Origin of the sequence: Paenibacillus sp. USHLN196, from assembly GCF_037144955.1 — a bacterium.
Lineage (GTDB): Bacteria > Bacillota > Bacilli > Paenibacillales > Paenibacillaceae > Paenibacillus > Paenibacillus xylanexedens_C.
The window spans coordinates 633300-690970 of sequence record NZ_JBBCYH010000002.1 but is presented as its reverse complement, the minus strand read 5'-3'; the positions used below and the strand labels follow the sequence as shown (position 1 = coordinate 690970).

The 57671-nt window shown below is 47.2% G+C and carries 60 protein-coding genes, 6 tRNA genes and 1 riboswitch (2 of these 67 cut by a window edge); of the genes, 20 read left to right on the top strand and 46 right to left on the bottom strand.

The genetic code is table 11. From position 1 onward, the window contains the following. Positions 1-572 carry the 5' portion of a sulfate ABC transporter permease subunit CysT gene (gene cysT / locus WFI24_RS06455; protein ID WP_145320373.1) on the bottom strand. Its footprint begins 244 nt before the window's first position, so 572 of the gene's 816 nt are visible here — the first part of the coding sequence; its start codon is at positions 570-572; its stop codon lies beyond the left edge, outside the window. 493 nt (positions 573-1065) lie between these two features. Here cysT and WFI24_RS06450 point away from each other — a divergent pair, with 493 nt between their 5' ends. Next, positions 1066-1467 (top strand): secondary thiamine-phosphate synthase enzyme YjbQ, encoded by a 402-nt coding sequence (locus tag WFI24_RS06450; RefSeq protein ID WP_336759562.1) that lies wholly within the window; start codon positions 1066-1068, stop codon positions 1465-1467. A 189-nt stretch (positions 1468-1656) separates the two neighbouring features. On the opposite strand, the gene WFI24_RS06445 is transcribed toward WFI24_RS06450, so the two are convergent. From WFI24_RS06445 to tkt, 5 genes are all read right to left on the bottom strand, one after another. Beyond that, positions 1657-2259, bottom strand: coding sequence for a TetR/AcrR family transcriptional regulator (locus tag WFI24_RS06445; protein ID WP_017689980.1), 603 nt, complete (start codon positions 2257-2259; stop codon positions 1657-1659). A 5-nt stretch (positions 2260-2264) separates the two neighbouring features. Then, complete coding sequence (locus tag WFI24_RS06440) at positions 2265-2897, bottom strand: YigZ family protein (protein ID WP_221819201.1); 633 nt, start codon at positions 2895-2897, stop codon at positions 2265-2267. 176 nt (positions 2898-3073) lie between these two features. Next, the gene (locus tag WFI24_RS06435; RefSeq protein WP_221819199.1) at positions 3074-4429 is read right to left on the bottom strand and encodes a glucose-6-phosphate isomerase; all 1356 of its coding nucleotides are present in this window, start codon (positions 4427-4429) and stop codon (positions 3074-3076) included. A 189-nt stretch (positions 4430-4618) separates the two neighbouring features. Beyond that, a complete protein-coding gene (gene ppnP / locus WFI24_RS06430; protein ID WP_110898659.1) occupies positions 4619-4936 on the bottom strand; it encodes a pyrimidine/purine nucleoside phosphorylase in 318 nt (105 codons plus the stop codon). Between the two features lie 338 nt (positions 4937-5274). Continuing rightward, on the bottom strand, positions 5275-7317 hold the full coding sequence (gene tkt / locus WFI24_RS06425; RefSeq protein WP_036610788.1) for a transketolase: 2043 nt from the start codon (positions 7315-7317) through the stop codon (positions 5275-5277). A 434-nt stretch (positions 7318-7751) separates the two neighbouring features. Here tkt and WFI24_RS06420 point away from each other — a divergent pair, with 434 nt between their 5' ends. Further along, complete coding sequence (locus WFI24_RS06420; protein ID WP_221819198.1) at positions 7752-8231, top strand: hypothetical protein; 480 nt, start codon at positions 7752-7754, stop codon at positions 8229-8231. 74 nt (positions 8232-8305) lie between these two features. Here WFI24_RS06420 and purU read toward each other — a convergent pair whose 3' ends face one another. Then, entirely contained in the window at positions 8306-9199 is an 894-nt protein-coding gene (gene purU / locus WFI24_RS06415) for a formyltetrahydrofolate deformylase (RefSeq protein WP_221819195.1), read from the bottom strand. 42 nt (positions 9200-9241) lie between these two features. After that, positions 9242-10348, bottom strand: coding sequence for a deoxyribonuclease IV (locus WFI24_RS06410; RefSeq protein WP_221819193.1), 1107 nt, complete (start codon positions 10346-10348; stop codon positions 9242-9244). Positions 10349-10518: 170 nt separating this feature from the next. Here WFI24_RS06410 and WFI24_RS06405 point away from each other — a divergent pair, with 170 nt between their 5' ends. Both WFI24_RS06405 and WFI24_RS06400 read left to right on the top strand, forming a co-directional pair. Next, entirely contained in the window at positions 10519-10986 is a 468-nt protein-coding gene (locus WFI24_RS06405; RefSeq protein ID WP_221819344.1) for a DUF2621 domain-containing protein, read from the top strand. A gap of 256 nt (positions 10987-11242) precedes the next feature. Continuing rightward, positions 11243-12154, top strand: a complete 912-nt coding sequence (locus WFI24_RS06400; RefSeq protein ID WP_336759561.1) for a TIGR01777 family oxidoreductase — start codon at positions 11243-11245, stop codon at positions 12152-12154. Positions 12155-12166: 12 nt separating this feature from the next. On the opposite strand, the gene WFI24_RS06395 is transcribed toward WFI24_RS06400, so the two are convergent. The 16 genes from WFI24_RS06395 to WFI24_RS06320 all read right to left on the bottom strand — a co-directional run bounded on the left by WFI24_RS06395 (position 12167) and on the right by WFI24_RS06320 (position 26407). Continuing rightward, positions 12167-13948 carry a DUF6382 domain-containing protein gene (locus tag WFI24_RS06395; RefSeq protein WP_336759560.1) on the bottom strand — a complete coding sequence of 594 codons (1782 nt, stop codon included), beginning with the start codon at positions 13946-13948 and terminating at the stop codon, positions 12167-12169. 116 nt (positions 13949-14064) lie between these two features. Next, on the bottom strand, positions 14065-14580 hold the full coding sequence (locus WFI24_RS06390) for an A24 family peptidase (protein WP_336759559.1): 516 nt from the start codon (positions 14578-14580) through the stop codon (positions 14065-14067). Positions 14581-14591: 11 nt separating this feature from the next. Beyond that, positions 14592-15623 (bottom strand): pilus assembly protein, encoded by a 1032-nt coding sequence (locus tag WFI24_RS06385; protein ID WP_442956199.1) that lies wholly within the window; start codon positions 15621-15623, stop codon positions 14592-14594. 29 nt (positions 15624-15652) lie between these two features. Beyond that, positions 15653-17878, bottom strand: coding sequence for a hypothetical protein (locus tag WFI24_RS06380; RefSeq protein ID WP_336759557.1), 2226 nt, complete (start codon positions 17876-17878; stop codon positions 15653-15655). Next, positions 17859-18536 (bottom strand): TadE/TadG family type IV pilus assembly protein, encoded by a 678-nt coding sequence (locus tag WFI24_RS06375; RefSeq protein ID WP_336759556.1) that lies wholly within the window; start codon positions 18534-18536, stop codon positions 17859-17861. Before WFI24_RS06375 ends, WFI24_RS06380 begins: the two co-directional genes overlap by 20 nt. After that, a complete protein-coding gene (locus WFI24_RS06370; RefSeq protein ID WP_336759555.1) occupies positions 18517-18708 on the bottom strand; it encodes a Flp1 family type IVb pilin in 192 nt (63 codons plus the stop codon). The genes WFI24_RS06375 and WFI24_RS06370 overlap by 20 nt, the downstream gene beginning before the upstream one ends. Before the next feature lie 11 nt (positions 18709-18719). Further along, the gene (locus tag WFI24_RS06365; RefSeq protein ID WP_440131250.1) at positions 18720-19589 is read right to left on the bottom strand and encodes a type II secretion system F family protein; all 870 of its coding nucleotides are present in this window, start codon (positions 19587-19589) and stop codon (positions 18720-18722) included. Between the two features lie 12 nt (positions 19590-19601). Then, positions 19602-20366 carry a type II secretion system F family protein gene (locus WFI24_RS06360; protein ID WP_336759554.1) on the bottom strand — a complete coding sequence of 255 codons (765 nt, stop codon included), beginning with the start codon at positions 20364-20366 and terminating at the stop codon, positions 19602-19604. 19 nt (positions 20367-20385) lie between these two features. Further along, positions 20386-21690 carry a CpaF family protein gene (locus tag WFI24_RS06355; RefSeq protein ID WP_336759642.1) on the bottom strand — a complete coding sequence of 435 codons (1305 nt, stop codon included), beginning with the start codon at positions 21688-21690 and terminating at the stop codon, positions 20386-20388. Then, a complete protein-coding gene (locus WFI24_RS06350) occupies positions 21687-22907 on the bottom strand; it encodes a nucleotide-binding protein (RefSeq protein ID WP_336759553.1) in 1221 nt (406 codons plus the stop codon). Before WFI24_RS06350 ends, WFI24_RS06355 begins: the two co-directional genes overlap by 4 nt. Before the next feature lie 162 nt (positions 22908-23069). Beyond that, positions 23070-23453, bottom strand: coding sequence for a VOC family protein (locus WFI24_RS06345; protein ID WP_145320399.1), 384 nt, complete (start codon positions 23451-23453; stop codon positions 23070-23072). Positions 23454-23665: 212 nt separating this feature from the next. Next, positions 23666-24529: a DUF6612 family protein gene (locus tag WFI24_RS06340; RefSeq protein WP_336759552.1), complete on the bottom strand. Its 864-nt coding sequence runs from the start codon at positions 24527-24529 to the stop codon at positions 23666-23668. 61 nt (positions 24530-24590) lie between these two features. Then, a complete protein-coding gene (locus WFI24_RS06335) occupies positions 24591-25013 on the bottom strand; it encodes a thiol-disulfide oxidoreductase DCC family protein (RefSeq protein WP_336759551.1) in 423 nt (140 codons plus the stop codon). Positions 25014-25153: 140 nt separating this feature from the next. Continuing rightward, on the bottom strand, positions 25154-25432 hold the full coding sequence (locus WFI24_RS06330; protein ID WP_336759550.1) for a hypothetical protein: 279 nt from the start codon (positions 25430-25432) through the stop codon (positions 25154-25156). 99 nt (positions 25433-25531) lie between these two features. After that, positions 25532-25777 (bottom strand): zinc ribbon domain-containing protein, encoded by a 246-nt coding sequence (locus tag WFI24_RS06325; RefSeq protein ID WP_145320406.1) that lies wholly within the window; start codon positions 25775-25777, stop codon positions 25532-25534. A gap of 210 nt (positions 25778-25987) precedes the next feature. Then, on the bottom strand, positions 25988-26407 hold the full coding sequence (locus tag WFI24_RS06320; RefSeq protein WP_145320408.1) for an organic hydroperoxide resistance protein: 420 nt from the start codon (positions 26405-26407) through the stop codon (positions 25988-25990). Between the two features lie 398 nt (positions 26408-26805). On the opposite strand from WFI24_RS06320, the gene WFI24_RS06315 reads away from it, so the two are divergent. Continuing rightward, positions 26806-28101 carry an Nramp family divalent metal transporter gene (locus tag WFI24_RS06315; RefSeq protein ID WP_336759641.1) on the top strand — a complete coding sequence of 432 codons (1296 nt, stop codon included), beginning with the start codon at positions 26806-26808 and terminating at the stop codon, positions 28099-28101. A 131-nt stretch (positions 28102-28232) separates the two neighbouring features. Here WFI24_RS06315 and WFI24_RS06310 read toward each other — a convergent pair whose 3' ends face one another. Both WFI24_RS06310 and WFI24_RS06305 read right to left on the bottom strand, forming a co-directional pair. Further along, positions 28233-28916: an HAD family hydrolase gene (locus WFI24_RS06310; protein WP_336759549.1), complete on the bottom strand. Its 684-nt coding sequence runs from the start codon at positions 28914-28916 to the stop codon at positions 28233-28235. A gap of 350 nt (positions 28917-29266) precedes the next feature. Continuing rightward, a complete protein-coding gene (locus tag WFI24_RS06305; protein WP_235193755.1) occupies positions 29267-29665 on the bottom strand; it encodes a hypothetical protein in 399 nt (132 codons plus the stop codon). 115 nt (positions 29666-29780) lie between these two features. Continuing rightward, positions 29781-29955: riboswitch (cyclic di-AMP (ydaO/yuaA leader) on the bottom strand. Between the two features lie 370 nt (positions 29956-30325). Between WFI24_RS06305 and WFI24_RS06300 the strand changes: the two genes are divergently transcribed. After that, a complete protein-coding gene (locus WFI24_RS06300) occupies positions 30326-30805 on the top strand; it encodes a glutathione peroxidase (RefSeq protein WP_145320411.1) in 480 nt (159 codons plus the stop codon). A 136-nt stretch (positions 30806-30941) separates the two neighbouring features. Here WFI24_RS06300 and WFI24_RS06295 read toward each other — a convergent pair. Next, positions 30942-31024 (bottom strand) — tRNA-Leu (locus tag WFI24_RS06295). A gap of 436 nt (positions 31025-31460) precedes the next feature. Here WFI24_RS06295 and WFI24_RS06290 point away from each other — a divergent pair. The 3 genes from WFI24_RS06290 (at position 31461) to WFI24_RS06280 (ending at position 33295) form a co-directional block, all read left to right on the top strand. Next, positions 31461-32162: an urease accessory protein UreF gene (locus WFI24_RS06290; protein WP_186327732.1), complete on the top strand. Its 702-nt coding sequence runs from the start codon at positions 31461-31463 to the stop codon at positions 32160-32162. A 266-nt stretch (positions 32163-32428) separates the two neighbouring features. Then, positions 32429-32632, top strand: coding sequence for an XRE family transcriptional regulator (locus WFI24_RS06285; RefSeq protein WP_145320414.1), 204 nt, complete (start codon positions 32429-32431; stop codon positions 32630-32632). Positions 32633-32659: 27 nt separating this feature from the next. Next, entirely contained in the window at positions 32660-33295 is a 636-nt protein-coding gene (locus tag WFI24_RS06280; RefSeq protein ID WP_336759548.1) for a hypothetical protein, read from the top strand. Positions 33296-33326: 31 nt separating this feature from the next. Here WFI24_RS06280 and urtE read toward each other — a convergent pair whose 3' ends face one another. The 5 genes from urtE to urtA form a co-directional block, all read right to left on the bottom strand. Continuing rightward, positions 33327-34022 (bottom strand): urea ABC transporter ATP-binding subunit UrtE, encoded by a 696-nt coding sequence (gene urtE, locus WFI24_RS06275; RefSeq protein WP_336759547.1) that lies wholly within the window; start codon positions 34020-34022, stop codon positions 33327-33329. Further along, positions 34000-34809, bottom strand: coding sequence for an urea ABC transporter ATP-binding protein UrtD (urtD, locus tag WFI24_RS06270; protein ID WP_336759546.1), 810 nt, complete (start codon positions 34807-34809; stop codon positions 34000-34002). The genes urtE and urtD overlap by 23 nt, the downstream gene beginning before the upstream one ends. Then, positions 34772-35863 (bottom strand): urea ABC transporter permease subunit UrtC, encoded by a 1092-nt coding sequence (gene urtC, locus WFI24_RS06265; RefSeq protein ID WP_076209468.1) that lies wholly within the window; start codon positions 35861-35863, stop codon positions 34772-34774. Before urtC ends, urtD begins: the two co-directional genes overlap by 38 nt. A 21-nt stretch (positions 35864-35884) precedes the next feature. Continuing rightward, positions 35885-36790, bottom strand: coding sequence for an urea ABC transporter permease subunit UrtB (gene urtB, locus WFI24_RS06260; protein ID WP_036610830.1), 906 nt, complete (start codon positions 36788-36790; stop codon positions 35885-35887). 184 nt (positions 36791-36974) lie between these two features. After that, positions 36975-38225, bottom strand: coding sequence for an urea ABC transporter substrate-binding protein (urtA, locus tag WFI24_RS06255; protein WP_336759545.1), 1251 nt, complete (start codon positions 38223-38225; stop codon positions 36975-36977). 261 nt (positions 38226-38486) lie between these two features. Here urtA and WFI24_RS06250 point away from each other — a divergent pair, with 261 nt between their 5' ends. The 6 genes from WFI24_RS06250 to WFI24_RS06225 are packed head-to-tail and all read left to right on the top strand — an operon-like array spanning position 38487 to position 43271. Further along, a complete protein-coding gene (locus WFI24_RS06250; protein WP_062833121.1) occupies positions 38487-38789 on the top strand; it encodes an urease subunit gamma in 303 nt (100 codons plus the stop codon). A gap of 17 nt (positions 38790-38806) precedes the next feature. Beyond that, positions 38807-39196: an urease subunit beta gene (locus WFI24_RS06245; RefSeq protein WP_145320426.1), complete on the top strand. Its 390-nt coding sequence runs from the start codon at positions 38807-38809 to the stop codon at positions 39194-39196. Next, positions 39193-40911, top strand: coding sequence for an urease subunit alpha (ureC, locus tag WFI24_RS06240; RefSeq protein ID WP_336759544.1), 1719 nt, complete (start codon positions 39193-39195; stop codon positions 40909-40911). The genes WFI24_RS06245 and ureC overlap by 4 nt, the downstream gene beginning before the upstream one ends. A 34-nt stretch (positions 40912-40945) precedes the next feature. Then, complete coding sequence (locus WFI24_RS06235; protein WP_145320429.1) at positions 40946-41641, top strand: urease accessory UreF family protein; 696 nt, start codon at positions 40946-40948, stop codon at positions 41639-41641. Positions 41642-41674: 33 nt separating this feature from the next. Continuing rightward, the gene (gene ureG, locus WFI24_RS06230; protein ID WP_017690021.1) at positions 41675-42394 is read left to right on the top strand and encodes an urease accessory protein UreG; all 720 of its coding nucleotides are present in this window, start codon (positions 41675-41677) and stop codon (positions 42392-42394) included. Further along, positions 42300-43271, top strand: a complete 972-nt coding sequence (locus WFI24_RS06225; protein ID WP_336759543.1) for an urease accessory protein UreD — start codon at positions 42300-42302, stop codon at positions 43269-43271. Before ureG ends, WFI24_RS06225 begins: the two co-directional genes overlap by 95 nt. A 112-nt stretch (positions 43272-43383) precedes the next feature. Here WFI24_RS06225 and WFI24_RS06220 read toward each other — a convergent pair whose 3' ends face one another. From WFI24_RS06220 to WFI24_RS06205, 4 genes are all read right to left on the bottom strand, one after another. Continuing rightward, complete coding sequence (locus WFI24_RS06220) at positions 43384-43809, bottom strand: helix-turn-helix domain-containing protein (RefSeq protein ID WP_336759542.1); 426 nt, start codon at positions 43807-43809, stop codon at positions 43384-43386. Positions 43810-43979: 170 nt separating this feature from the next. After that, positions 43980-44062 (bottom strand) — tRNA-Leu (locus tag WFI24_RS06215). A gap of 17 nt (positions 44063-44079) precedes the next feature. Beyond that, positions 44080-44155: transfer RNA gene (locus WFI24_RS06210), tRNA-Lys, on the bottom strand. 106 nt (positions 44156-44261) lie between these two features. Next, positions 44262-44333: transfer RNA gene (locus tag WFI24_RS06205), tRNA-Glu, on the bottom strand. A 309-nt stretch (positions 44334-44642) separates the two neighbouring features. Between WFI24_RS06205 and WFI24_RS06200 the strand changes: the two genes are divergently transcribed. Both WFI24_RS06200 and WFI24_RS06195 read left to right on the top strand, forming a co-directional pair. Beyond that, positions 44643-45419 carry a DeoR/GlpR family DNA-binding transcription regulator gene (locus WFI24_RS06200; protein WP_336759541.1) on the top strand — a complete coding sequence of 259 codons (777 nt, stop codon included), beginning with the start codon at positions 44643-44645 and terminating at the stop codon, positions 45417-45419. A 4-nt stretch (positions 45420-45423) separates the two neighbouring features. After that, the gene (locus WFI24_RS06195) at positions 45424-46320 is read left to right on the top strand and encodes a Cof-type HAD-IIB family hydrolase (protein ID WP_336759540.1); all 897 of its coding nucleotides are present in this window, start codon (positions 45424-45426) and stop codon (positions 46318-46320) included. 64 nt (positions 46321-46384) lie between these two features. Here WFI24_RS06195 and WFI24_RS06190 read toward each other — a convergent pair whose 3' ends face one another. Then, positions 46385-47056 carry an MgtC/SapB family protein gene (locus WFI24_RS06190; protein WP_145320437.1) on the bottom strand — a complete coding sequence of 224 codons (672 nt, stop codon included), beginning with the start codon at positions 47054-47056 and terminating at the stop codon, positions 46385-46387. 283 nt (positions 47057-47339) lie between these two features. Next, complete coding sequence (locus tag WFI24_RS06185; protein WP_336759539.1) at positions 47340-47999, bottom strand: flavin reductase family protein; 660 nt, start codon at positions 47997-47999, stop codon at positions 47340-47342. Between the two features lie 104 nt (positions 48000-48103). Between WFI24_RS06185 and WFI24_RS06180 the strand changes: the two genes are divergently transcribed. Next, complete coding sequence (locus WFI24_RS06180) at positions 48104-48802, top strand: ArsR/SmtB family transcription factor (protein ID WP_336759538.1); 699 nt, start codon at positions 48104-48106, stop codon at positions 48800-48802. Between the two features lie 106 nt (positions 48803-48908). On the opposite strand, the gene WFI24_RS06175 is transcribed toward WFI24_RS06180, so the two are convergent. From WFI24_RS06175 to WFI24_RS06150, 6 genes are all read right to left on the bottom strand, one after another. Beyond that, positions 48909-48997 (bottom strand) — tRNA-Ser (locus WFI24_RS06175). Between the two features lie 6 nt (positions 48998-49003). Continuing rightward, positions 49004-49079, bottom strand: a tRNA-Asn gene (locus WFI24_RS06170). 90 nt (positions 49080-49169) lie between these two features. Beyond that, positions 49170-49886, bottom strand: a complete 717-nt coding sequence (locus WFI24_RS06165; RefSeq protein ID WP_336759537.1) for a sensor histidine kinase — start codon at positions 49884-49886, stop codon at positions 49170-49172. Then, positions 49883-50785: a hypothetical protein gene (locus WFI24_RS06160; RefSeq protein WP_336759536.1), complete on the bottom strand. Its 903-nt coding sequence runs from the start codon at positions 50783-50785 to the stop codon at positions 49883-49885. The genes WFI24_RS06165 and WFI24_RS06160 overlap by 4 nt, the downstream gene beginning before the upstream one ends. Then, positions 50763-51470: a response regulator transcription factor gene (locus WFI24_RS06155; RefSeq protein WP_336759535.1), complete on the bottom strand. Its 708-nt coding sequence runs from the start codon at positions 51468-51470 to the stop codon at positions 50763-50765. Before WFI24_RS06155 ends, WFI24_RS06160 begins: the two co-directional genes overlap by 23 nt. Before the next feature lie 137 nt (positions 51471-51607). Then, the gene (locus tag WFI24_RS06150; RefSeq protein WP_336759534.1) at positions 51608-52069 is read right to left on the bottom strand and encodes a SprT family protein; all 462 of its coding nucleotides are present in this window, start codon (positions 52067-52069) and stop codon (positions 51608-51610) included. A 118-nt stretch (positions 52070-52187) separates the two neighbouring features. Here WFI24_RS06150 and WFI24_RS06145 point away from each other — a divergent pair, with 118 nt between their 5' ends. Together WFI24_RS06145 and cmpA are read left to right on the top strand one after the other, a co-directional pair. Then, positions 52188-52544 carry a hydrolase/acyltransferase gene (locus WFI24_RS06145; protein WP_336759533.1) on the top strand — a complete coding sequence of 119 codons (357 nt, stop codon included), beginning with the start codon at positions 52188-52190 and terminating at the stop codon, positions 52542-52544. A 181-nt stretch (positions 52545-52725) separates the two neighbouring features. After that, complete coding sequence (cmpA, locus tag WFI24_RS06140; protein WP_336759532.1) at positions 52726-52869, top strand: cortex morphogenetic protein CmpA; 144 nt, start codon at positions 52726-52728, stop codon at positions 52867-52869. A gap of 161 nt (positions 52870-53030) precedes the next feature. Here cmpA and WFI24_RS06135 read toward each other — a convergent pair whose 3' ends face one another. Both WFI24_RS06135 and WFI24_RS06130 read right to left on the bottom strand, forming a co-directional pair. Next, positions 53031-55253: a Tex family protein gene (locus WFI24_RS06135; RefSeq protein ID WP_336759531.1), complete on the bottom strand. Its 2223-nt coding sequence runs from the start codon at positions 55251-55253 to the stop codon at positions 53031-53033. A 460-nt stretch (positions 55254-55713) separates the two neighbouring features. After that, on the bottom strand, positions 55714-57671 hold the 3' portion of the coding sequence (locus tag WFI24_RS06130) for an alpha-galactosidase (protein WP_336759530.1). 232 nt of this gene lie beyond the right edge of the window; only the last 1958 of its 2190 coding nucleotides appear in the window; its start codon lies beyond the right edge, outside the window; the stop codon is at positions 55714-55716.

Below are 57671 nucleotides of genomic sequence, written 5' to 3'. Positions count from 1 at the left end.
ATGGACGGCAGAATCACCTGCATGAACGTGCGAGCCTTGGATGCCCCCATCGTGTACGAGGCCTCTTCCTCGGAAGGATCAATTTCTTCAAGCAATGGTTGCACCGCACGAATCACAAACGGAAACGTGACAAAGGTCATCGCGATCACGATTGCAGGCTGGTGAAACACAATCTCGAATCCCATTGATTCTGCCAACTTACCGATGGCACTGACCGGACCCAAAAGCAGCATAATCATTAAGCCGCCCACCGCTGTTGGCAGTGCAAACGGAAGGTCGACCAGACTGTTGAGAAACGATCTGCCGACAAAACGATACCGCGTCAGCACCCAGGCGATCATCGTGCCCAGCACCACATTAATCAACGTGGCTATCACGGCCAGCCGAATGGTCAGCAGGACGGCTTTCCACGCGATCGGGTCCATAATGCTCTGAACAAAGTTGCTCCATCCTTCGGAGAAGGAATTGACGTACACACCGATGATTGGAAGTACAATAAGTACGATAAAATATAACAATACGGTACTGCGAAATCCCCAAGTCCATCCCTTATGACGAAGAACGGTATTCATTGCTGCGTTCCCTCCCAGCCTCCGGCTATAATTCCGGTCGGCAGTCTCCCTGCTTCAATACGACATTTTTCCTAAGTTGGATTATATTACTTTAATATTATTCCCATTAGTCTACTTGGTTTTGCTTTTCTGATACTTTACCAGTTTGCAGTGCTAATCGTCAATGCTTTTATTGAATATAATTGGGACACATATGAGATCGATTAATAAAAATCGCACCTGCACACTGCGAGGCCAGAACAACCTTCCGATCACTGTTATCCCCAGATTTCTTTGATCCCCTTTTTTAAGGGGAAATCCGGTGATAAAGGCGAAGCTTATGCTTCCGAAGCAGCTTTCTTACAGAAAGCTTTTAGCTTCCGCTTCTTCAGGTTATTTCTGTCCTCTCCGTTATTGTGTAGTTCCCATAATCAGCATCATTGTGATTTGTTTGGTTTGTAGTGGTTAAGGTACAATCGAGGGTAAGAAATGAGATGATAAGGAGTGATCTAACATGTTATATACGAAGAATATATCCACTTCCACACGAGATGAAATGAAAGATATCACACGGGACGTGAAGCAGGTTGTCCAGAGTAGCGGGGTGCAGAATGGGACGGTGCTCATCTATTGTCCTCATACGACAGCAGGTATTGCCATCAACGAAAATGCAGACCCGGATGTAAAACACGATGTATTGTTGCGTTTGGACGAAGTGTACCCTTGGGAGCACCCAGAGTATCGACACGCCGAAGGCAATACAGCCTCTCACCTCAAATCGATCACAACGGGGCCATCCCAGACGGTGATTATTCATGAAGGCAGGCTGCTGCTTGGCCGATGGCAAGGCATTTACTTTTGCGAATTCGATGGACCACGTCAGCGGGAGTACTTCCTCAAAATCATGGAAGGCTAGAGTCAGCCCAACTGGCCTAACTGCTGCTCATATATTTTGCAAACACAAAAAGGCGGTCCACCCTCATATCGGGTCGGAGCCGCCTGACTTGGTCTTTGGCATATAATGACTTTCGCGAGACAACGTTATAAAGAATTAAAGTTATGACAAATCACCGCCCTGAAGTGTAGGGGTGCAACAATAGCGCCATTATTGGACGCCAGGCTGCTGACCCAGATTGCGGCACAGCACTTTGACATGAGATAGCGCAGACGATTCAATCTCCACAAACGTTAAACGGTCCTGAATGTAATAAGAAATGAATCCGTGCATAGCCAAAAATAGCGTACGCGGTACCCTTTGAATATCCTCTTCCGTACAGTTCTCTTCATTCATGTACTGCCTTATAATCGATGCAAACAATTCGAAACAACGTCCCTGTTCGGTACGACAATAAGACAACAGTTCTTCGTCCCTGATCATAAACATAATTTCGTATTGATATGGATTCTCCAGACCAAAGCGAATGAATTCCATCATAATGTGCTCTACCTTGCTCACATCATCACGAACTGGCCTGACCATGGCTTGCAGCAGTAAATGCCCCAGATGATTGAAATCTTCAACCACGATGGCATAGAACAACTCTGCCTTTTCCTTAAAGTGATAATACAGCGACCCATGACTATAGCCCAGATGCTGGCCGATGCTTCGCATCGAAATGGCGCGGTATCCTTTGGTAATAAAAAGGTGCCTCGCCGCCTCCAGTATCCGCTCCCTCGACAACTCCTGTTCGACTGCTCTTCTAGCCATATATTTTATTCCCCTTCAATAAAATAAAGCCGCTGTCCCTCCGTGATCCGGGATTGCCCTTGCGTCAAATCCGTGATCCAGGCTACAAAAGCCTCGGTTTCACTATCCGGCGGAAGACAAGTCAACGTAACCTTATCGGTGAATCCAGTTTCACCTGTACGGACTTCCCGGCTTCTTAACTCATTTTCCACTTTACCCAGCCACGTATAATCCAGTTCAACAAACACTTCACGATGCAGCACGTTGGTAATGGCTTCTCCGGCTTCAATGGCTGCTACAGCTCCATCCGTATAAGCACGAATTAACCCGCCAGCTCCAAGCATAATTCCCCCGAAGTATCGCGTAACCACAATTGCCACATTTTTTAATTTCTGATTTTTGATCACTTCAAGAATGGGTTTCCCTGCTGTTCCGCTGGGTTCCCCGTCATCGGATTGCTTCTGGACTTCGTCCCGCTCCCCAATCATGTATGCAGAGCAGTTATGAGTTGCATTCCAATGTTTTTTCTTGATCTCATCGATGAAAGCAACAGCTTCTGCCTCTGTCGTGACCGGCATAATATGACCGATAAATCGCGACTTCTTGATTACAATTTCCAGATTGCCCGGTCCTCGAACCGTGCGATAACGTTCAATCATCCCAAATCCAACTTTCTGATCTTTTCCTGAGTCTATTTTACAAGAAAGCAGTTCACCGCGCGAACGCGGACGAACTGCCCTGGTTATCTACATCCGGGAACCCTGCATCTTACACAAACAGTGATTCCCAGTTAGATTTACATTACCTTATTCAACTATATGAGCAGACCGATGAATTATTCGGAAAGTCTCGCTTCGAGCGCTGCTTTCTCTTCTTCAAAGCCTGGTTTGCCCAGCAATGCGAACATATTCTTCTTGTACGCTTCCACGCCTGGTTGGTCAAATGGATTGACGCCCAGCAGGTAGCCACTGATACCGCATGCTTTTTCAAAGAAGTATACCAGATATCCGAAAGAATATGGAGTCATATCTGGAATGTTCACAATCAGGTTTGGCACTTGACCATCTGTATGTGCAAGCAGTGTTCCCTGGAATGCTTTTTTGTTAACAAAGTCCATAGTTTTACCTTCAAGGAAGTTCAAACCATCCAGATCGTCCGGATCGGATTTGATTGAGATATGCTCTGCAACTTCAGTAACCTGGATAACAGTTTCGAAAATATTCCGGCTACCTTCCTGAATGAATTGACCCATAGAGTGCAAGTCTGTAGAGAAATCAACGGATGCAGGATAGATCCCTTTGTAGTCTTTACCTTCACTCTCTCCAAACAGTTGTTTCCACCACTCGGATACGAAGTGCAGGGAAGGCTCATAGTTTACAAGAATCTCAGTTCCTTTGCCTTTGCGATACAATGCGTTACGAACTGCAGCATATTGATATGCTTCATTCTCAGCTACGTTCGGGTTGCTGTATTCCTTGGATGCGTCAGCCGCACCTTGCATCATTTCCTCGATGCTGATACCAGCTGCTGCGATTGGCAGCAAACCTACAGCTGTCAGAACGGAGTAACGTCCGCCTACATCATCCGGGATAATGAAAGATTCGTATCCTTCTGCATTTGCCAGTTCTTTCAATGCACCGCGTGCTTTGTCTGTTGTAGCATAGATGCGTTTGCGAGCTTCTTCTTTACCGTATTTCTCTTCCAGTGCTGCACGGAAGATACGGAATGCAATTGCTGGCTCTGTTGTTGTACCGGATTTGGAGATGACGTTAACGGAGAAATCTTTGCCTTCAACCAGATCCAGCAAATGAGTTACATATGTGGAACTGATATTGTTTCCTGCAAAATAGATTTCAGGTGTTTTGCGTTTTTCTTTTGGCAGATTGTTATAGAAAGAGTGAGTCAGCATTTCAATCGCTGCACGTGCACCCAGGTATGATCCACCGATACCGATAACGATCAGTACTTCGGAGTCGCTTTGGATTTTGGCAGCCGCTTTTTGAATACGGGCGAACTCTTCTTTGTCATAAGCCGTCGGCAGGTCAATCCAGCCCAGATAATCGGAGCCTGTTCCTGTTCCGTTGTGAAGCTGCTCGTGAGCCAGACGAATCGGTTCTGCAAAATAATCCACTTCATGCTGATTTACAAATTGCAATGCCGTGCTATAGTCAAATGTCACTTTTTTTGCCATGATCTCAAAAACCTCCTGATTTCGGTTATATTTTTTCCGTATCCGTATTCCATTCTAAACAACTTGCCTTAAGGATACTTCAAATCCACGGGGCTGACAAGCTTGCAGCTCGAACTTTGTCGTTAGAATTCAAGAAGCAAAAAGGGTAAACCGAATCCGCGGGTTGCGGTTCTGCTTACCCTTCTTATGTTATTCCGCCGGGTACGAGCAGACGTAGTCAGTAACGCTGCGTATCTCCAGTTTAAATTTGGACTCGGCAGGCACGTGGAACGTAGCTTGGCCTTGAATCTCTTGCCACTCTTCTTCTCCGGGAAGCAATACTTTCAGATCTCCGGACAGAATCTCCATAATTTCACGGGAATCCGTACCGAACTCATAACTGCCTGGAAGCATGATGCCTAGAGTCACTTTGCTGCCATCCCCCAAAATAACCGTTCTGCTGGTTACCTGACCATCATAATAAATGTTGGCCTTTTTCACTACACTGACTTGATCGAATTGTGACATGCGTACCCGCTCCCCTGAAGTTAATGAAAACAAAAGGCAAAACAGATCAGGGCGATAACGAGTTACCGCCCATGCTCTGCGGAAATAACTTACTGCCATGAATCAGGACAGCATGAAGCTCTCCCGACGACCATAGCAGCGCTTATGAAGCTATAAGTGTGTGTTCAAAAAGTCAGGTTTTCAGTACCGCGAAGATGGGATGAAGCTAGAAATGGAGTAGCGGAGCGTAGGAGAAAACTACGTGAGCAACGGACATTTCGGCTGAATCCCATCTTCGACGCTGATGATGCCGTGAGGCATCCTTCGTAATCAAAAGCAGACTTTTTGAACAATCTCTATTACAGCAATGCTTTTACGCGGCTAACCACGTTGTCCACTGTAAAGCCATATTCTTGGATAACACGGTCGCCAGGCGCGGATGCACCAAATGTGCTGATTCCGAGAATGTCACCTTGATCTCCAACATATTTTTCCCAGCCCATTGGATAAGCCATTTCAATCGCAAGACGAGCTTTAACATCCGGAAGAAGAACGGACTCTTTGTAAGCTTTGTCTTGTTTCTCGAACAGATCCCAGCTTGGCATGCTGATTACGCGAACTTGGATACCTTGTTCAGCAAGTGCTGCTTGAGCTTTAACAGCCAATTGCACTTCAGAACCTGTAGCGATGATTTGTGCTACCGCTTTGCCATCTTTTGCATCAGAGACAACATAAGCACCACGTTTCACGTTCTCACGTGAACCTTCAACCGTACCTTCCAGGATCGGCAGGTTTTGACGAGTGAGTACGAGTGCAACCGGGTTGCTCTTGTTCTCAAGCGCGTAAGCCCAAGCAGCCGAAGTTTCATTACCATCAGCCGGACGAATAACCGTCAGGTTAGGAATGATACGCAGGGATGCCAGTTGCTCGATTGGTTCGTGCGTAGGACCATCTTCACCAACAGCGATACTGTCGTGAGTCAGAACATACGTTACAGGCAATCCCATCAGGGCAGCCAGACGAACAGCCGGACGCAGGTAATCGGTAAATACGAAGAACGTACCTCCGAATACTTTCACACCGCTGTGCAGTGCCATACCGTTCATTGCTCCAGCCATACCGAATTCACGGATACCGAAGTAGATGTTACGGCCGGAGTAATCTTCAGGTGTGAAGTTCTCCAGGTTGTTCAAGTGAGTCATTGTGGAGCTTTCCAAGTCAGCAGATCCACCTGTCAGTTGTGGCACGTTGTGCGCCAGACCGTTCAGAGCGTTACCGGATGCTACACGAGTGGAAAGAGCTTTGTCTGTTGCTGCATATTTAGGAAGATCACGGTCCCAACCTTCTGGAAGGTCGCCGTTAATCGCTGTTTCAAATTGAGCTGCCAGCTCAGGGAAAGCTTTTTTGTACTCGGCAAATTTCTCGTCCCAAGCTTTGTTAGCAGAGATACCACGATCTTTCACTTGTGCAAAGTGATCGCGAACTTCAGCTGGTACGTGGAAGTTTTCTTCGTAAACCCATTTGTAATACTCTTTCGTCAATTTGGCTTCGTCTGCACCCAGTGGAGATCCGTGAGTACCGCCGTGGCCGCCTTTACCTTGTTTGTTCGGGCTACCATAACCGATAACTGTTTTAACTTCGATCAGTGTAGGACGCAGTGTATCTGCTTGACCTTCCTGAATTGCTTTTTCGATTGCAGGCAGATCGTTACCATCTTCAACGCGCAGCACTTGCCAGCCATAAGCTTCAAAACGCTTCGCGATGCTTTCGGAAGAAGACAGATCCAATTTACCATCCAACGTGATGTCATTGGAGTCGAACAACATGATCAGTTTGCCCAGGTGCAAACGTCCAGCCAGGGAAGCTGATTCATGAGATACGCCTTCCATCAAGTCACCATCACCACAGATTGCGTAAGTGTAGTGGTCAACTACGTTGAATTTGTCTTTATTGTATGTTGCGCCCAGTTGAGCTTCAGCCATCGCCATACCTACAGCCATTGCAATACCTTGACCCAGTGGGCCGGTTGTTGCATCAACACCTGCAGTATGTCCAAATTCCGGGTGACCCGGAGTTTTGCTTCCCCATTGACGGAACTGTTTCAGTTCTTCCATTGGAAGATCATATCCGCTCAGGTGCAGCAAGCTGTACAGCAACATGGAGCCATGTCCTGCAGACAGGACAAAACGGTCCCGGTTAACCCAAGTTGGGTGGTCCGGGTTATGAGTCATCGTTTTTGCAAAAAGTTGGTACCCCATTGGAGCGGAGCCCATAGGCATACCCGGATGTCCGGAATTTGCCTTCTCAATTGCATCAATCGCCAAAGTACGTACGGTAGTAATCGACAGGTTGTCGATTGTAGTGTTCTCGTCCTTTTGAATCGCTTCGTTCTTGTCAGTCATGGTTTGTCCTCCTCATGTCTTTAGATAAGTCGGGTGCGCAAGCGAATCCCTCTCATCATACAAGCAAACCGAATTTCACAATAAGTGAATCCGCTTGAGTGTTTCATTTTGACTTATTCACTTTTGTATTGTATCACTTGGCGTGAAGCTTTTCCATAACCTTCTTTTAGAAGTTCGTGAAAATCGGTTGTTTGTGATGAATAATCCTTAGCTTATCAAGCAAAAATCGTACTTTACAAGGTACTAAATCCCAAAAGCAGACCTAAGGAGCCTCACAAATCCATCGCATGAAGTATAACCTTTAACCTGAAAACCATGCATTTTTTAGATATTCATCCTCAATTCACATATAATGTTTCTTAATTATGGATTCGAGATTCGGGCATTGGTTTACTTTTCAGATGTACACGCGTCAATCATAGGAGGTCTCGATCATGCCAGATCCTGCTGCTCACCCATCAACATCGGTAAAAAACTCATTACCCTGGTTATCCGGTATTTTAACGGGAATCCTCACGGGAGTTGTACTGGGATTTTTCCTCAAAATGATTCAGGCCAGCACAGGCGAACAAGTATATACCCTGCTGCTGAATATTGATTTTGTGCCTGGTCTTCCGCCAACTTTACCCGAATTCATTGAATTTGCTTTGCATCTCATCGTGTCCGTTGTCATCGGCATCTTCTATCTGTGGTGGGTAAGGCATTCAGGCCGCCCTATGATCAAAGGAATTTTACTTGGTGCAGTCTCGTCCTTGCTCTATATCCCACTCTCTCAATTGTCATCACGTGTTCCAGAGCTGTACGATCTGTCCGCCATCCTCTACTGGATTGTAGGACATCTGCTGTTTGGTATTATGCTTGGTTTGTGCGGAAAGTATATCAACACAACAAAAAAAGCGACTCCCGTTTCGTAAACGAATTGGGGTCGCTTTGTTGTTAATCTATTACGTGGTTCCGAATCAACCTTGCACAGTATTAAAGCATGAGCTTAAAATACAACGGTTTTATTTTCGTGAACGAGAACGCGGTCTTCAACATGCCATTTCACGGCACGTGCGAGCACAACACGCTCAATGGTACGTCCGATACGTTTCAGCTCGGTTACATCGTCCCCGTGGCTTACACGCTGCACGTCCTGTTCAATAATCGGGCCGCCATCCAGTTCTTCCGTAACATAGTGGGCTGTCGCACCGATAATTTTGACACCACGGTTGTACGCCTGCGCATACGGTTTACCACCCACAAAGGCTGGCAGGAACGAATGGTGGATATTAATGATTCGATTACGGTAGTGCTCAATAAACATGGGAGAGATGATCTGCATGTAACGAGCCAAAATGATCACATCCACATCGTTGCCGATGACGTCCAGTTGGCGCTGTTCCGCGTCTTTCTTCGTATCTGCTGTAACCGGAATATGATGATATGGAATGCCAAATGATTCTACATAGTCCTTCATGTCCAGATGGTTGCTGACCACAAGCGCAATATCGGCATCCAGGTCGCCTGCCTGCCATTGCCACAACAATTCAACCAGACAATGATCTTCTTTGGATACAAAGATAGCCAGTTTTTTCTTGCGGCTGACCGCAGATAACGTCCACTCCATTTGGAAACGGCTTGCCACTTCTGCAAAATCAGCTTCCAGTTTCGGCAAATTGACCAACAATTGCGGAAGATCAAACTCAATTCGCATAAAGAACATGCCGCCAGCAGGGTCCATGGTGTACTGGTCCGACTGAACAATGTTTGCACCATGCTGGTGCAGGAAATGAGAGACTGCAGCTACAATTCCTGGACCATCTGGACAAGAAATAAGCATGCGCGCACGATCGGCGCGGTTTTTAGAATCAGGGCGTACTTGTTTAGCGTGGATCTCCATCGGGTTATTCTTCCTCCTTCATTTAAGCCATGACCTGCGGGATTAACCCGCAAGCCATGCAATCAAGCGATGATTCAGTTGTTCTTCATTCAAATGCGGGAATAGTGCAGCTTCAGCCACCATGTCATAGAGGCGTTCCAGCGGTTCGCGCGGATCTGCCTTTTTGGCTTTGGCATCATTTTTGAGCAGCGTCCACACATCCAGAATATACGAACGAGACTCAATCTCTTTACCTTTGAAAAAGTGTTGCAACTGCTCTACTTCTGTCAGGAATTCCTGGCCGAATCGACCGGCAACATCCCCGCGCAGCAGCGCAATCTCCACTTCATACATTGGACGCTGTGTCTTGGCCTCTTTGCCAATCCAAGGTGTCTCCAGAATAAATGGACGTCCTTGAAGCTTCTCATGGTTGACGATGCGGTTAATCGCTTCAAACCCGATCCAGCCAGAACCAATTGGTGTATGACGGTCCTTGTGCGCACCCACAGCATTCTTACTATCATTAATATGCATTACGGCAATGCGGTCAAGTCCTACAGTACGATCGAATTGTTCCAGTACACCGTCAAAATCGTTAACGATATCGTATCCGGCATCATGAATGTGGCATGTATCCATACACACAGTCAGACGTTCGTTATACGTTACTTTCTCAATAATCTGAGCGATTTCTTCAAAACTGCGACCCATTTCTGTACCTTTGCCAGCCATGGTTTCCAGAGCGATGTTCACATCTGTCTCTTTCACGCCTTCCAACACTTCATTCAATCCTTCTGCGATCCGTCCGATCCCATAGTGGGCATCTTTATCTGTAAATGCGCCGGGATGTAATACGATGTTCTTCACACCAATAGCATGTGTCCGACGAATCTCTTCCTGAAGGAAATCTACAGCGAGTCTATACGTGTTGTCTTTGTATGAGCCAAGATTAATAATGTACGGTGCATGGACAACGATATCTTCCATTCCACCCTCTTGCATGGCAAGTTTGCCTTCTTCAATATACATGGATTCGATTGGCTTGCGACGTGTATTCTGTGGTGCACCCGTATATATCATAAACGAACTGGAACCGTACGAGGACGCTTCCTTCGTTGCACTCAATAATCCCTTGTCCGAAAAGGACACGTGGGAGCCGATTTTCAGCATTATTGATCCCCCTTAATCTGAATTATCCCTTATTCTAACGCGATTATCGAAATAAATCTAGAAATGCGCTATAATTCGGGATAGAGGCTATTTTTGACAGCTAATATGTGGAACATGGGTAGGCGGAATCCGTCTTTCCGTGAAAATCAATGAACCGAGGTGACTCCGCAATGATTTTCGACTCCTACGCGATGATACTGACCAGCAGTTCCCCCAGCAATTGGTTTATGAATACGATCGCATTCTGGACTTTTTTATTGCTTGGCAGCATGTGTATCGGTGGATTTTTTATGATGCGCAAGTTTTTGAAAGTGCTACCAAAAGCGGACGGAAAGTCCAAACTGGATTGGCAGAATTATTGGGTTGAAGCCAGCCGTCACTTATGGACAGATGAAGCCAAAGCTTTTTTGGATCAACTTGTGGAGCCTGTGCCAGGGCCATTTCGTGACATTGCCAAACATTCCATTGCTGCAGAGATCGGTAAAATTGCAGTTGAAGACGACGCCACGGAAGTATCGAGAGATCACTGCATCAAAGGTTACATTATAGCCACACCGAAAAGGGATAATAAGTTTTTGGTCAAATTTTTGGAGAAAAACAAAATCGATTATTCCCCTTATCAACATTTGATTAAATAAAATAAAAGATGAGTTAAGCCCTATATCGAATTGGTTAATTAAGATACATCAGCACCAGCACCCTGTATCAATTTGTTACAGGATCGCTTGGTCTATGAGATCTTCATTGAAACGCACTTGGGATTTAGGCGAAAGGCTCATATTACAAGCTCCGTCAGGTAAGTCGTTCCCAACAGGCATTGCTTACCGTCCGGGGCTGTTTGTCGATTCACGGATACATGTCAGCGCAGTGAAAATTACAGGGAGGATGTTCATTATGAAAATTGCCATTTGTGGAGGTACTGGATTTGTGGGAGGAGCGCTTGTGGATTATTGGCTGCAAGCCGGACACCACGTGAAAATCATCACACGCAAACTGCCTGACTTGCATAATCCAAGCAAGAATCTTACATATATATCATGGGAACAAGTTGAAGAGCACCCTCAACTACTTGAAGGCATGGATGCTCTCGTCAATCTTGCCGGAGAAACGTTGAACCAACGATGGACAACCAAGGCAAAGCTGGAGATTGTACAATCCAGAGTAACAACTGTTGCCCGGGTAGCCCGTTTGGTGGATTCACTGCAACAAAAGCCCGAAGTGGTCGTTCAGGCTTCTGCCATGGCCATCTATGGAACCTCCCCTACCGAAACCTTTGATGAGAGTAGTCCGCAAAAATCAATGAATTTCCCATCCCGGGTCTCAGAACAATGGGAAATAGCTGCAGATGCCATCAAACATGTCAGACTCGTCAAAATCAGGGTTAGCCTGGTTCTTGGCCATAAAAAAGGAGCCTTTCCATTGATGAAACTCCCTTATATGCTCGGTGTTGGCGGCAAGATCGGCAGTGGCAAGCAATGGACCAGCTGGATTCACATTATGGATATCGTAAGGCTGATTGACTTTAGCATTCAAAATAAACAAGTGTCAGGTCCGGTCAATGCTTCCTCACCGAATCCGGTTACCAATGATGAATTCGGTCGTACGGTCGGCAAGGTCTATCATCGCCCTCACTGGTTCCCTGTACCCGGATTTTTAATCAAAACCGTAGTTGGAGAGTTATCCGTTGTTCTGCTTCAGGGACAGAGAGTTATTCCACAAAAGGCGCTTGATCACGGATTCCAGTTCACCTTCCCTACCTTAACCCAGGCATTGGAAGATCTGAAGCACCGTGGCTTATCCGACTAATTGAACCACAGCTTATCCAACAGCCCGATAGGTGTAAACAGATTCGGCAAGTGTAAATGTATCCCCATCCTCCAATGGATACTCTTTGTAGGGAGCAAGAATATTGCCCTGAAGAACGGTTCCATTTACCGAACCCAAGTCCTTAATCACATAGCCCGATTTGTTCCGGCTCAATTCCACATGAGCACGGGACACGCCGGTCGCTGTGTCTACCCACTGAACCATGTCTGCTGATCTTCCGATTACAAAAGATGCGCCTTGAACATCCATTCGTTCATGTCGTTCATGTTGATCGCTGCTTCCCGATCTTCGCTCAAGATAAAATGACGGCACTGTAGGGCCTGCCCCTTTAACTTTGCTTCCAGTCAGATTTTGCAAGTTCACAGTTGCTTCCGCAACTGTATCATGTCGGTTTAACTCCGAAGTTAAAGCTGCAACTTGCGCCTGATCTTGTACAAACGGTGGTTCGGAAGGTTCAGCTGCCATGTGCAGATTTTGAAAACGGGGACGCTCCATTGCTTCTGAAGTTGATTCAGCAGCTTGGTTTATACGTTCCTCCGGCTTATCAGCTGCATTCCAGCGCCAACTTTCCTGAAATAGTTCCTCTTCATCTTCAGTCTTCTTCCCTTTGTTCTTACCCAGGTTGAATGAAAAAAAATGTTTATTCTCTGAGCCATTCTGAGGGTTCCCCTTGCGCTTCCACGTCCATCCTGCCACGCCAAGCAAGCCTAAACTTAGTACCGCGGATAGGATCATCTGAGTCTGTCCAGGCTGCTCCATGTATATGAATCTCCATACCAATGCCATGGCAACCATGCACCCCAGTATGATATAGGTTACTTTGGACGATCCGGACTTCTCCTCCACTTGCATATCAGCATGCTCTGGCGAATGATATGGGTTACCCAATACTTGATCCACGCTCCTTGAATCCTCCAATGAAGAGTGTCCAGATGAGTGACTGCCTGAAGAGGTTCGAGATCTCAGCGGAATGTCTTCAACCCCCGAAGCACTCATTTTCTGCTGCTGACGAAAATTTAGTGGGGACTCCACAGAAGCATTTCGAGTGGGACCACTGTACTGATATGGCCCGGAATTACCAGCAAATAGACTATCTCGCTCGGAAATCGACGCATGTGAGGCACCTCTTACTCTTGGAGCATCGCCCGTTTCCGACTTTCTGGACGAGAGAAATGCTGCGCTTCCTCCACTCTCTTGCTCGTCAGCGTATAACTCCAGCAGTAGCTCTCGTAATTGTCTAACATCCCAGCGTTCATTGTCGCATAACTGCAGAACACGCTGAATGCCTACTCCCTGCAGTTCCTGAACATGGGCCATCAGCCTGATCACCAGCTCACGGAATTGCTGAGGCGTCGAATCATCCTCATCCTTATCCATGATCGGTACATATACCATCCCAAGTTCACCCTGTTCGAATGAACCATTGATGAACAAGTACTCCTCCTGAATCAATAATTTACGAGGTTCCAACATATATTGTCGGCATTCCGTGAAGGCATCTGCCAGTTGGAACAACAGACCATACAGAACACGCAATTGGATTTTGCTTGACTTTAACATTTGGGATAACATCTTGTAGCCCGATATATCGTATTGCAAAGTTACATTTCGATCCACTTCCCGAATATGTACAGGCAGAAGTCGCGGGATCTGATTGGAGGACAACATACCCATTTGCACCCGACTCAATTCCTCCATTCGTAACCCTTCTGCTTTTTCCAAAACCATGAACGCTCCGCCATTACGAATAAAATCTCTCGTTAATCCATACATGCCAATCCTCTCTTTCCATTGCTATTTAGGTCAACTAAAGAATGTTTACACTGAAACTTCAATGACGGGACAACCTTTCGATCACTGTTATCCTAACGTTTTCCAGACTCGTGATATCAAGGGAAAAGTGCGGGGATAAGGACCGTGATATACGCAGGTAACACCGCCAGCATAAACGGAAACTTCAATGTCTTCTCCTTGTTCACCAGCTTGAGCGAACCAAGCATGAAGAACCCTGCAAGATTGCCTGCCATGCCTCGAATTCGTTTCGCTGAGTTCTTACGGAACAGAAGAATCACTAAACCAACGGCTCCCGCATACAAAACCGAATAAATAATCACATGAATGCCAAAAGCGAGTCCCGTCCATACACCAATACTACCAAACAATTTCACATCTCCTGCTCCTACCGCTCCAATCGCATACATAAGGAACAAGATACCAAAACCAGCGGCAAATCCGGCGGCTGAGAACAAGAAGCCATTCCATCCTCCCCATATGATATGGGCTAGTACGCCAGCTACAGTCACAGGTAAAGTCAATCGATTGGGAATTTTCATGAAACGAATATCTGTAATAAAAGCGGCAATAACGTATATGCCACAGGCAATGAAAAACCACTTCACCTCCATCCTCTCCTTTCTTATTTTCTGGAGGCCACGTTGAACGAAGTCTCCGTTTTGGCACCATCCGCAGTCTCAACCACAAAACTCCATGAACCTTCTGTTGTCCGAGTACCAACAAACCAATGCCATTCAATGATTCCATTCTCATCTGCGGTGGCCCAGCCGATGTGCTTTGCAGAGCTTTCACCTGACTTATAAAATATCGTTAAGTTGGCTGTCGCTCCTGGTTCTACCTTCACCTTGATCGTTGCATTGTTGCCTATGTAAGCCGGGTCAGGCTTCGACAGTACCGTTGCAGAGCCCGCAGTATGCCCGTCTCCTCCGCTACCATCAGCTCCTTCTCCTGTATCTCCAATCCATACCCGTTCTGCCGCAGCAGCCTGAATCCGTAGCGGTTTGCTAAGGAAGGGTACCTTTATAGGTAATTCATAACTCAGTTCAAGCCGAAAATATGGATTCGTTTTGTTCTTGAGATCAGGTATGGAAACGCCATTCACATGAACACGTTCCATATCTAGCAGAGTTGGCTCGATAAATGGTTTAAGCAGCGGTTTTACTGTGGGATCAAGCACCGTTTCCAGTACGGATGTCTTGATTTCCTGTAAGGGCTGTTCACCACTGGCCGCTGCTGATCGTACCCAATCACTTAATGGCTCAGGCAGTGAAGAAGCATATCCTTCTGCCCATTCTGTCAGAGACAACTCTGGTATCTTCCAGCCCCCTGCCGAGCCCTCACCGCCTGCAGAATCAGAAGGTGTGAACACGAGGGATACCGGATATATTTTCGTTGATAACTGCTTTACCGCTTCCCCCGCCGTACTCTGTAGCGCTGTGGAGATTAGAGTCATCTGCACAATGAAAATGAGAAACATGATAAAGAACAGAAAGACAGGCAAAACCAGTGAGGCTTCCAGAACCATGCTGCCCTGTTCCTTTTTCGGAAAACACATCTGCTTTTTCAAAGACTTCAAACGTGCCATTCTGCATATTCGTGTTAAAAGAATCTGTAATTGTGTGTTTTCTTTTTCATATCGTTGCTGCTTATCCATAATCCCTCCACCGAAACGATCCCGATCATTCAATAGGAATAATCCGCCTTCCGCTCAATGAAAAATCTGCCATCTTCAACCTGATCCGCACTCCCCATAACTGCACCTATACTTCTAACCACCCCTGGCAAAAACCACAGTTTAACGCTACTTCGCATGTTACCTGAAGCATATGTCTGTTTCTCATCTGGATTTACGCCGGTATTCAATCGGATCAGAGCCAGCATTCTCGACATTTTGCGTTCATTGTTGCTATGCATTAAAAGGAACAATCGCAGATGATCCCTGTACGTCAGTTTAACTTTGATATACTTGGACAATTCCACACTGCCTTCTTTCGCCAGTTTCACCATATCGGCAATGGCGTTTGTAATTCCGTGCAAGATGGCCGCCGATAACACCAGAAGTGGATTTCCCAGTTTACTGTGCTCAATTAACCCTTCTGCCGTCCGAATAGCCAGCCGCATCCCAAAGATCTCCGCATATGCCGCAGCAATGTTACCCGAAGGATTGTGAAACCCGTATACGATATACTCCAATTCCTGATTCTCCAATTTGAAAACATCACCGGCATCTCCACCTTCAGTCCAGGTAAATAACTGACCAAAATCCATTGAGTTAAAATAAGCAAGGGCATACTCATTCTGAAATAATTCATCGCCAAGGCTATCCAGCAAACCGGACATCCCGCCGAACAAACTGTCCATTCCCTTCATGGCATCCCCACCAGAGTCATAGGGATCAGCAGCAATTTCTGCCTTTTTGGCTTCCTCACGACTAGCCTCGTTAAAAGCAATATTAGCGTTGTAATACTCCTCCAGCTGTTTGAAAGCGTCCATGGAACCAGAACTTCCTTTTTCAATCTGCGACAAGATCCGTTTAACTTCCTTCAACTTCCCTTTGGATTCTTTGTCATTTGCATTGCGCTGGGCATCCGAACCTCGACCACTCTCCAGCTGTTGCTTACTCTGGAGGATGAGGTTGGCAGGACCATTACGCACATAGGTATCCATATAACGTTCGGTAATCTGACTTGCCTGTCTGACCGCGGGTTTAATCGGAACCCCACTCATGCCCGTAACGCTGCGAAGCTGAGTATTCAACTCCATGTTGTCTCTTCTGACGTTAGAGAAGTCCGAATTTTGTGATTCCACACGTGCCTTCAACTGATCAAACAAACTATCCGTCCTCACAAGCTCAGAAGCGAGGGAACGTGTGTTTTTGGCTTCACTCCCTGATCCTGTAGATGCAGGACTCGTTCCAGGCAGATTCGAGTTTCCCACATTGTCATAGCTGGCATTCTGTGAACGGTTCTCCCCCTCTGCAATCACACGTTTCATTTCCTCATTCATCTTGCGTGCTTCTTCGATCTTGGACTGCGCTTCCTCCAGCTTCGTTTGATGGGCCTGTAACGCGGGCTGTATGATCATGCTGATGCCTGTCACCACATTACTCACACCAGTCCGATAACGCGCCAGCTCCAATATGTATTGTTGCTCTCTGAATGGCAGTCCCTCATCTGCCCGTTTCTTGTTTAGATAATCTGCATAACGTGCCGCTGCTTCGGCAGCTGTCTCTGGTGTTTCTTCCATCATTTCTTCATAGATGGCCTGTGACGGCGGGTTCATGATCAAGTTCGGAAGATTCTTCAGCTTTTCCGCAGATTCCGTCTGATTCACAATGGCCTCGTCCAGTAATGCTTCACGATTGTCATATAATTTCTGTAATTTTTTCAGCAAGTCTACCGTGTGCGCGGCTTCCTTCATCTCGTCCGACATCGGTTTGAAACGATTAATCACTTCGAGGGTAAAATCAACCGGAGCCCGATACTTCATATCCTCCTGAATCTGGCGATTAAATATATCGTATCTGCCCAGTTCACGCTCCATGCTCAGCGAAGTTGTATCCCACTGGATATCCAGAATGGGGAATCCATCTTTTACGGATGAAGGCTTCACACTATCGTTCAGCACTTTAGCCATGATCGCATCCCCACTGCTGTCGCCATACCCGAATAAACCATACTCCCGGAGTGATGTGTCATAGGCTGACATGACGGATCTCATTGCAGCATGTGTCATTCGTTCGGTCTGCACTTTGAATGCCGCTATACGAGCGTAATCAATAAATATAGCTACAAACATATAGACTCCAGCCAATATTAATATCAAAAAAAGGGTTACAGCCCCCGACTCACCGTCTTTTTTTCTAAACAGATCTGCCCTCCTCCTTTGTTCACTTTTTGCTTTTGCCAAAATGCTGCACAACCTGACCGGCTTCTGCAGCCGTAGTGGTTGCTGTTCCGCCCTTGCCTTTAAACTTGGCTGCGTAATAACGGACCAGATCTACCGTTCGAATGAATTCAACCGGTTCAACAACTGCGGATGATCCCTGAGTCTGCACACGGTTCCCTGAATCGAACAAAAAAGAAGGAAGAGGCAGAGAAATTACCTGATCCAGCTTGGTCGTTATCTTCCTCTGAATCAGAGAATTCTGATATTCAATTGTTCCTTTCATGGCCGAAGGCATATGCTGCATCGCTTGTGCTAATTTCTGTTCCGAGAGACTTCCACCTTCACCAGCAGGTACAGAAACGCTAACCTGACTATCCGCTCCCACCCAACCAAACAGTGCGCCGAGCATACGATCATCCGTCAGTCTCCAGTACAGATTGTCATGTTCTCCAGCGACAAATTCACCCGTCATTGCCTGCTTGTAGCTGTTGTCCCAGCTATAAGCTGCACGTTCGGAAGCCGCATAGGCATGTTGATTCAGAAATGTCTTTTGATACATGTACATGGTAAAAAAGAGCAACAACACAAGAATAAACAGCACGACAGGGAAGATCAGGGAGGCTTCAACGGTGAAGCTCCCTTCTTCCTTCTTCAGCCTGTTAACCCGGGAAAAATTCATTACTTTTTGTATCCACTTTGCTAAGAAGAGACTTGATTAGTGCCGTTATTTGGTCTTTAAAAATCAAAGCAATAATGATAATAACCCCGATAATCAGAATCAGCTCCAATGTGCCGAGTCCGTCCTCTTCCTTCCAAAATGCGTTTACCTTGTTTTTCAACACGTCCATCATCCCAATTCCTCCTACATATTCATCATCATAAAAGCAGGTGCCCCGATCATGACCACGATCGTAAAAAAGATTAGCACCATCGGAAACACCAGTTTGGAAGAAGCCTGTTCTCCCTTCGCCCGACTGACAGCCTTGCGTTTCTCCCACAACACATGTGACAGATCCCGCAGCGCCAATACAAAGTCACCTCCTCCACGCCGGAAATTCAGCAGTACAGTTGTTGTAAAAATCGTCACTTCCTGCACACCGCAGCGGCGGCTGAACTGTTCAAATGATTGTTGAAACGAATAACCATTATTCCAATCTCCCACCGTCTTTCTGAGTTCGTTGTACAGCGGATGATTCCGTTCCCCCTGGCTTGTCACACAGTGAACGATGGCACGTTGCACGGTCTCGCCTGCGCCAACCAGCAGAACAATCCGGTTCAGCAGCTCAGGCAGCTCCATAAGGATATCCTGATCTCTTCGCTGCACCTTCGTATTGAGGTCTTTATAGAGTGCAAAAGGTAAAGCGATTCCTAGCGCGAGTCCACCCACCATGCCTCCGATGCCCATATCTCCAACGAGTGTTAACAGACATCCTACCAGTAACATGAGCCATGTGTAGGTCAGCATTTCAGCGCAATAGAGCATTGTTTTCTCCCCACTGTGCTGGATGCCATACATTTTTTGAATGGCATGTTGCATCCGAAACATGACTACAGGCAATCTGCGTCCGATTTCAAACTTTTCCAGGATAAACAGGAAGGGACCATGCAGTTTCTTCAGTCGCAATCCTTCCATATCCAGCTTGCGCAGATGGCGATAAGTCCGCCCCCGGGTTTGATCCAGCACCAGCCATCCCGCTCCGAGCACCCCTCCGACTATCACGGGAAGCAGCATCATTTCAGCTCCTTATACTTTGATATCCATAATGCGAGTAATCCACAGATAACAGCAGGCGAGTACTGCCAAGGCACCACTAGAGATGAGGTATCCCATCCCGCTATATAACGGCTCCATAAAATCCTTGGCGGTCAGATTCAGAAATATCAGAAAAATAAACGGAGCTGCAAACATCACCTTTGATTCGAACTTTTTCTGTGATACCGCGACCATAATATCCTGTTGAATGTCGAGCTTCTCACCAATCACCGCAGAGGTACGACGCACGACCTCAACCATATCCCCGCCAGTTCGTTTACAAGTAATGAACACGTCTGCAAAATTCGTTATATCCTCAATCTGCGCCCGATCCGAAAAATCCTGTAGCGCCTCTTCAATCGGTTGTCCATACTCCAACCGTGTCCGCAATATCGTGAACTCACGAATCAGGTCGGTATCCGCTTCCGGGTTCAACATTCGCAAATCCTCCACCGATTCCTTGAATCCATTCTCCACTGATTTTCCTGCGGCCAGTGCAGATGACAATGCATATAATGCTTGCTTAAAATGTAAACTGAGCGTCATTCTTCTTCGTTCCAGCAGTACCTTAGTCCAGTGTTTTGGTACCCATATGCAGCCTGGAGCCAGAATCGCTCCAGCCAACCAGTGGTGATAGAACAGAAGTCCAACTCCAAAGAACAGCAGACCACTAATCAGCATAGAGACCATTCGTTGTCTTCGGGAAAGCGTATATACGGTGTAATCCGTTAACATCTGTCTGGCTTCACCCAACATTAATCACCTTCCAATAACTTTAATTCACGTTGTTATCTGATGAACCCGATTCAATATTATATTTTCCTATGTATTCATTCAGCCATTGCCCGAGCCCAGCCATCTGAATTTTGTCGACCTGATTCAACTTCCCAACCTGTTCTAACCCGCCTATAATTCTGCCTTCCCGCTCTTCATGTTCCTGGAAACGAAACAGTGGATTCAGCAAAACCTCACCGTTCTGCATACCGATCACTTCACTGATTTCTGTCACCCGCCGTGAGCGGTCCCTTAACCGGGATAAATGTACAAATATATCGATTGCGGAACTAATCTGTTGTCGTACAACCGCAATGGGAAGATCCGCACCGCTGAGCACCATCGTTTCGAGTCTGCTGATCATATCCGAAATGGTATTCGCATGCCCTGTAGACAAGCTCCCATCGTGCCCTGTGTTCATGGCCTGTAACATATCCAACGCTTCCGCGCCCCTTACTTCGCCAATGACAATCCGGTTCGGACGCATCCGTAAGGAAGACTTGATCAGATCACGAATGGAGATTTGCCCTTTGCCCTCGGTATTCGCATTCCGTGTCTCCAGTGACACCAGATTCGGTACCGTTACAATCTGTAACTCAGCCGAATCCTCAATTGTAATAATTCGCTCATCGGCGGGGATGAACTGGGATAATGCATTCAGAAAGGTCGTTTTTCCCGAACCAGTTCCACCTCCAATGAATATGTTGTATTTGCTCCGTACCAACTGTTGCAGCAGTTCTGCAGCTTCTTCATGCAAGGCTCCCTTTTCAATCAGATCAGACATCTTCATCGGCTCACTCGGGAATTTACGAATGGTCATCGTGGGGCCTTTCAGAGCAATGGGAGGCAATACGATATTGACCCGTGAACCATCCTTTAACCGGGCATCCACGATCGGAGAAGACTCATTCACAATCCGGTTCACCCCGGACACAATCATCTGAATAATGTCCTCCAGCCGTTCCTTGGACTCAAATTCAAGGGTGATCTGACTGACCTCACCTTCTTGCTCCACAAAAATCTCCTTGTGACTGTTGATCATAATTTCCGTAATATCGGGATGATCCACGAGTGGCTGCAGAATATCCAATCCGCGAAAGGAGTCAAATAATCGCTGTACCAGTGTATGACGCTCACCAGACGTCAGATCATCAAGCTTCGGATCAGTGAGAACTTTGCGTTCTATCCCTTGCCATAGTTCATCATCTCCTGCGGAAGAGGTTAAATCGAGACCAGCCCTGACCTCCCTGCGCATGATCTGAAACTGTTCTTCACGATCCAGTATTCGATTGGATGAGTCCGTCATAACGCCCACCGATCCTGCTTCTGAATTCGTCCCGTCTGCTTCAATTCTTCTTCTCCATCTTGTACTAGCATGGCACATAATCTTTTCACTTCGCGCTGGAAGATCGGAGAACTAAGCATGACTTCTTCCTGACTAAGCTGCTTCCATGAAGGGATATATGGCAACACTGCATCCAGATGCAGATCAGATCGCGGAAGTGCATTAACGACATTGTCCCGATATTTATTGACCACGAAGCATGAACGATCCAACACGTTCTCGTACACATCTGGCTTGGTACGCTCGACATGCTGTAACCACTGTCCCCATCGATGCATGGCAGATACATCATCTTCAACTAGCCAGACAAAGGCATCTGCTGCATCCAGCACCCCTTCGCTGCGTCCATCCCAGCCGGAATCACCATCCAGAATGAGCACATCATATTGTCCGCATTCGGTCAAATAACGAAGCAGATTCGACGTATCCTCACGGGTCATCTGCAGCATTTCCTTCCGATTCGATAACGGCCAGAATACATCAGACTTCAACGCTTCGTGCCGAATCACATATCCATCCACAGCCTTCGATTGCACCTGTAACTGCTTGCCCGATTCCTTCCTGCCCACCTTCAGATCGTAAAGCAGGCGTGACAACCCCGTCTCCGCATCCGGGTTGCATTGTCCACTTCTGGAAAGTCCCTTCTCCAGAAACGGAAGCGTGCTATCCAGTGTCTCCAGATTAAGATAGAGTACAGCATAACCCGCAAGTCCCAATTGCTTTGCCATATGCAAGGCCACTGCCGTTTTGCCACTCCCGCCCGAAGCGGACACTACACCGATGGAGAGAGTCTCCTGCCCCGGACGATGCATTTTCTTGCGGCGCGGCTGCCGGCAAGCATTCATCACAGCCTCCAATAACGTTGGCAAGGGTTGGTATTTCATTAGCCGCTTCGTCTCGTCCACCTCATCCAGCCATTCACTCAGCATTAGCCAAGGTACACCCGATGCTTCTCCACCGTTGCTCAGCCAGTTGTTCAGAAATTCCGGTTCCGCAACGACCAGATCCGGCATCTCCCGACCTTCCTGCTGCTCGTTCATGTGATCTCTGAACGAATCCCATTGGGAGAAGGCCGTAAAACGCACTTGGGAACCTGACGCACTTCCCTGTACATAATCAAGCCAGGCACTAATGTAATCTCTGTCTTTGGAAACCAATACTGCCTTCAGTACAATCAATTTCTCCTTCCCTCCCTGCAAAAAAAGCACAAAAAAGCACCGTCCAATAACCGCATGAACATGCAGTATATGGACGGTGCTTCCGTCACGTGCTATGAATGTATGGATAATATAGCATACAATTTCTGGTGGAGCAAGGGGTTTATTCTAACCCTTTTTTCCTTAAGAGTGATACGGTGAATCGAACTCAATAATGTTACGGTCAGGATCAAGTACAAAAATCTGTGCGAATCCAGCCACACTCTCAGGTCTCGCTTCATACTCAATTCCCTGCTGCTCCAGCCAGGCTATAGTCCCTGAATAACTGGTGACCCAGATCGCAAAGTGACCGTCTGTTGTATCAATACCAGCCTCGCGCAGTGTGTGACCCTCCGGGTGTTGGAGCAGATGAAGTTGCTGACTTCCGATAGCGTACCATGTGCCTGTGGAGCGAAAAGCAGGACGCTCAATCTCCTGCATTCCGAGCAACCCCGAATAGAACTTTTTCGCGATTTCCAGATCACGTACAGCCAGACTAACGTGGTGGATGTGTGCATATTCAATCATGTTTGATATCCCCTCCCTAATTATACATGACTATACTATATCACCTTAAACCCTGACCATAATCTCCGCCAAAAAGAAAAGGACCTCTGATTCCAATCCTGTAAACCTTTCGGCTCACACAGATCTAGTTCAGAGGCGCCCTGCAAACGGCATACATCAATGCTCGCTTACCACATTAAATCATCTTTAACATAAGCTTTGGCATAACCAAATTATTTTGCGCTATCCAATGCTTCTTGTGGAATCTTAATCTCTTCCACTTGATCGTGGTTAGAAAATGCACTGTTCATCTTCATGTCCATCGTCATTTTCTGTCCATTCTGTTCCATCTCCATGACCATGGTTACGTCCGTACTTGCAGGGAGGTAGGTTTCTTTGTTAATCATGTATTTCATCTTCATGCTGGTGATATTCATCTGATCAAGCATGGCTTGCATCTGGGCATCCGATCCGTTTTGCTCCATCACGGCTTTGGCCAGTTCCTTCACGTTATCACCGGATACGTCAGCGTTAATCACATAATTGTCGCCTTCTTCAGTCACTTCAGTATCTTCTTCGATCTTTTTGAATTGCTCCAATTCACCTTCGGGATTCATGCTTGCTTTCATCTGCTCAATCAATTCACTCGTTTGAGCTTCAGGAATCGCAACCCATTGATCCCCAACTTGGGAGTAGATTTTGTCCGAAGTGATATACTGCTTCACGTTCTGAGCTTCCTGTCCTGACATTTCCATATTCATCTCTTGATAAATCATCATTGGATCTTTGATAATATCCATCTTGAGCGATGTTTTAACCTGTTGATCCTGGGACTGCTCACCAGCATCCAGTTTCAGATTCTGATCAATGTTTGCTTCAGTTGTGAAGCTTTTCATTTCTTTCGTAGCTGCATTGGTTTTAGTAATCAACTCGTCCAGGGTAGGGATCTTTGTCTCCTGCTCTGCAGGTGTATTGCCCTCGTTAGTCGTTTCGTTGTTAGTTGCTGGCGGCGTTGCCGTATTATCTGTGTCGTTACCGCATGCTGCCAAGCTTACTGCTAATAATGCCCCGATAAATAATGTAGTCCACTTCTTCAAGTTGTTGTCCTCCCAAAATAGATATGATCTATTGTCATTACCCAATTATTTCCGTTATTAATCACAAAAATCGATCTTTGATCTCTGGGGTAGGCAACATGCACGCTTCGTCCTTACCAAACCAGCGATATCGGTTACGCGCAACCCAGTTGTAGACTGCATTACGAATAAATTTCGGAACGATAATAAACACATATAACAACGGATAAGGGAACTTCAGACCTTTGGCCAATCGCAGCGCGGCAGTCGAACGTGTATAGTATTTTCCATTTTCGATCAGCACAAAGGTGTCCATACTGTCTGTCGACAGATTGCCCTTCTTCAGCAATTCCTTGGCTATATCGGATTGGAGCGAAGTAAAATGATATTTCCCTTCCGGGTCACGCTTGATAATCCACTTGGTTAATCCCTGACAGAAGTGGCAGACGCCATCCACCAGTACGATGGGATGTCCCTGATGCACATCCGTTTGATTTGCTGTCATATTGGCTGCCTCCTATTGTTGCGGTTAGAGTAACTTACCCACTTTGAGCCATCTTGTTCACTAATCTTAAATTTTATTTTATGGGAGATAAAAAGAAAAAGAGCGCAGGCATTGTGCCCACGCTCGTATCTGTCCGACAATTACTCCGTAACTGCCTTTTCCATCCATTGGTCATCGATCATCTGATGATGCAGGTCAGTTGCCCATTGGTCCATACATTTGCAAATGAAATCTTTGCGACATACTGGACAAGGCGTTTTCTGCAGACGGCTGATATTGGTCATCTTCCATTCCGGAGAACGGGAGTAGAATACACGGCATTTAGTACCGTCTACCAAATTCATTTTGAATTCATACAATCCGTCTTCCTTGTTACCATAAGCTAATTCTAAATCTGCAATACGCGGTCTATAAGACATGGATATCACCTGTTTAATTCAAATTTGGTTCATGCAATGACACTACTCAGTACTAAGTTATATTAAAGAAAATTCAGGTCAATGTCAACTCGCGCATGTCTACCCGCCAAACAGAATATCCAGAATCGTGCCCACCTGCCCCTGTTTTTTCCCTTTCAAGACATCCGGATCGAAAACTTCAACATACCCGCAGGAAGTACAACCCACGAACAGGTAGTGATTATGCTGAATATCGAACACCTTGCTCAGGCCTGCTCCTGACATGGAAACTTCCTTAATGTTACAATCCGTCCCCCTGCATTTCGTACATACAAATCGCCGCTCGATCATCTCTTCAATACTCATCTTCGTTCCCCCTTTATGGAATGTGTAGCATCAAGTGGGAGTGCAATTATGTAAAATAGTACGCGATCTTGCGTGTAATCTCCTGCATCATATTCATATATTATAACCAATACAAAGCCCTGCCGGTTGCCAGCAGGGCTTTGTACTTGAACATCAGGTATCCAGGATACCCTGCTCTATATCTTCCCCGTTACTACCGGGAGTCAGGTCTTAGACTACGTTTAATACAACATCAATGTTACCGCGTGTTGCTTTGGAATACGGGCAGAATTCATGTGCCTTGCGAGCCAGATCCTCTGCTTGACTGTGATCCACACCAGGCATGCTCACGTCCAGACGAACAGACAGCTGGAAACCGTCATCCGCAGGGTCTTTACCAATGGATACGTTACTTGTAACGACCACATCCTCCAATTTCACACCTGCTTTGCGTGCTACATTGGCAAGGGCACTTTCATAACATGCTCCGTATCCAGCGGCAAAGAGTTGCTCAGGGTTGGTACCTTCACCACCGGAACCACCAAGCTCTTTTGGCATTTTCAGATCATGCTTGAGCACGCCATCCGAAGAAGTTACCGAACCTGTACGTCCACCTTTAACTGTAGCTACTGCTGTATATAAAGCTTCCATTAAGAATCTCTCCCTTATCCATTAGTTTTAACTGCCTTCATTTCAATTTAAACTTCTGGCTCATTTTGAAACGCATTTTATATCTTTATCAGCTTTTACATCTTTATCATTTTCATGCATATCAGCTTCCATCGCTGTATTTTTCCTGAGGTTGGGTAATATACGAAGGGGCGTTTTTATGCTTCAGTCCAGATTTTGTCCTTATACATAAAAGTTGCACTAGACAAAAATAATTGAAGGAGTACAATGTAACAATAAACATAAAAATTTAGATATATCATGAGCGGTTCGTCCCGCATCAATATCTCAAAATCAATCATTCAAAGTCAGGTGATTATCGTATGAGTAAAAAAAATCCGTTCAACACGCCTTCAAGAGAATCATTGTCTACTGCTGGCATGGCCCCTTCTCTTGGAGAAGCACATAGCTCGATGAAAGTTCCGCAAAATGCTGCATGGTGGAAGAAATTCCTCGCTTTTGTAGGCCCAGGGTACCTCGTTGCCGTAGGTTACATGGACCCCGGCAACTGGGCAACAGATATTGCAGGCGGTTCACAGTTTGGGTATACCTTGTTATCCGTCATCCTGCTCTCGAACCTGATGGCCGTTGTGCTTCAATCATTGGCTGGGAAGCTCGGCATCGTCACCGGACGGGACCTGGCTCAAGCCTGTCGCGAACGCTTCAGCATGCCTGTCGTCATGATGTTATGGGTTCTGTGTGAGCTTGCCATTGCAGCCACGGATCTGGCAGAAGTCATTGGCTCTGCCATCGCGTTAAAGCTGTTATTTAACATTCCTATGTTATACGGCGTTATTATCACCGCAGTCGATGTACTATTGATCCTTGTACTGCAAAACAAAGGCTTCCGAGCTTTGGAAACTCTCGTCATTGTGCTGATGGCGACCATCGCCCTCTGCTTCGGGATTGACCTGTTCCTGGCAAAACCGGATATGGGCGGCGTTCTCCATGGTTTTGTACCCAATGTAGAGATTTTGCAGAACCCGGCCATGCTCTATATCGCCATCGGTATTATCGGAGCAACCGTGATGCCGCATAATCTATATCTGCATTCTTCCATTGTACAGACCCGTCAGATCGAACAGACACCACAGGGTAAAAAAGAAGCCATTCGGTACTCGACCATGGATTCTACAATCGCGCTGACACTGGCTCTGTTCATCAATGCGGCCATTCTGATTGTATCTGCCGCTGTATTCCACAGTGCCGGCATGACGCAGGTTGCGGAGATCGCTGATGCCTATCATCTGCTAACGCCTCTATTAGGTACTACTGTTGCAAGTATCCTGTTCGGTGTGGCGCTGTTGGCGTCAGGTCAGAACTCTACTCTTACAGGTACACTCGCTGGGCAGATTGTCATGGAAGGATTCCTGAATATTCGAATTCCAGCATGGCTGCGTAGACTGGTCACACGTCTGATCGCCATCATCCCTGCTGTAATTGTTACAGCCATCGCTGGAGAACATGGCACAGAAGAACTGCTCATTTTGAGCCAGGTCGTGCTGTCTCTTCAATTACCTTTTGCTGTAATTCCCTTGGTGATGTTCACGAGTGATAAAAAAAGCATGGGTGCGTTCGCCAACAAATTATGGCTCAAAATCATCTCATGGGTCATTGCCGCTGTTATCGTTGTGCTAAATGTATATCTGATCATTCAGACGATCCGCTTGTTCTAATTCATTCTAATTGACTAAATAATAAAAAGGCTGATCGACTCCGGTATGCGATACCCAAGTTGATCAGCCTTTTATTGTTGCTCTGCAGCAACGTGTCTTCATTTATAGTAGAAAATCTTGTACGCAATCATCTAATTCTGGTTTGGCGCCAATAACGGCAGGAGCTGATCCAATGAATCAACGGTCCAATCTGCACGTTCGTCATCCGATAGTTCCGGCTGGAATCTCCCGTAACCCTGCATAATCCGTATCGTACGCATGCCCAGCTTCCGAGCAGGAATAATGTCATTATCGATCCGATCGCCGATCATGACGGCTTCCTCTGGTTCACAACCGGCCTGCTTCAAGGCCACAGCGTATAACTCAGGGTCTGGCTTGGACACCCCTTCTTCAGCCGAACAGGCCAGAACATCAACATACTTTCGCAACCCGTAGCTCTCCAGTCTCTCTTCCGTTCCAGGACTCTGATTGGCAATAATGCCAATGCGATAATGCTTCGACAAGTGCTGAAGAACCGAATCCGCTGAAGGAAAAGGATGTTCAAGATCTTTTTGAAACTTCAGCTTGTCCTGAATCTGTTTCTGGTGCTTCTCGTCTCCAATGAATGTGCGAATAGCCACTCTCATCGGCCATTGCTCATAATTCTGGTAACAGTTCGCGAACAGTTCTCGTACCGCCTCAATCTTCACCGGATACCCCAAAGCGCAAGCTTCGCGAACGAACTGTCCGATAATATCATCAACCGGCTCCCATTCATCCACCAGCGTATCTCCAACATCAAAAAACAACCACTTCAATCCACCTACATCCGGCACGCCAATTCCTCCTTGTAAGCCACAGGCGATTCCTTATCCTTATTTAAAAGTTCGTGTTCAAAAAGTCTGGTTTTCAGTACCGAGAAGATGGAATGAAGCTAGAAATGGAGTAGCGGAGCGTAGGGAAAACTACGTGAGCAACGGACATTTCGGCTGAATTTCATATTCGATGCTGAGGATGCCGCCAGGCATCCTTCGTAATCAAAAGCGGACTTTTTGAACTACCTATAAAACCATAAAAAAGAAGACCCACCATCAAGCATGAGTCTCCTCAAATTTCCGTTTATTGATATATTCAATTATAACAGGCCCCTTACACCGGAGCAATCACAAGCTAACAAGCTAGCGCACTAACCATTCAGGAGAAAGCCGACTTCTCCATTAAGTGAATACACAATCCGGTCTGCACCCATTCCTCGATAAATGCCCTTTGGATGACTCTGCTCCGTAATGACGCACAGGGACTTCGATGTCCACGAACGGCAGATCTGCAAATATCGACAGGTCAGATTCAGGCTGTTCTCGAAAATAAACACGTTTCCTACGCTGCCCTGCGGCAAAAACCATTTTTGAGCTGCAGCCGTGTTCATTCGAATGACATGCTCTACCCCGATTCTACGGAGTCTACGCTCTTCCCCTGCACTGTTGGTTAGAACGGCAAACGGCATTTTTTTGTACATCAGCAATTTGATAAATTTGCGTCCTGCTTCATTTGGAGCAGTCACTAAGATCATCTCAGTATCCATCATTCGTTCCTCCCTTGGCGTGAAAAGACAACAAAAAAGAAGCGTGGGGGACCAAGGCCTCCCGAACGCTTCTTAAATAACCCATGGCGAAAACACCATGAACCAGCGTACGGCTTGTTGCCTCTCCCTTTAACGCTTACGAGGTTAGCTGACGGATTCGGGCGCGAGAGTCGCCCTATTTCCGGCTGTCACCGGAAAATTCACCCCATGAATACCACTGTCCTGGACAGCGCATTCCGTTGGTTCCCCCGTTTCCCACTCATCAATGAATGGAAACTCAGCGATTAAAACATCGTTCGTATATCTTAAAGTAAGATCGAGCGATATTATCGTTTGTTTCGTTTTTCAAGTACAATTTAGTTTAAATTGAAATTACGTTATGAATCATACACCCGCGACATGACGGTGTAAAGTCCGCCCAGATCACCGAATCGGCAGATTTTTGCCAATACCCATCCATAATAACGCTTACAATAAGGTTATACTCTACCCATCTCTTCAAGGCTATCTAATTCTCACTCTGACGAAAATCACATCGATATTCATTCACGTATTCTGCACAACTTGCCTGTTTTGATTCTTTTAACACCATATTAGTTTTGCAATATTTAATTGTAACCAATATAATAAGAGGTATAAGATTAGATCATGGAGGCGATTTAGATGACAGTCTACGATTACAAAGTGAATACCCTTCGCGGTCAAGAAGTTGAAATGTCCGACTACCGTGACAAAGTGCTACTGATTGTGAATACGGCAAGCTCATGTGGCCTTACTCCTCAATTCAAAGGTCTGCAAGAACTGCAAGACAAGTTTCAGGATGCCCCTTTTGCAGTTCTGGGTTTTCCAAGCAACCAGTTTGCACAGGAAAAAGGATCTTCCGACGACATTGCAGAGTTCTGTCAGATGAATTATGGCGTGAGCTTCCCAATGTTCGAGAAAATTGATGTGAACGGCTCAAGCGCTCATCCTCTCTTCCAGCATCTAAGCAAAGAAGCTCCTGGCCTGCTCGGCTCCAAAGCAATCAAATGGAATTTCACCAAATTCCTTGTGGATCAGAACGGACAGGTACTGAAACGTTACGCTCCCAAAACAACACCCGACAAGATTGAAGAAGATATCAAGAACTTGCTTCAAAAATAACACACAGGCCACCCGCAACCGGACGATCGCCCCGGTAATGGATGGCCTTTTTTCTGACCTGAGGTTCTACTGGCCGAAAATACAAAAAGAAGAAGCTTTCCAATAAAGGAAAGCTTCTTCTTAATCGTTCATATGATGCGGTCGAGAGGACTCGAACCTCCACGGGCATACGCCCACTACCCCCTCAAGATAGCGTGTCTGCCATTCCACCACGACCGCATGTCGTAAATAATCGGCAACAGAATTGATTATACCGGCTTTAGATCTAAAAGTAAAGCACTTTTTAATACTTCTTTATCAGCCAGGCATTTTCCTCAAAAATCGCATATTCTCGTCATGTTCAGTCATGAACTGCATATCATTAGTTTTGATCCCCTCTTTTCCGGATAGAGCCGATCTGTGTAATCATTTATATATAGTAATATATAGTCTTCCCCTACACTCTGATAACAACTGACGTTGAATGATATATTAGATAACACAACATATGATTTATCAATTTAAAACCATAAATTACAAGGATTCTATTGACAAAAAGCGGACGTTTATGGGAAGATAACTATCATATAATTCGGATTTTCAAACACAAAGCAAACAAAAAGGTAAATAAATGTTACTTTAAGTGACATTTAACGAACACAGGAGGCGAATGATTGTGAACCGTGGGAATAAGCTGCTCGATTATGTCAAACTGCTTGATTCCTCTATTCAGGTCGGAGGGTTCACCCATTCCTTCGGCATGGATATCCATATCAAGGAGGGTACCATTCGTAATGCTGAAGATCTCGAATCATTCATGCGTTGTCAGTTGCATCCCAGCATCGTTCGTCTTGAAGGGATGGCCATAAAAGGCATCTATACCGCAGCAGATCACAAGGATACATGGCGGATAGCTCTGATCGACAAGCTCGTCCATGTTCAGCGAACTCCTGGAGATCTCAGAGAACAAGCTGCTGTTATGGGCAAACGATTGATCAGACTCGCACGCGCTCTGCACCCCTGGATTGATTTCAGCCAGCTCGAACAGATCTTCGCCAAATATGATTCGGTTGGCTGCCTCTCCACTGTTCATGCCTGGATTAACCACCATCTCGATATCCCGGTCGAGGAGGCGGTCCTTGGTTATCTGCATTCAGCCATGAATGCCTGCATAACCGAAGCCTCCAAAGTTATTCCCCTGAATAACGATATAACCAAAGATCTGATGGTCCGCCTGGCCGCAGATCTGGAGAATGAATGGAACACCGTCAGCGCCTCGGCTGCGGATGGACTGGCACAGCCAACCTCGATGTCCATGAAATCGTTTTTCCCCAGTTTCCATATGCTTGGAGCTGGACTTCATGCCTACAGGGCCTAATCCTCTTTCTCCTCAGCTTCACTTGCCTTCATTCGGACAAACAAAAAACACGCGGCAACCTCCTTGCCGACGTGTTTTTTTGTCATTTTATTTGTTTATTTAACGTATTTACGCCATTTAACATCACAAAATACACTTTTTTCCGTCTTTTTTAATTGTTAGATGACGCATTTACGTATATAATAAAATATACAGCTCGCATTTCTATATATTCTACATGAAGAGATGGCGACTGAATACTACAATCTAACCAGGGGTGAACCCTTTTGAACAAGAAAAAACCAGTGACTCCGTTCGGATGGGCCATCAAACGACGGCTAACCGAGCTTCAAGTGGACCAGAAGACCTTTTGTGAACAGTACGGTATCCCGCCCTATCGTTTGTCCAATCTCATTCACGGCACACGCAAAGCAACCCGCTTCAGGCATCTGGTCGCTGATATTTTGGATATTCCAGATGAACTGAGATAAGATTTCCGTCAAAGGAGGACCTCATTCATGAGACATGTTACATCCGACCTGGAAAGCCTTACGTTCCAATCCATACGTCACCAACTCATCATCGTTGACCACCACTGGGTTATCCACAGCTGCAACCGCGCTTGGCAACAGGGACTGGGTCAATTTCCACCAAGCTCGGATGCGAACAATAATCATAGACATTACCTGCATCTGTTGGAAGCTTGGGCGTTACGAGGCAGGAATGCCGCTACGGCACTTGTTGCACAGAATTTGAAAGAAAGCGGAACACCCTTTAATCGAAATCATACATATGACATCTGCGTGTATACGATATATAACGAAGAAAGGTGGTTCCGTACGGAACTCACCCCTCTAGTTCATACTGAGCCCCTTCCGGATACTCATCTGGCTTTGATCGCACACGTGGATATTACCGAACAGAAAAAGACAGAACGCCAATTAAAGAAGGCTCTGTCTGAAGTGCGTACATTACGTGGACTGCTGCCTATCTGCGCCGTCTGCAAACAGATCAAGGATGAAGAAGAACATTGGAACTCCGTCGAAAGTTATCTGGAGAAGCATACCCACGCCGAATTCACCCATGATATCTGCCCGGAATGCATTCGACGATTATATCCGAAATACTCGAACATCCTGGACAAGCGCTCCTGAACCCACTCTCCACCCGAAACTGCAGCTCCAACTAAACGGACAGATGATGTTCAAACTGGGACATATCCAGTTCTTGCGGTGTCCCGTGCAGGGTAATGGCACCTTTATCCATGATATAGATGTAATCTGCGGCATTGCGTACAAAATCAATACTCTGCTCCACCAGCAGAACAGAGAGATCCCCCTTCGCCTTGAGCTGCAAAATGACTTGCCGAATGTCCTCCACAATGGAAGGCTGGATACCTTCTGTTGGCTCATCAAGCAGCAGCAACCCCGGACGCGAAGCCAGCGCCCGGGCGAACGCCAACTGCTGCTGCTGCCCACCACTCAGATCTCCGCCCTGCCGTCCATACATCGTCGCAAGCACCGGGAACATCGCAAGCACATCCTCCGGGAACGTCTTTACACCTGGGGCACTTGTCTCAAGGCCAAGTAACAAGTTTTCTTTCACCGTAAGCTGCGGGAAAATCTCCCGCCCTTGCGGTACATAACCAATCCCCGCCCTCGCCCGCTTGGCTGAGTCCAAGGTGGATAACTCCTGATTTTTCCACTGAATATTGCCCTTGCGCGTTTTCAGTAGTCCCATTAATGTCTTCATCAACGTCGTTTTACCCACACCATTACGACCCATCAGACACACCACCTGCCCAGGCTGTACGTCCAGGCTCACACCACGAAGCACATTACTTTCCCCATAGCCGGATTCAATTCGTTGCAGCGACAGCATGGTCACCCCTCCTTTTGCCCAGATACACTTCCGCTACCTTCGGATCTGCCTGTACCTCCGCCATCGTACCTTCCTTCAGCAGTTTCCCTTCATGCATCACCGTTACCTTGGCTGCGAACTCTCGCACAAACTCCATATCATGCTCCACCACCACAACCGAGCGCTCACGCGCAATTTCTTGCAGTAGTCGCCCGGTCTTGTGTGTTTCTTCGTCCGTCATGCCTGCGGCTGGTTCGTCCAGCAACAACACCCGCGGCTCCTGTAGAAGCAGCATACCGATCTCCAGCCACTGCTTCTCCCCATGTGATAACGCTCCTGCACGAGCATCAACGCGGTCTTGCAGACCAATCTGGAGGGTAACATGCTCCATGGCAGCACTCATTTTCCCATATCGACGAATACCGATGGCTTGCAAAGGGGAACGGCGAGTCTCCGCCGCCAGTGTCAGATTCTCCTGCACCGTCAGACCCGCAAAGATCGATGGGGCCTGGAATTTGCGTCCCACACCTTTGCGAACAATCTGGTGTTCCTTCAGTCGTGTTAATTCCGTGCCATCCGCCATCTTCACCGAGCCGGACATGGGTTTTGTTTTGCCGCATATCACATCCAGCATCGTTGTTTTTCCAGCACCATTGGGTCCGATCAGAAAATGCAGGTCATGTTCATGCAGCTTCAGATTCATGCCTTTGACAGCAACGAACCCACCAAAGGCTACCGTAATATCCTCGGCTACCAACACCGCTGATTCCTCAGTAGACTTTAGGTTTTTCCCGAGTGACTTGGACATGCGCACTCTCTCCTCTCCGCTTCAACAAGCGAACGATATGACGATATACACCTACAATACCGTTTGGCATGAACAAAACGACTGTTACAAAGAGCCCACCAATGACAAACAGCCACCCTTCGGGGTAAGCCTCACTTATGCCTGTTTTGGCCGCATTCAGCACCACCGCTCCGATGACCGCCCCAATAAGCGTACCGCGACCACCCAATGCAACCCACAGGACCATCTCAATGGAAGGCACAATCCCCATCATCGATGGCGAGATAATACCCACCTGAAGAACAAACAACATGCCCGCGATGCCTGCAAGCGCACCGGAAAAAGCAAAAGCCAGCGTTTTATATCCTGCCGGATCATATCCGAGGAATCGCACCCGATTCTCCCCATCCCGCGCAGCTTCGAGCACTTGACCGAATCGACTGTTCACCATTCGACGACAGAGCATATAAGCGATCACCAGAACAGCAAGCGTTATATAGTAGAGAGCAATCGTCGTTCCAGCGGAATGAAGTGTAAAACCAAAGATCGAATTATATCCGGTGATGCCATTTGTTCCGCCCGTCCATTCCTGTTTACCAACAAAGAGTGTTACCGTAATGAGAACCAAGGCTTGAGTCAGGATGGTAAAATAAACACCAGTGATCCGGTTACGGAACGTAAACCACCCCAGGGCAAAGGCGAGCAATGCCGGAAGGGCTATCCCCAATAACAGCGCCACCGGGAAGGAGCGAAACGGCTCCCAGAACCATGGCAGACCACTGAGACCACTCCATCCCATGAAGTCAGGAAGTGTTGCTCCACTGGCCTGAAGCTTCAGATACATCGCCATCGCGTATCCACCCAGTCCAAAGAACACCCCATGCCCAAGACTCAACACACCTCCATATCCCCAGATCAGATCAAGACCAATGGCCAGGATTGCCAGCGCCAAAAACTTGGCTAACAGACTCAAACGAAACTCCGTGGAGATCAGTGGAGCAAGACACATCATAATCAGCACAACTGCCCAGATAATCCTCATTTTCAGACTGCCAGTCTTGAGTAAAGCGGACATGAACTAACCCCCTTTTTCACGTTAATCGAGACTCCGTGTGCGCATCGCGACCAATCCGCGTGGTTTCCATTGCAGGAAAGCAACGATACATACAAACACAAGCACCTTGCCAATGGAGGCCGAGGTATAGGTTTCGAACAGCGTGTTGAACATACCAATCCCCAATGCACCACACACGGTTCCGACCAATTTCCCTACGCCACCCAGGACAACGACCATGAACGCATCCACAATATAATACGTACCAAGTGAAGGACCTATCGGACCAATGAGTGTTAATGCACAACCTGCAATTCCGGCAATGCCCGAACCAATAGCAAAGGTCATGCCATCCACCCGCCGGGTAGAAATCCCAAGACACCCCGCCATGCTCCGATTTTGCATTACAGCCCTCATTCGTCTTCCGGAAGATGTTCGATAGATATAGAGGTACATACACAGCAGCACAACCGCAACCAGTGCGATAATGAAAATTCGTTTATACGGAAATACAATTCCATCCGAGATCGCCAATCCCCCATTGAGCCAAGCTGGACTGGATACTCCCACATTTGGTGCTCCGAATATGGTACGGGCCAGTTGTTGCAGCATCATGCCTACACCCCATGTCGCAAGCAGACTGTCCAGCGGCCTGCCATACAGATGCCTGATCAGAACCACTTCAAGCAACCAGCCAATCAGAGCCGCTACAATGAACGCAATTGGCAGAGCCACAACAAAGTAAGCACCAAACCACGCAGCTGGAGCATAGGACATGAACAGATTTTGTGTTACATACGTTGCATATGCACCGATCATGATCAGTTCACCGTGAGCCATATTGATGACATTCATCAGCCCAAACGTTACCGCAAGCCCCAATGCTATCAATAGCAGAATCGAACTGATACTCAGACCATTAAACATCTGCAGGATAAACATATCCATCGCTATCCCCTCCTCCATACCGTGACTCTCGATATTTCAATTGACTTCAATTCACACCAGCCCCACATTTCACGTCGTATTAACGCTTTACCGCGATGCGGTGAGAGGATGTGTTATCACACCCTCGTCTATGATTCAGCTGCTTTGAAGCGAGTTGCCTATGTTTATTTGCGAGGTTTCTATGTTATTTGGCGCTAAGGGAAGCTCCCCATTCATACGTTTTCAGATAAGGATCCGGCTTGACAGGCGCACCCGAATTCCACAATTCCTTGAACTGGCCATCCTCCTGCACCTCACCGATCCGTACGGTTTTGTAGATATGCTGATTCTCTCCATCGACGGTTACCTTACCTTCTGGGGCATCAAACTCCAGACCCTTGGCAGCCGCCTTCACCTTCTCCACGTCGGTTGATCCCGCTTTTTCCACCGCCGCCTTCCAGAGATAAACCGCCACATATCCCGCTTCAATCGGATCTGCTGTCACTCGATCAGCACCATATTTTTCTTTATACTTGGCAACAAATGTTGCATTCTCAGGCGTATCCGTTGTCTGATAATAATTCCACGAAGCCAGATGCCCCTTCAATACGTCTGCGCCAATACCACGGATTTCTTCCTCCGCCACACTCACCGACAGGGTTGTCATCTGATCCGAGGAGATTCCGGCATCCTTCAATTGTTTGAAGAAGGCCACATTGCTATCTCCGTTCAGCGTATTGTATACAATATCCGGCTTCGCAGCTTTGATTTTGCTAATGATGGTACTGTAATCGGTATGGCCCAGCGGTGTGTATTCCTCACCCACCACTTCGCCACCCTCTGCTGCGAGTTGTGCCTTAATGACCTGATTGGCCGTTTTTGGGAATACATAATCTGAACCGAGCAGATAAAACGTCTTGCCCCTGTTCTCCAGTAACCAGGTTACGGATGGAACGATCTGTTGATTGGTTGTTGCTCCTGTATAAAAAATATTTGGCGATGATTCCAACCCTTCATATTGCACCGGGTAAAACAATAGACCCTTGTTCTGTTCGAACACCGGGAGCATAGCCTTCCGACTTGCAGAGGTCCATCCGCCAAATACAGCAGCGACCTTATCCTGTTGCAGCAACTTCCCAGCCTTTTCTGCAAAAGTAGGCCAATCTGAAGCGCCATCCTCAACCACAGGCTCAATCTGTTTACCCAGAACCCCACCCGCGGCGTTGATCTCTTCAATAGCTAACATCTCGGCATCCTTAACGGATACCTCACTGATCGCCATTGTTCCGCTGAGGGAGTGAAGAATGCCAACTTTAATCGTATCCCCGGAGGCAGCCGGCTCTCCTGTACCACCTGAACCCGAAGCTTCAGGCGGCGCAGCGCCATCCACACATCCTGTCATCACAATGACCGCACCGAGCAAAATACTCCATAACTTGACCGACCTCTTCTTCAATAGCCTACACTCCCTTTTTTTAGTCTATTGACGAACATTAAGGTCATTTACATCCGAAATGTTCGTTGATCCAAATTATGGAGCGTTACACTCTTCATGTCAATATAGCTTACATAATTTTATTTCATGCCTACTCGTTTCATGCATAGTGCTAATAAGCTTTGAAGCTTATTGACAAAGGATTCACCCTGTGTGAGTATATTTAACATATAACATGATCCATGAACATATCAGACACTATAAGCGAAAGGTCGGATTGCCTTGCACTGGACTGAGCAGGAAAAGGAAAAACTCCTGATTACCGTGGCCGCTAACCTCGCCCGCGAACGAAGAGCACGCGGACTTAAGTTGAATGTCCCCGAAGCCATCGCCTTGTTGACCTCCGAACTTATGGAGCGGGCTCGGGATGGAATGAGTGTCGCAGAATTAATGAGATACGGAGGCACCATCCTGACACGCGAAGACTGTATGGATGGTGTTGCCGATATGATTCCTGAAGTACAGGTAGAAGCCACATTTCCTGACGGTACGAAACTGGTTACCGTACATGAACCTATACGCTGAGAAAGGCAGGAGAAGCCATGATTCCTGGTGAATACCGCTTGAAGCCAGATGACGACATCATCTGTCATCCGGATCGTTCAACCTTACGCCTGATTGTCCTTAACCGCGGCGACCGCCCCGTCCAGGTCGGCTCTCACGTTCACTTCTATGAAGTGAATGCAGCACTGGACTTCGATCGCACGTCAGCTTTCGGACATCGCCTGCACATTCCGGCAGGCACCGCAGTACGCTTCGAACCCGGTGAAGAGAAACCTGTTGATCTCACGACCTTTGGCGGCAAACGCCAGATTCACGGGTTCAACGGATTAACCGAAGGCCCTGCGGATCAAGCTCCTGACCCACAGAAACTGGAGGCATTCCTGAAGACGTTCTCCCCTCCCATACAAGATGGAGGTGAGCCTTCATGAAACGAATGAGCCGCGAACAATACGCGTCGATGTTCGGACCCACAACCGGTGATGCCGTAAGACTTGCGGATACCGAACTATGGGCAGAGATTGAACATGATTATGCCGTATATGGAGATGAGAGCAAGTTCGGGGGTGGCAAGGTTATCCGCGACGGGATGGGCCAGTCCACCTCTGCTCTGCGAAGTGACGGCACTCCTGATACTGTTATCACCAACGCCATCATTATCGATCATTGGGGTATTGTAAAAGCGGATATCGGCATTCGGGATGGTCACATCTGCGCCATCGGCAAATCTGGCAACCCGGATACAATGGATGGTGTGCATCCCGCACTGGTCATCGGTGCTTCCACGGAGATTATTGCTGGAGAAGGTATAATTGTTACTGCTGGCGGCATTGATACCCACATTCATTTCATCTGCCCACAGCAGATTCAGACCGCATTATCCTCCGGGGTAACAACCATGATCGGCGGCGGAACAGGACCGGCAACAGGTACCAAAGCCACCACCTGCACCCCGGGAGCCTGGCACATCCACCGGATGCTGGAGTCCGCAGAGGCTTTTCCCATGAACATCGGTTACCTTGGTAAAGGCAACAGTTCCAGTACTCCACCTTTAATCGAACAGATTGAAGCTGGTGTAATCGGCCTGAAGCTGCATGAGGATTGGGGTACTACCCCGAGCGCTATCGATGCCTGCCTGACTGCCGCCGGAGAACATGATGTTCAAGTCGCCATCCATACCGATACACTGAACGAAACTGGATTTCTCGAAAACACACTGGCTGCGATCAACGGCCGGACGATCCACACGTACCATACGGAAGGCGCTGGTGGCGGACACGCACCGGATATTATCCGGGCCGCTGGGGAGTCCTACGTCATCCCTTCGTCAACCAACCCAACACGACCGTACACACGCAACACTGTAGAAGAGCATCTCGATATGTTGATGGTGTGTCATCACCTGGACCCTTCCATCCCGGAAGATGTCGCTTTTGCCGATTCGCGGATTCGTCCCGAAACAATCGCAGCCGAAGACATTTTGCATGATCTTGGCGTGTTCAGCATCATCAGTTCCGATTCACAGGCCATGGGCCGAGTGGGCGAAGTCATTATCCGCACCTGGCAGACAGCCGACAAAATGAAGAAACAGCGCGGCAAACTTGAACTCAACCCGGATTCTCCCTCCGATAACGATCGGATCAAGCGATATGTGGCCAAGTACACCATCAATCCAGCTATCGCACACGGAATCGGCCATCTCGTCGGTTCGGTGGAAGTCGGTAAGCTGGCCGATCTAGTGGTATGGAAACCAGCCTACTTCGGAGTTAAACCCGAGATCGTCATCAAAGGTGGCATGATCACATTCGCCCAGATGGGTGATCCCAATGCTTCCATCCCGACACCTCAGCCCGTATTTGGCAGACCGATGTTCGGAGCCTATGGTAGCGCCATTGCCAGCGGATCGATCACCTTTGTTTCCCAAGCCGCAGCAGATGCAGGAATCAAAGAGACATTGGGCCTGAAAAAACGGGTTGAACCCGTCAAAGGCTGCCGCTCGGTCAGCAAAAAAGACATGATTCATAACGACGTAACCCCTGTCATTGAAGTCGATCCCGAAACCTATGAGGTTCGCGCCGACGGCGAGCTTCTCACCTGTGAACCCGCAGACGAGCTGCCTATGGCACAGCGGTACTTTATGTTTTGATATGAATATGGATTAGCTGATAAGGGGGCAACGCATGATGAATAGCGGCACGAAGCTACTTCGTTACGTTCAACTGCTGGATTCAGCGCTGCCCATCGGCGGGTTCTCCCATTCCTTCGGTCTGGAGGCTTATACGCATGATGGCACCGTGCGAAATACCGCGCAGCTTGAACAGTTTATTCGCAGCCAGCTTCATTCCAGTCTTGTTCGACTAGATGGCCTTGCCATCAAAGGAGTTTATCAGGCGATAAAACAGCAAGATGCCGCTCTACTTGCTCTATATGACAAGCGCGTCCACGCCCAGCGCTCCCCTCGGGAACTCAGGGAAAGCGGCCACAAAATGGGAAAGCGACTGCTTAAGCTCGCCCGCTCACTTTATCCATGGATGGACTTTTCCCTGATTGATGAGGCCATCCGGGAATACGGCGCGTATTGTGGCATTACTACCATTCACGGTTATATCAACTATCAATTGGAGATTGGATTGGATGAAGCCGTCACCGGGCATCTGTATACCTCAGTTAACGCTTATGTGAATAGCGCACTTCGCCTGCTGCCCATCGGACAAACCGAAGCACAGATGTTGGTTCAGAAACTGCTTGATGACATTGAAGCGGAATGGGCCCTCATTCGGGAAAATGACCCGGAAGATATGCACAGCTTCGGAATTGCCCAGGAAATCTACGCCATGCGGCACGAGAGCTTACCCGCGCGGCTGTTTATGTCTTAACTACAACTTTTATATAACTTAGGAGGAATTGTTATGTGTGGAGGAGCTAATCATACGCATCATCCGGAGTGGGAACGCAAGGCATTTGATCGGAGTCGTCCGATGCGAATTGGAATTGGCGGACCGGTAGGTTCAGGTAAAACAGCCCTGGTGGAGAAGCTATCCAAGGCACTGCGTACACGTTATAGTCTTGCTGTCATCACCAATGACATATATACCAAGGAAGATGCCGAAATCTTGCTGCGTCAGAATGCCTTGGCACCAGAGCGTATTATCGGCGTAGAGACAGGCGGATGCCCGCACACCGCTATTCGCGAGGATGCCTCCATGAATTTTGAAGCGGTTGACGAGTTGATTGAACGTTTCCCGGATCTGCAACTGATCTTTATCGAGAGCGGCGGCGACAACCTCTCTGCCGCATTCAGTCCAGAACTCGCTGATGTGTTCATCTACATTATCGACGTCGCCCAAGGGGAGAAACTTCCTCGCAAAGGCGGTCCCGGCATCACACGTTCAGATCTGTTGCTAATCAACAAAACCGACCTTGCCCCTTATGTTGGAGCAAGCCTGGAAGTCATGAAAAATGATACAGAGCGGGTACGTGAAGGCCGCCCTTATGTCATGTCTAATCTAATGAGCGGTGAAGGTGTGTCCGAGATTGTCCACTGGCTTGAACATCAATATATGGATGACGATGCTTCCGCTGCACATCTGCATTCACACAGCCATGAGCATGGCACTCACTCGCATTAATTCATCTTCTGCACCCAAGGGAACAGAGATGAATCGGAACGAAAGTGCAGGTGAACCCGTCACACGCCGCAGCGAGCTTCGGGCCACCTTTGCCTTTCAAGGTGAGCGGACTGTCATGACCGATCGTTATTATAGTGCACCTCTCCGGTTTAGCCGATCCTTTCGACCTCCCGGAGACGGAACCGAATTATGTGTGTACACGTCAGACGTCTCTCCTGGCGTCCTTAACGGGGATCATTATCATTCCGAGTGGGAATTAGGCGAAGGAACCCATGTGATGCTGAGCAGTACGTCAGCTACCCGACTTCATCCCACACCATCGCTCCCTTCTTCCGTCAATCATCATTTTCGGTTGGGAAAAGGAGCCACACTGGAATATTTCCCTGAATGCGTTATTCCCTTCAAGGGAAGTTCTTCTTCACTCGCTGTAACCTTTGAGCTGGAAGACCAGGCTATTCTGGCTTATGCAGATATCTGGTCTGCCGGACGGATTCATCGGGGAGAAGCTTTCCAATTCGAGCGTTACCGTAGCTTGACGGAGATATGGCAAGGAGAGCAACTGGCTGTCTGGGATCGATTCGGACTCGAACCGGAAACCGATGACCCCAAACACTCAGCATCTCTCCTTCACTATACGCATACCGCTGCGTTGTGGATGATCGCGCCGGGACTGGGCACTACGGAGTTGGAACGAGTCAGATCCGCTCTGCCACCAGATGGACGAATGCTCGCAGGGGCGAGTTTGCTGGCAACCGGAGGCATCGGCGTTCGACTACTTGGCATGGCAGCTTGGGAGCTTCAGGAGCAATGTCTTCAGATCTGGAATACACTCCGTCCCCATCTGCTGGGCAAAGAAACCCTCGTCTTTCGTAAATAAGGGCGTGAAGTATGAAAGATTCATACAAAAAAACCTCTGAACTGTCTCCGAGTGTGTTCGGATTAGTCCAGAGGTTTTTGTACATTCAGTCTATGGATGCTGCTCATATCACTTACGCTTCGTTTTCCTCAGAATCGTTCTCTGATTTGTTCTCAGCTCTATAGCGATAGTCTCCTGCATCCTTGCTTTCCTTGGATTTGCGGTAACGGGTAAACTCGATATATTCACTGATAAAAGACTGTTCCACAGTCGATAATTCACTTTCCTGGCAATTCAATTGCCGCAAAACGTCAAAAAAATAATCCTCCCGTTTTTCCCGCACCATCGCTTCCTTCGATGGACGCCCAATCATGAGCCAGTCCAGGCTCACATCAAAAAACGAAGCAATCTCAATTAATTTATTCGTACTCGGAATAGACTTGCCACGTTTCCAATCACCCAGATTGCCTGTGCTAATCTTCAGCTGTTGGCAGAAAGCCTTCTTGGTCATTCCTCGTTCGGCAATCAGGTGTTCAATTCGCTCATAGATCGACTGCATACAAGAACCGCCTTCCAACCGTAATAATCAACTCATTTGCTTGAATTATACCACATTATTCCTGAATGCTCAGCCTTTATATGCCTGGAACAGGATGAGGTATATCGTATAACACAAAGATAGACTCCCATGAATGATCATGGAAGTCTATCTTATCGTTGTTGCTGTGATGCGGTCGAGAGGACTCGAACCTCCACGGGTATACACCCACTACCCCCTCAAGATAGCGTGTCTGCCATTCCACCACGACCGCATATTCAATTTTAAAAATGGTGAGCCATGAAGGGCTCGAACCTTCGACACCCTGATTAAAAGTCAGGTGCTCTACCAACTGAGCTAATGGCTCTTGCTGTAAACTTCACCGAATGTGCCATGCTTCATTCTAGTCTCTAAGAGCAATGACTTTGAGGATTTCTCATCAGGAATATAGATCTCATGAGGTGGTGAAGATATGACCCGTAGGGGATTCGAACCCCTGTTACCTCCGTGAAAGGGAGGTGTCTTAACCCCTTGACCAACGGGCCTTAATAACAAGTTGTCTTTCTTGGCGACAAGAATGAGTATACCACAGGACAATTTGAACTTGCAACACTTTTTTTAAAAATTTAATTTTCAAGTCTTTTTTGTCCATTGTATATCACTCTTCAGAGACACGTTATTTGCCCTCTCCCCATTCATGCTAATGTCATTCCCGTACAGGAAAAATGTAAACCATTCGTCAAAACACTTATAAAAACTTACATTCACTTATAATATTGCAAAGCACATTAAGATTACTTATAATTAAAGTATCAGTATAAGTACGGTCATCCATACACCCGGAGGTGACATGTTTGTTTCAAGAAGAACGAATGCAGCTCATTGTTGAACATCTACGCAAACACAATCGCATCTCAGCTGATGATATTGTCACCTTGTTTGATGTATCACGCGATACTGCTCGCAGGGATCTGATCAAGCTCGAGGAACAGGATGCCATCATTCGAACACGTGGCGGTGCCATTCTCCCCCCTCCTCCGCAAGAATTCAGATCCTACAAAGACCGTCTACTCGATGTTTCTGAGGAAAAGAGGGCTATCGGCAAGCTCGCTGCCGCCATTGTAAGACAAGGCGAGATCATTATTTTGGATTCTTCCACGACCGTGCAGGCGTGTGCCGAGAACTTGAACGGCAAATCCTGTACCGTCATTACCAATTCAATTCATTCCGCTGATCTTCTCTCCAATCACACGGCTGTCCAGATTCGTTTACTCGGCGGCAAAGTGGATAAGGAACAACGTTATGTCTACGGTACTTCTGTTATCGAGACCCTCTCCCACTATTATGTAGATAAAGCCTTTATCGGAATTGGCGGTATCACGATGGATGGCTTCAGTGCTTCCGAAGAGGAAGGGAAAATTAAACAACAAATGATGAAGGCTGCCAAGAAAGTTGTGGTTCTTGCAGATCAATCCAAGTTTGATAGACGTTATGGTTATCGTTTTGCCGACTGGTCATTGGTGGATGTATTGATTACGGATCAATGGCCAACTAAAGAATGGCTTGTTTTTCTAGCCGAACAGCAAGTTGAGATTCTCATTCCCGAACCTACAGATGATAAGGAGTTGTAAGTATATGAAATTATTTGCCACAGATTTAGATGGAACATTATTAAACAGAGACAGCCAGATTAGCCCGGAGAACGCAGCAGCCATTCAAAAAGCACAGCAATCAGGTATGAAGGTTACAATCGCTACAGGACGCGTCTATTCCGACGTGGTGACCATCAGCCGCGAAGGTGGAATCAAAACCCCAATTATCGGCTCCAACGGAGCGACAATTCATGACGCAGACGGTGAACGTTTATTCCATCTTCCGCTCGAGCGTGACACAGCATCTTCCGTCATGCAGTGGCTGGAAGATCATGATGTCTATTATGAGGCTTCAACGCAACAAGGCATCTATGCCCCGCGTAGCAGTCATGAGACCTTGCTCGCCGAGATGGAACGTGTTCTTGGTTCGAACCCTGGTGAGGACATTGCACGCATGATTCGCTCCATCAAGAAACACTATGACAAAAAAGACTACCACCGCGTAAACAGCCACCTCGAGATTCCGGCAGAAGCCTACATCTATAATATTATGGCCTTCTCCATGAATCCGGACAAAGTAAAGACAGGACGAGAATACTTCGGTTCCCGATCCGATGTCGCAATGGTTGTATCCTTTGAGCATAACTTCGAAATGCAGCACCCGGACGTATCCAAAGGTAATGCCCTCACCAAACTGGCGGCTCACCTGAACATCTCCATGGAAGATACAGTAGCGATCGGCGATAACTTCAACGATGTCTCCATGTTAAAAATGGCTGGACTCGGCATCGCCATGGGGAATGGCGAACCCGAAATTCAAGCATTAGCCAAAGCGATAACGCTGACGAATGTCGAGCACGGTGTCGCACATGCCATTGAGTGCCTGCTTGAAGGCAAACCGGTGTCTCGTCCGGAAACGATTGTCGGAGAAGGTCAGTAATTGAACCCATACTGAATTAAGCACTGAACCTGCATGGTCGCCTGTTGATCCATGCAGGTTCGCTTCATTTTAACTCAGCAGATCGAACGTGAGGCACGTCCTGTAACAAAATAATCAGTTGCTCGCCCCGGTATGAACCCGGCAGCTGCAACGTGAACTCAAGCACAGTCTCTTCCACGGAGTCTGTGCTTGTTTGCTGTTCTGTTTTAAACCCGATGACCGAGATCTTCTCCTGTCCCAGAAGTGCCAAAACAGTCTGCAGCGCTTCCCCTTCCTTTTGCAGGTGAATGGTTAACGTCTCTGTTCGTGCCGACACCAGCCAGCGTGTGGGTCTATGCAGTAGCATCTGTGCCACTACAATAAGCAGTGTCACGCCTGCACCTGTCCAATACAGACCTGAACCCACCGCAAGTCCCATGCCTGCCGTAGCCCATATACCAGCCGCTGTGGTCAATCCTCTGACCGTGTGACGCTGCGTGAAGATCATGCCTGCTCCAATGAAACCTACACCGCTTACCACCTGTGCTGCGATCCTCGAAGGATCAAGAGACAGATTGTCCCAGCCAGCTTGATCCTGGAATCCGTACTTAGACACAATCATCATCAGGGCAGCACCAACGGCCACCACAAAATGAGTACGAATCCCCGCCTCTTTCATTCGATTCTTGCGCTCATATCCGATTAGCACACCACATATTCCAGCTATGAGTACACGCATCAAATATTCCACTTCCATGCACATCACCTCTTTCATTATGTATATGCTTACATGAGTCTATCTTTACTATTACCCAATCTTTCCCTGACTATATAAGTTGAACTAAAGATTATTTACACTGGCACTACGATGACAGAACAACCTTCCAATCGCTGTTATCCCCAGATTTTTTCGATTCCCTTTTCTCAAGGGAAAATCCGGTGATAAAGGCGAGCGCTTCGCTTTTTCAGTTTGTTTCTGTCCTCTCCGTTATCGTGTAAATGATTAATTCATCTTATATAATAAAAAGCCTCTACTCAGGTCACTTCTCTGCCCGGAAATTTTCCCCTTGTCTCTTGCCCAATCCGAAATATTGTCTGAAATTATATATCAGCGGATGCCATTCCTCTGGATTAATCTTGTTCGGTCCAGATATTAGTCTTGTGTGTGCGTGCACCTTCAACGCTTTCACTTCAACAATCGCCATGAACGGTGTATGTTCGGGAATACGTATGTGTTGTACAGCCGCTTCAATCTGGAGCGGACATTCAACTATTTTATCTGGAGCCACCTGAACCGAGCATTCGGATGTCAGTCCAGCTACAGTGAATTTATCATGACAATATTCATAGCCCATCTGCCTTTTCTCCTCAGGAACCGGGTTAACTCCCGTATAACGACCCAATGCCTCAACCTTTCTCCACATGGTCGCATCTGGTAAATTAATCACAGACTCCGGATGTCGACTCAGATTTTCATAGGCTTTGCCCTGTATACCCAGACCAAGAACCAAACAATCCCCAAGCGCCCAAGACGAGGATAATGGTGACAGGTTGGTTGACCCATCTTCATTTAATGTGCTTAGCAGCAATACAGGCGTACCATAATATAAAATACTGGGATTAATCGTTTCATGTTGAATCACTGCTGGACTCGCGGACAACTGCTCTGTAGCAAAGTCCTGTTTCGTTATCTTTTTCATCCTGAACCTCTCCTGTTCCCATTCCAATGATATATAAGCTCAATCTGACCGTAGGACGATACAACTGGATTGTAATACAGTAATAGTTCAGATATGATCGAAGTATGATTGTATATCCGAATATTACTGTTATTGCGTCGTTAATCGCTGATCCAAGCCGCGCTATTTTTCTGTCATCCTTACTGGATGGCCGTGCGTTGCCCGCAGGAGAGCTTGCTCATATGGCAAGTGTCACTCCCCAGACGGCAAGCAGCCATCTAGCTAAACTCGTAGAAGGAGGATTACTCGAAGTTGAACAACAAGGGCGTCATCGATACTACCGTCTTGCAAACAAAGAAATTGCTGATCTGATTGAAAGCATGGCCAGTATTGCCCCGCCTGTAGAGATCCGCTCTCTCAAACAATCCGATCAGCTTCAACAATTGAGTCATGCACGGACCTGTTATGCTCATTTGGCAGGGAAATTGGGAATCTCGCTCTGTGAAGCCTTAGTACAGAAGGGGTATCTTGCAGAGCCCGAAGAGGCACACAGCAAGGATTATCAAGTTACAGAGAAAGGAATACAGTGGTTCACTACGTTTGGAATTGAACTTCAGATGAAGCCGGGATCACGCCGTGCCATCGCTCGCAAATGTCTGGATTGGAGCGAACGCCGTCATCATCTCTCAGGTATGCTTGGGGATCAACTCAGACATCGGTTAGCGGAACTGGACTGGATTCGTCAAAAAACAGGAAGTCGCTCTGTCGAAGTAACGGAAGCAGGCAAGAAAGGTTTATACGAGGTGTTGAGCATTACACTTTAAGCAGAAGCGTATACAAGGGATAACCAAAGATCAGTAAACGCAAAAAATCCCCTTCACACTGACCGTTAACCGGTCTAATGTGAAGAGGATTTTTTGTCATTCAGAACGGAGAGAGAGGGATTCGAACCCTCGCACCGCTTACGCAGTCTAACCCCTTAGCAGAGGGTCCCCTTATAGCCACTTGGGTATCTCTCCAAGAAATGGCTCCCCGAACAGGGCTCGAACCTGTGACAACTCGATTAACAGTCGAGTGCTCTACCAACTGAGCTATCAGGGAAAATTAACTTGAATAAGATTAATTTATCATGATTAATAATCCAAGTCAACATCCCTTCCATGATTTCCTAATTGTATTGCTTTCTTCCTCTCAGAAGGAAGAAGACATCGCAAGCGGGGTAGTATTTTTAATCATGTTCCTGTCTGCTCGAGGAAGGCATACACTCACTTGGAATACATCTCCATCCACTTGAATTCTCATAGAACCTTCATGCAATTCAACAATGCTTCTGGCTATGGACAAACCTAGACCTGAACCCTCCGTCGAACGGGAACGGTCCCCCCGTTTAAAACGTTCAAAAATCTCATCAGATGAGAATTCCATCTCATATGCGGATACATTTTTAATCTTAAACTCCAATTGATTACCTTGTTCGACCAGTTCAATATAGACTCTGGATTGGGGCAGACCATATTTCAAAACGTTTCCCAACACATTCTCCATTACGCGCCACATCCGGCTGCCGTCCACCATTGCGTATACAGGCTCAGACTCCTCACGCATCCTTATCTGTAACTCTGCCTGTTCAAACGAATCACTATATTCTGCTACAGCCTGCCGAAGTAACTCCCCTATGTCTATCTGTTTTAAATGAAGTTCCACATCTCCGCTCGCCATTTTCGCTGCTTCAAATAAGTCCTCCACCAACAAACACAGACGCTGCGTTTTCCGTTCCAGAACTTGAATGTAGCCAACCTTCTCCTCCTCTGTACCCTCCTCGCGCTTAAGCAGATCAATATAACTAACCAAAGAGGTTACAGGTGTTTTCAGATCATGAGAAACGTTAGCGATCAACTCGGATTTCATACGCTGACTCTAACCTGTTCTTTCATTGCATTCTGGAGCCCTTGTCTCATTCCGTTCATCTCTGTTACCAGAGGTTGCATTACGCCTGTTACATGCTCTGGGAACTGTACATTGAACCGGCCTTCCCCCATTTCCTTAGCCGCTTGCGTAAGTTGCTGCACCACATGAATCAGTTGAAGAATGCTATATACCAAGAAAACACTGATCAGAACTGTCAAAAACACCAATGGAGTAACCATTGAAGAATCAGTGGACGCGAGAGAAATAACAGTAAATTGCATAAGACATTGCACAACGCATAGCAAGATTAAACGCTGTATTCTTTTTTGGTCGGCTGCCTCGCCTTGCTTCACAATCTTTTTCACCAAACTGTACAATTTCCATACCCATATCTCGTTCCGTATTGGCCTATGACTGGAGATATTCCCGATATACCGGACAGCCCCCCTTACGTGCACACCAACAAACCACACTCCCAGGCTAGCGATGAACATGCCTATAAAATAGATTAAGGTATCACTTATCCATCGACGAGTGAACAAGTGGGGAGTTATCCCATGATCTGAAGTCACCGAGTTTAGTACTTTCAACAGCAGAAAGGACCCTATACAGAAGACAATAAAATGTACATCCAAGGAAAGTTTTTCACTCCACCAAGTTATTATATCCCGATATTTACTGTTCTCAGGCAAAGGAATACGATTTGCAGTCACAAGTAGCGCCGTACCAATGACTAGGAGCAGGATCAAAGGTATAACACCAGATACATTCCAATCTTTATAAATGAATCGCATCTCATACCTCAATGATGCAAGCTTCATAAACACCAGTGTAAAACAAATCATCGCTGCTATCCGAACTCCGTAAGCCAGCATATTATTCTTCCAATTTGTAACCAATACCCCACACCACCTTTATATATTTAGGTTCTCTGGGATTGAATTCAATCTTCTCACGGATTCTGCGGATGTGAACAGCGACTGTATTCTCCGGCTGAAAGGCGGGCTCTTTCCATACACGTTCATAAATTTCATCGATAGCAAAGATCCGGCCCTTATTCTCCATAAAAAGCCTAAGAATATGAAATTCGGTAGGCGTCAGCCTAACATCTTCTCCTTCCAAGGTCATTGTTTTCTTCTGTTTGTTATATATTAGGCCACGAACCTGAATCTCCTGTTCTGCGTCTTCGGAACTTTGATGTATCTGCGCACCCAGGCCGGTGAAGCGTCGTAACTGGGACTTTACCCTTGCCATAAGTTCCAATGGGTTGAATGGCTTGGCTATGTAATCATCCGCACCGATGTTCAAACCCACAATTTTATCATAATCCTCTGTTCTGGCAGATAACATAATAATCGGAACATTACAGGTTTCACGAATTTCAAGTGTCGTCTGCAGTCCATCCAATCCAGGCATCATAATATCCATAATAATGAGCTGAACAGAATGGGCTTGGAGCTTTTGCAATGCCTCTGCCCCATCCGACGCCTTGTAAACCCCGATTCCTTCACTACGCAAATAAATTTCAATCGCATTGCTGATATCGGGATCATCATCAACAACCAATACACTGTGGGCCTTCAAAGGGGCACTCCTCCTTTTCTTTTAAACTGGATTATGTGGACTGATGAACAGTTTACATCAGATAAATGACAGGAATTCCAACAAAAGATTTACAAATTTCTTAAGATCCATCCGCACTATACTCCAAAACAAAATTACTATATGTCGTGCAGCCCTAGTTTTCCCGCGCAACGGCCACAACGGTAACGCTTCGGATCTATTTTCCGCTTACGCAAATATTCCGTACCACAGCTCTTGCACACCAACTTATAACGATATGGCAGCGGCTTTCTGCCTTTGCTGTCAGGAAGTGATTGGCAGTAACGTGAGCCGCCTACCTTCTGCAATAAAGCCTTGAATTCCGGGTCACGATGCTGATAACCTCGTCCGCGAATATGCAGATGATAGTGGCATAGCTCATGCTTGATAATCTTCTCTACCTCATCTCGCCCGTAGGCTTCGAGCTGATGCGGATTGATCTCAATCCGGTGACTCTTGAGCATATAACGTCCACCTGTAGTCGTCAAACGACCGTTAAACAACGCTTCATGGGTAAACGGAACTCCGAAATGATCCAGCGATACCTGTTCAATCCATTGTTGCAATTCCTCATTTTCCATCGGTATCCTCTCCTTGCACCCCTCGGAGCATTGGTTTTTCCGGCATAATACTTGAATTTTAACCGTTTCGTAGGCTACACTGTCAAGTAGAATGTATGAGGGGAGATTATTACTCGTTATGCCTACAATGCGCTATGTCATCTTGCAGCAGGAACAACAATTGCAGTTTGTGGAAATGCCTTCAGATTATGCCTATCAACTCAGTGCGCTCAATCTGCGCCTGCATAAGGAAATCGATAAACTCACTGCAGCAGATGTCCCTGTCCTGCCTTGGGCGATCGCTGAATGCGACAACCTCGATCTCCTGAACGAAAATCTTACTATCATCGGCGGCCTTGATTATATCAATGCACTTGAAGAATCTTTTGCAGCACTACGTGAAAGCCATTATCCCTTGATCTCCCTGCTTACCGAAATCCGGGCGCTTCAGGCCCAATTGGAACAATGGTATGAAGAAGAGATGGAAGCTCTCTAATTCACCCCAGGTATCATTTTTATAATGAGAACAACGGAAAGCGCATCTCCCTGAATTGGGATTTGTGCTTTTTGGTGATTGAGATATTGATTTGCCGGGGTCCTTCACTTATCCCGCACAGTCCAGGCTATTGCCACATATGCTAACGTACAGATGAATTATGCAAGAGGAGGAGATACCCTTGCCTCAATGGCTTTGCAATCAACTGATGCGTGCATTTCACAAAAAGGACAGCCGGCAAATCAAGCTGCTGAACGAATGCTGGTTCTTTTATCGTAACAAACCAACAAGCGGCACACCGCGCAGCGCGGAGAACGAACTTTAAGAGGTTGTTCAAAAAGTCCGCTTGTGGTTACGAACTTTAAGAAAAAGCCCATGATCATAGCCCACCGTACTTACTAGAGGAATTAGAACGGATAACGGGACCATTATTGTCGACAACAAACAGCCTTCCTACTCAGGAAGGCTGTTCTCCAATCCTATTACTTAAGAAGACTGTTGCGCAGAAGCAGGCTTCTTCATCGTAAGGCCGACACGGCCTTTTTTGGTATCTACATTCATGACCCACACCGTTACGTTATCCCCAACAGATACCACGTCCATCGGATGTTTAACATATCCGTTGCTCAATTGTGAAATATGGACAAGCCCATCACTCTTGATTCCAATATCGACAAATGCACCGAAATCAATAACGTTCCGAACGGTACCCTGCAGTTCCATGCCTTCCACCAGATCCTCAATTTTCAATACATCCGTACGGAAGATTGGCAATGGCATCTCTTCACGCGGGTCACGGCCCGGACGCTGCAAGCTGTCCAAAATATCACGCAATGTAGGCACACCCACGTCCAGTTTCACAGCCAGCTGCTCTGGCTGTTGCTCAGACAGCAATACCGACAGTTCCTTGGTACCTAGCTTGTCCAGTGCAACCTGAAGCTCCTTGAACAACTGATCCACGACCTTGTAGGACTCAGGGTGAATCGGTGTACGGTCCAGCGGGTTCTCACCCTCACCGATACGCATAAAGCCTACACACTGCTCATACGTTTTGGCGCCTAGACGTGGTACTTTCTGCAACTGGCGGCGGTTCGTGAACCGACCATTTTCTTCACGGTACTTCACAATGTTTTTGGCAATCGTAGCGTTAACTCCAGCAACATAGGACAGCAATGAAGGGGAAGCTGTATTCACGTCCACGCCCACATGGTTAACTGCGGATTCCACGACAGCCTTCAGGCTTTCTTCCAGAACCTTCTGGGAAACGTCATGCTGATATTGACCCACGCCAATAGCTTTTGGATCAATCTTAACCAACTCAGCCAGCGGATCTTGCACCCTGCGAGCAATCGAAGCCGCACTGCGTTCAGCTACATCGAGATCCGGGAATTCGTCCTGGGCCAGCTTGGATGCAGAATAGACACTCGCTCCAGCTTCGTTAACGATTAGATACACGAGACTTTCGTCACCGTTCTCCTGAATGATCTCGGCTACAAACTGCTCCGTTTCACGTGATCCGGTACCATTACCGATAACGATCAGACCAATATCATATTGCTTGATCATCCGGTGGAATACTTCGGCTGCTTCACGTTTCTTGTTGTGCGGTGGCGTCGGATAGGTGACAGCCACTTCCAGCAGCTTGCCTGTATCGTCCACTACAGCCAATTTACAACCAGTACGATAGGCCGGATCGACACCCAGCACACGTTTGCCATGAATCGGCGGCTGAAGCAACAGGTTACGCAGGTTAGCCGAGAATACCGATATGGCCTGATTCTCACCTTTTTCCGTAAGTTCTCCACGAACTTCACGCTCGATGGAAGGCGCAATAAGCCGCTTGTAGGCATCTTCAATTACAGCACGCAGGATGTCCTGTACGGCAGAAGCACCACGAATGATTTGCCCTTCCATGTGGCGATGAGCCGGCTCTGCCTGTACTTCGAGACCGACTTTCAGAATGTTCTCCCGTTCACCACGGTTAATCGCGAGAATACGGTGTGGAGGCATTTTCTTGGCTAATTCGCGGTAATCATAATAATTCTCGTATACGGACTCCTCTTGAGCATCCTTCGCTTCCGAAGTGAGCATGCCATGATCCAAGGTGTATCGACGAATCCATGCACGAATGGCAGCATCGTCTGCAATGTTCTCCGCGAGGATATCTTTGGCTCCCTGAAGCGCCGACTCCGCATCTTCTACGCCCAGTTCAGCATTGATATAACGCGCAGCTTCCTGGAGCGCATCTCCTTGTTTCGGTTGACCCCAGATCCATACAGCAAGGGGTTCAAGACCTTTTTCTTTGGCTACGCTGGCACGCGTTTTCCGCTTCTGACGGTAAGGTCGATACAGGTCTTCCACTTCCTGCAGCTTCACAGCCTGAGTAATGGATTTCTGCAGTTCTCCGGTCAGCTTGCCCTGTTCCTCTATAATACGGATGACTTCCAATTTGCGATCCTCGAGGTTGCGCAGATACACAATGCGTTCTTCAATCGATCGCAGCTGGTTCTCATCCAGCTCTCCAGTCATTTCTTTACGATAGCGCGCGATAAATGGAATCGTATTGCCTTCGTCCAGAAGCTCCGACGTGGTGCGGACCTGCTTCAAGGACAGTGACAGTTCCTTGGCTACCTGTTTGATGATTCGTTCATGGCGTTCTGCCTTTATTGTTTCTTCATTGGGTTCCAGAACCGTTTCCTGTTCAGACAAAATAAATCCCTCTTTCCTTCCTGAATCGTTCGTTACAATCATTTCAGGGCAGCTCTGCTGCTGTAATTACAGTATGGTTGAATCATCAGATTCATCCACTCTACCTTATATTATCACAAAATCACGTCCAGTTTTCCATCAATCCGATAGCATACAAGTTCTGACAGAATGATGTCATTCTCCAGCCTTCCCCATTCCGCCATAAAAAGACCGAAAAACGTCAACACGACGCTCCTCGGTCTTTCCGTTTAGAACTTTATATGCAATAGCAATCTAATAAGTGAAACTGCTCATTTACACGATAACGGAGAGGACAGAAAAAACCTGAAAAAGCGAAGCGTTCGCCTTTATCTCCGGATTTCCCTTTGAGAAAAGGGAATCGAAAAATCTGGGGATAACAGCGATTGTAAGGTTGTTCTGTCATCGTAGTATCCGTGTAAATAAAATGTAGTTCACTTATCTAGACGCGCTCAAACCGGAACATCTCGCTCAGATAGTCTCCTGATGCACTGCCTACCGAAATACCGCCATACATGAGGGCATCGCCGGTAAAGGTCTCCGAGCCGCCTTTCAGACGGTAATCCGCATTAGGGTCCAATCCTTTCAGCTTCAGACGCTGCAGTGGTGCATTCGGTTCAGAGAGCACGCGGAAGTAGAATACAACGGCTTCGCTTCCGTCTGGTGCAATAAACATCCATGCTGTCTCATTACCTTCAAATGGACTGAGCAAACGGCGGAATGTTCCATACTGAACCGTTCCACGAATCTCTTTGTACAGCTCAACCTGGGCTTTCACGATGTCATTCTCTTCCTCCGTGAATTTTGTCAGGTCCAGCTCGTAACCGAAGTTGCCCGACATCGCAACATGTCCCCGAATTTCAAGTGAAGTTATCCGGTTGACCTGATGATTCGGTACCGCTGAGATATGCGATCCCATCGAACTTACCGGGTACACAAGACTCGTACCGTATTGAATCCGCAGGCGGGATATGGCATCCGTGTTATCACTTGTCCACGTCTGTGGCATGTAATACAGCATACCTGGATCGAAGCGGCCACCACCACCTGAACAGCTCTCGAACAGAATGTTCGGGAACGCCGAAGTGATTCGTTCCATAACGTCATACAGCCCCAGCATGTAACGATGCGCAGTCTCACGCTGTCTGTCTGCTGGAAGCAATGCAGAACCCACTTCCGTCATATTCCGGTTCATGTCCCATTTCACATAAGTGATTGGGGCAGAGCCAAGTACATCTGTTAACATGCGTACAATCTCATCACGTACATCTTGACGTGAGAAGTCCAGTACCAGTTGTTGACGCCCTTCTGTGCGGCGGCGATCAGGCACATGCAGACACCAGTCTGGGTGTGCACGGTACAGCTCACTGACTGGTGAGATCATCTCAGGCTCGAACCACAATCCGAACTGCATGTCCAGACTTGTCACACGATTTGCCAGGTCATCAAGGCCCTGTGGCAATTTATTCTTATCTACAATCCAGTCACCCAGCGAGGAGTTGTCGCTGTCCCGGTGTCCAAACCAGCCATCATCTAGGACAAACAGCTCAATACCCAGCTTCTGTCCGGCGCGAGCGATCTGTTCGATCTTGTCTGCGTTGAAACCAAAATAGGTAGCTTCCCAGTTGTTGACCAGAACAGGACGTTCCGCATTACGGAACTGACCACGCGCAAGACGCTCCCGGTACAGTTCATGATAGGACTGAGACATGCCATCCAGCCCTGCATCCGAGTACACCATAACGGTCTCAGGTGTCTGGAATGCTTCCTGTGGCTCCAGCTTCCAGCTGAACTCGAACGGGTTGATCCCGAGTGACACACGGGTAGTGTGGAACTGATCCACTTCCGCCTGTGCGGCGAAGCTACCGCTATAGACGAGACTGAATCCATAGACTTCACCCTGATCTTCATCCGTTCCCGGAGTCATCAAGGCAATAAATGGATTCTGCTGGTGACTGCTTGAGCCACGACGGCTCTCAATACCTTGTAGTCCAGAAGCAAGCGGTCTGCGAACGATATCCCGTTCCCGTGTCCAAGCCCCGGACAATTGCAACAATTCATAATCTGCATGCGGGAAATCAACAGAAGAACTGAGCGCACGCACCACATTCACTGAGGTAGCGCTCTCATTAACGATACGCATGGAGCGTGTAATCGCATTAAATGTCGTAAAGGCTGTATAGGAAAGTTCGATCTTGATACCTGCGACTTTGTCTTCCAACTCAATAACCAGCGTCTCTGCCTCGTCATCGGATTCAACATACGTTGCTGGCAGTCCTGTAAGTGCTGCTTTTCCTTTGGCCAATCGATGGCCTGTATACGTAAACTCCGAAACCGTCGAGCCATTCTCAAGTTCCAGTTGGATAGCCGGATTACGGAAATCACTTGTGCCATACACGG

Excerpts from the sequence above, each read along its gene's own strand:
- WFI24_RS06390 (WP_336759559.1), bottom strand. The coding sequence starts at position 14,580 with ATGGAGGTGAAGTGGTTTTTCATTGCCTGTGGCATATACGTTATTGCC.
- WFI24_RS06190 (WP_145320437.1), bottom strand. The coding sequence starts at position 47,056 with ATGGAAGTGGAATATTTGATGCGTGTACTCATAGCTGGAATATGTGGT.
- WFI24_RS06335 (WP_336759551.1), bottom strand. The coding sequence starts at position 25,013 with ATGACAGCAAATCAAACGGATGTGCATCAGGGACATCCCATCGTACTG.
- WFI24_RS06220 (WP_336759542.1), bottom strand. The coding sequence starts at position 43,809 with ATGCAGTCGATCTATGAGCGAATTGAACACCTGATTGCCGAACGAGGA.
- urtD (WP_336759546.1), bottom strand. The coding sequence starts at position 34,809 with ATGTCCAAGTCACTCGGGAAAAACCTAAAGTCTACTGAGGAATCAGCG.
- WFI24_RS06405 (WP_221819344.1), top strand. The coding sequence starts at position 10,519 with ATGATTTTCGACTCCTACGCGATGATACTGACCAGCAGTTCCCCCAGC.
- tkt (WP_036610788.1), bottom strand. The coding sequence starts at position 7,317 with ATGACTGACAAGAACGAAGCGATTCAAAAGGACGAGAACACTACAATC.
- WFI24_RS06400 (WP_336759561.1), top strand. The coding sequence starts at position 11,243 with ATGAAAATTGCCATTTGTGGAGGTACTGGATTTGTGGGAGGAGCGCTT.
- WFI24_RS06410 (WP_221819193.1), bottom strand. The coding sequence starts at position 10,348 with ATGCTGAAAATCGGCTCCCACGTGTCCTTTTCGGACAAGGGATTATTG.
- WFI24_RS06355 (WP_336759642.1), bottom strand. The coding sequence starts at position 21,690 with ATGACGGACTCATCCAATCGAATACTGGATCGTGAAGAACAGTTTCAG.
- WFI24_RS06245 (WP_145320426.1), top strand. The coding sequence starts at position 38,807 with ATGATTCCTGGTGAATACCGCTTGAAGCCAGATGACGACATCATCTGT.
- WFI24_RS06385 (WP_442956199.1), bottom strand. The coding sequence starts at position 15,623 with ATGGATAAGCAGCAACGATATGAAAAAGAAAACACACAATTACAGATT.
- WFI24_RS06395 (WP_336759560.1), bottom strand. The coding sequence starts at position 13,948 with ATGTATGGATTAACGAGAGATTTTATTCGTAATGGCGGAGCGTTCATG.
- WFI24_RS06420 (WP_221819198.1), top strand. The coding sequence starts at position 7,752 with ATGCCAGATCCTGCTGCTCACCCATCAACATCGGTAAAAAACTCATTA.
- WFI24_RS06365 (WP_440131250.1), bottom strand. The coding sequence starts at position 19,589 with ATGCTGCTTCCCGTGATAGTCGGAGGGGTGCTCGGAGCGGGATGGCTG.
- WFI24_RS06445 (WP_017689980.1), bottom strand. The coding sequence starts at position 2,259 with ATGGCTAGAAGAGCAGTCGAACAGGAGTTGTCGAGGGAGCGGATACTG.
- WFI24_RS06280 (WP_336759548.1), top strand. The coding sequence starts at position 32,660 with ATGAGACATGTTACATCCGACCTGGAAAGCCTTACGTTCCAATCCATA.
- ureC (WP_336759544.1), top strand. The coding sequence starts at position 39,193 with ATGAAACGAATGAGCCGCGAACAATACGCGTCGATGTTCGGACCCACA.
- ppnP (WP_110898659.1), bottom strand. The coding sequence starts at position 4,936 with ATGTCACAATTCGATCAAGTCAGTGTAGTGAAAAAGGCCAACATTTAT.
- WFI24_RS06320 (WP_145320408.1), bottom strand. The coding sequence starts at position 26,407 with ATGGAAGCTTTATATACAGCAGTAGCTACAGTTAAAGGTGGACGTACA.
- WFI24_RS06315 (WP_336759641.1), top strand. The coding sequence starts at position 26,806 with ATGGCCCCTTCTCTTGGAGAAGCACATAGCTCGATGAAAGTTCCGCAA.
- WFI24_RS06435 (WP_221819199.1), bottom strand. The coding sequence starts at position 4,429 with ATGGCAAAAAAAGTGACATTTGACTATAGCACGGCATTGCAATTTGTA.
- urtE (WP_336759547.1), bottom strand. The coding sequence starts at position 34,022 with ATGCTGTCGCTGCAACGAATTGAATCCGGCTATGGGGAAAGTAATGTG.
- WFI24_RS06375 (WP_336759556.1), bottom strand. The coding sequence starts at position 18,536 with ATGAATTTTTCCCGGGTTAACAGGCTGAAGAAGGAAGAAGGGAGCTTC.
- WFI24_RS06165 (WP_336759537.1), bottom strand. The coding sequence starts at position 49,886 with ATGAAATCCGAGTTGATCGCTAACGTTTCTCATGATCTGAAAACACCT.
- purU (WP_221819195.1), bottom strand. The coding sequence starts at position 9,199 with ATGGAGATCCACGCTAAACAAGTACGCCCTGATTCTAAAAACCGCGCC.
- WFI24_RS06235 (WP_145320429.1), top strand. The coding sequence starts at position 40,946 with ATGATGAATAGCGGCACGAAGCTACTTCGTTACGTTCAACTGCTGGAT.
- WFI24_RS06345 (WP_145320399.1), bottom strand. The coding sequence starts at position 23,453 with ATGATTGAATATGCACACATCCACCACGTTAGTCTGGCTGTACGTGAT.
- WFI24_RS06150 (WP_336759534.1), bottom strand. The coding sequence starts at position 52,069 with ATGGAAAATGAGGAATTGCAACAATGGATTGAACAGGTATCGCTGGAT.
- WFI24_RS06195 (WP_336759540.1), top strand. The coding sequence starts at position 45,424 with ATGAAATTATTTGCCACAGATTTAGATGGAACATTATTAAACAGAGAC.
- WFI24_RS06450 (WP_336759562.1), top strand. The coding sequence starts at position 1,066 with ATGTTATATACGAAGAATATATCCACTTCCACACGAGATGAAATGAAA.
- WFI24_RS06185 (WP_336759539.1), bottom strand. The coding sequence starts at position 47,999 with ATGAAAAAGATAACGAAACAGGACTTTGCTACAGAGCAGTTGTCCGCG.
- WFI24_RS06440 (WP_221819201.1), bottom strand. The coding sequence starts at position 2,897 with ATGATTGAACGTTATCGCACGGTTCGAGGACCGGGCAATCTGGAAATT.
- WFI24_RS06325 (WP_145320406.1), bottom strand. The coding sequence starts at position 25,777 with ATGAGTATTGAAGAGATGATCGAGCGGCGATTTGTATGTACGAAATGC.
- WFI24_RS06300 (WP_145320411.1), top strand. The coding sequence starts at position 30,326 with ATGACAGTCTACGATTACAAAGTGAATACCCTTCGCGGTCAAGAAGTT.
- WFI24_RS06145 (WP_336759533.1), top strand. The coding sequence starts at position 52,188 with ATGCCTACAATGCGCTATGTCATCTTGCAGCAGGAACAACAATTGCAG.
- urtB (WP_036610830.1), bottom strand. The coding sequence starts at position 36,790 with ATGGATATGTTTATCCTGCAGATGTTTAATGGTCTGAGTATCAGTTCG.
- WFI24_RS06305 (WP_235193755.1), bottom strand. The coding sequence starts at position 29,665 with ATGATGGATACTGAGATGATCTTAGTGACTGCTCCAAATGAAGCAGGA.
- WFI24_RS06180 (WP_336759538.1), top strand. The coding sequence starts at position 48,104 with ATGATTGTATATCCGAATATTACTGTTATTGCGTCGTTAATCGCTGAT.
- urtC (WP_076209468.1), bottom strand. The coding sequence starts at position 35,863 with ATGTCCGCTTTACTCAAGACTGGCAGTCTGAAAATGAGGATTATCTGG.
- ureG (WP_017690021.1), top strand. The coding sequence starts at position 41,675 with ATGTGTGGAGGAGCTAATCATACGCATCATCCGGAGTGGGAACGCAAG.
- WFI24_RS06360 (WP_336759554.1), bottom strand. The coding sequence starts at position 20,366 with ATGTTGGGTGAAGCCAGACAGATGTTAACGGATTACACCGTATATACG.
- WFI24_RS06370 (WP_336759555.1), bottom strand. The coding sequence starts at position 18,708 with ATGATGGACGTGTTGAAAAACAAGGTAAACGCATTTTGGAAGGAAGAG.
- WFI24_RS06330 (WP_336759550.1), bottom strand. The coding sequence starts at position 25,432 with ATGTCTTATAGACCGCGTATTGCAGATTTAGAATTAGCTTATGGTAAC.